The organism is Iodobacter sp. CM08 (assembly GCF_033446605.1).
GTDB lineage: Bacteria > Pseudomonadota > Gammaproteobacteria > Burkholderiales > Chitinibacteraceae > Iodobacter.
Genome location: NZ_JAWQUO010000027.1, coordinates 1 through 57,671, shown reverse-complemented (window position 1 = coordinate 57,671; position 57,671 = coordinate 1). Strand labels below are relative to the sequence as shown.

The 57,671-nt window shown below is 47.6% G+C and carries 48 protein-coding genes and 1 other RNA gene (1 of these 49 running past the window's edge); 28 read left to right on the top strand and 21 right to left on the bottom strand.

Features of this window, described 5'->3' with window-relative positions:
* The 5 genes from R6242_RS15540 to astD all read left to right on the top strand — a co-directional run.
* Nucleotides 1-231, top strand: partial view of a GlxA family transcriptional regulator gene (locus tag R6242_RS15540; RefSeq protein WP_318428461.1) — the final stretch only. The gene continues 723 nt to the left of window position 1, outside the view; only the last 231 of its 954 coding nucleotides appear in the window; its start codon lies beyond the left edge, outside the window; the stop codon is at nt 229-231.
* A gap of 236 nt (nt 232-467) precedes the next feature.
* Entirely contained in the window at nt 468-1,688 is a 1,221-nt protein-coding gene (locus R6242_RS15535; protein WP_318428458.1) for an aspartate aminotransferase family protein, read from the top strand.
* 196 nt (nt 1,689-1,884) lie between these two features.
* Nucleotides 1,885-2,910, top strand: coding sequence for an arginine N-succinyltransferase (locus R6242_RS15530; protein ID WP_318428456.1), 1,026 nt, complete (start codon nt 1,885-1,887; stop codon nt 2,908-2,910).
* Nucleotides 2,907-3,938 (top strand): arginine N-succinyltransferase, encoded by a 1,032-nt coding sequence (gene astA, locus R6242_RS15525; protein ID WP_293933316.1) that lies wholly within the window; start codon nt 2,907-2,909, stop codon nt 3,936-3,938. The genes R6242_RS15530 and astA overlap by 4 nt, the downstream gene beginning before the upstream one ends.
* A 271-nt stretch (nt 3,939-4,209) precedes the next feature.
* On the top strand, nt 4,210-5,673 hold the full coding sequence (astD, locus tag R6242_RS15520) for a succinylglutamate-semialdehyde dehydrogenase (RefSeq protein ID WP_318428451.1): 1,464 nt from the start codon (nt 4,210-4,212) through the stop codon (nt 5,671-5,673).
* Between the two features lie 153 nt (nt 5,674-5,826).
* Here the strand turns inward: astD and gcvA are convergent, their stop codons facing one another.
* On the bottom strand, nt 5,827-6,711 hold the full coding sequence (gene gcvA / locus R6242_RS15515) for a transcriptional regulator GcvA (RefSeq protein ID WP_318428449.1): 885 nt from the start codon (nt 6,709-6,711) through the stop codon (nt 5,827-5,829).
* 227 nt (nt 6,712-6,938) lie between these two features.
* On the opposite strand from gcvA, the gene R6242_RS15510 reads away from it, so the two are divergent.
* Together R6242_RS15510 and R6242_RS15505 are read left to right on the top strand one after the other, a co-directional pair.
* Nucleotides 6,939-7,979: a DUF1338 domain-containing protein gene (locus tag R6242_RS15510; protein ID WP_318428446.1), complete on the top strand. Its 1,041-nt coding sequence runs from the start codon at nt 6,939-6,941 to the stop codon at nt 7,977-7,979.
* 157 nt (nt 7,980-8,136) lie between these two features.
* A complete protein-coding gene (locus R6242_RS15505; RefSeq protein WP_318428442.1) occupies nt 8,137-11,109 on the top strand; it encodes an FAD-binding and (Fe-S)-binding domain-containing protein in 2,973 nt (990 codons plus the stop codon).
* A 47-nt stretch (nt 11,110-11,156) separates the two neighbouring features.
* Here R6242_RS15505 and R6242_RS15500 read toward each other — a convergent pair whose 3' ends face one another.
* Nucleotides 11,157-11,816: an HAD-IA family hydrolase gene (locus tag R6242_RS15500; RefSeq protein WP_318428438.1), complete on the bottom strand. Its 660-nt coding sequence runs from the start codon at nt 11,814-11,816 to the stop codon at nt 11,157-11,159.
* Between the two features lie 110 nt (nt 11,817-11,926).
* On the opposite strand from R6242_RS15500, the gene R6242_RS15495 reads away from it, so the two are divergent.
* Nucleotides 11,927-12,106 (top strand): hypothetical protein, encoded by a 180-nt coding sequence (locus tag R6242_RS15495; protein ID WP_318428436.1) that lies wholly within the window; start codon nt 11,927-11,929, stop codon nt 12,104-12,106.
* A 158-nt stretch (nt 12,107-12,264) separates the two neighbouring features.
* Complete coding sequence (locus R6242_RS15490; protein WP_318428433.1) at nt 12,265-13,062, top strand: head GIN domain-containing protein; 798 nt, start codon at nt 12,265-12,267, stop codon at nt 13,060-13,062.
* Between the two features lie 81 nt (nt 13,063-13,143).
* On the opposite strand, the gene R6242_RS15485 is transcribed toward R6242_RS15490, so the two are convergent.
* The gene (locus R6242_RS15485; RefSeq protein ID WP_318428431.1) at nt 13,144-13,509 is read right to left on the bottom strand and encodes a VOC family protein; all 366 of its coding nucleotides are present in this window, start codon (nt 13,507-13,509) and stop codon (nt 13,144-13,146) included.
* 308 nt (nt 13,510-13,817) lie between these two features.
* On the opposite strand from R6242_RS15485, the gene R6242_RS15480 reads away from it, so the two are divergent.
* Nucleotides 13,818-14,675 (top strand): DMT family transporter, encoded by an 858-nt coding sequence (locus tag R6242_RS15480; RefSeq protein WP_318428429.1) that lies wholly within the window; start codon nt 13,818-13,820, stop codon nt 14,673-14,675.
* 4 nt (nt 14,676-14,679) lie between these two features.
* On the opposite strand, the gene def is transcribed toward R6242_RS15480, so the two are convergent.
* On the bottom strand, nt 14,680-15,204 hold the full coding sequence (def, locus tag R6242_RS15475) for a peptide deformylase (protein ID WP_318428428.1): 525 nt from the start codon (nt 15,202-15,204) through the stop codon (nt 14,680-14,682).
* Nucleotides 15,205-15,479: 275 nt separating this feature from the next.
* Here def and R6242_RS15470 point away from each other — a divergent pair, with 275 nt between their 5' ends.
* Entirely contained in the window at nt 15,480-15,839 is a 360-nt protein-coding gene (locus R6242_RS15470) for a hypothetical protein (RefSeq protein ID WP_318428426.1), read from the top strand.
* Nucleotides 15,840-16,095: 256 nt separating this feature from the next.
* On the opposite strand, the gene queG is transcribed toward R6242_RS15470, so the two are convergent.
* A complete protein-coding gene (queG, locus tag R6242_RS15465) occupies nt 16,096-17,169 on the bottom strand; it encodes a tRNA epoxyqueuosine(34) reductase QueG (protein WP_318428423.1) in 1,074 nt (357 codons plus the stop codon).
* A 113-nt stretch (nt 17,170-17,282) separates the two neighbouring features.
* Between queG and tsaE the strand changes: the two genes are divergently transcribed.
* From tsaE to R6242_RS15440, 5 genes are all read left to right on the top strand, one after another.
* Complete coding sequence (gene tsaE / locus R6242_RS15460; protein ID WP_318428421.1) at nt 17,283-17,753, top strand: tRNA (adenosine(37)-N6)-threonylcarbamoyltransferase complex ATPase subunit type 1 TsaE; 471 nt, start codon at nt 17,283-17,285, stop codon at nt 17,751-17,753.
* Nucleotides 17,729-19,045 carry an N-acetylmuramoyl-L-alanine amidase gene (locus R6242_RS15455; protein WP_318428419.1) on the top strand — a complete coding sequence of 439 codons (1,317 nt, stop codon included), beginning with the start codon at nt 17,729-17,731 and terminating at the stop codon, nt 19,043-19,045. Before tsaE ends, R6242_RS15455 begins: the two co-directional genes overlap by 25 nt.
* A gap of 319 nt (nt 19,046-19,364) precedes the next feature.
* Nucleotides 19,365-20,417: a ribosome small subunit-dependent GTPase A gene (gene rsgA, locus R6242_RS15450; protein WP_318428417.1), complete on the top strand. Its 1,053-nt coding sequence runs from the start codon at nt 19,365-19,367 to the stop codon at nt 20,415-20,417.
* A 67-nt stretch (nt 20,418-20,484) separates the two neighbouring features.
* On the top strand, nt 20,485-20,934 hold the full coding sequence (locus R6242_RS15445; RefSeq protein ID WP_318428415.1) for a DUF1097 domain-containing protein: 450 nt from the start codon (nt 20,485-20,487) through the stop codon (nt 20,932-20,934).
* A 137-nt stretch (nt 20,935-21,071) separates the two neighbouring features.
* The gene (locus R6242_RS15440; RefSeq protein ID WP_293931381.1) at nt 21,072-21,197 is read left to right on the top strand and encodes a hypothetical protein; all 126 of its coding nucleotides are present in this window, start codon (nt 21,072-21,074) and stop codon (nt 21,195-21,197) included.
* A 102-nt stretch (nt 21,198-21,299) separates the two neighbouring features.
* On the opposite strand, the gene R6242_RS15435 is transcribed toward R6242_RS15440, so the two are convergent.
* The 4 genes from R6242_RS15435 to R6242_RS15420 form a co-directional block, all read right to left on the bottom strand.
* Nucleotides 21,300-22,349 (bottom strand): extracellular solute-binding protein, encoded by a 1,050-nt coding sequence (locus R6242_RS15435; protein WP_318428412.1) that lies wholly within the window; start codon nt 22,347-22,349, stop codon nt 21,300-21,302.
* A gap of 288 nt (nt 22,350-22,637) precedes the next feature.
* Nucleotides 22,638-25,085: an EAL domain-containing protein gene (locus R6242_RS15430; RefSeq protein ID WP_318428409.1), complete on the bottom strand. Its 2,448-nt coding sequence runs from the start codon at nt 25,083-25,085 to the stop codon at nt 22,638-22,640.
* Nucleotides 25,057-26,898, bottom strand: coding sequence for a PAS domain S-box protein (locus R6242_RS15425; protein ID WP_318428407.1), 1,842 nt, complete (start codon nt 26,896-26,898; stop codon nt 25,057-25,059). The genes R6242_RS15430 and R6242_RS15425 overlap by 29 nt, the downstream gene beginning before the upstream one ends.
* A 941-nt stretch (nt 26,899-27,839) precedes the next feature.
* Entirely contained in the window at nt 27,840-28,088 is a 249-nt protein-coding gene (locus tag R6242_RS15420; protein ID WP_318428406.1) for a hypothetical protein, read from the bottom strand.
* A 246-nt stretch (nt 28,089-28,334) separates the two neighbouring features.
* Here R6242_RS15420 and R6242_RS15415 point away from each other — a divergent pair, with 246 nt between their 5' ends.
* Nucleotides 28,335-29,123: an EAL domain-containing protein gene (locus R6242_RS15415; protein ID WP_318428404.1), complete on the top strand. Its 789-nt coding sequence runs from the start codon at nt 28,335-28,337 to the stop codon at nt 29,121-29,123.
* Between the two features lie 485 nt (nt 29,124-29,608).
* Here R6242_RS15415 and R6242_RS15410 read toward each other — a convergent pair whose 3' ends face one another.
* The 7 genes from R6242_RS15410 to R6242_RS15380 form a co-directional block, all read right to left on the bottom strand.
* Nucleotides 29,609-29,872: a hypothetical protein gene (locus R6242_RS15410; RefSeq protein ID WP_318428402.1), complete on the bottom strand. Its 264-nt coding sequence runs from the start codon at nt 29,870-29,872 to the stop codon at nt 29,609-29,611.
* 1,062 nt (nt 29,873-30,934) lie between these two features.
* Nucleotides 30,935-31,753 (bottom strand): DUF2971 domain-containing protein, encoded by an 819-nt coding sequence (locus R6242_RS15405; protein WP_318428400.1) that lies wholly within the window; start codon nt 31,751-31,753, stop codon nt 30,935-30,937.
* Between the two features lie 57 nt (nt 31,754-31,810).
* Entirely contained in the window at nt 31,811-32,893 is a 1,083-nt protein-coding gene (locus R6242_RS15400; protein ID WP_318428398.1) for a ribonucleotide-diphosphate reductase subunit beta, read from the bottom strand.
* Between the two features lie 36 nt (nt 32,894-32,929).
* Nucleotides 32,930-33,484, bottom strand: coding sequence for a hypothetical protein (locus R6242_RS15395; RefSeq protein ID WP_318428396.1), 555 nt, complete (start codon nt 33,482-33,484; stop codon nt 32,930-32,932).
* 11 nt (nt 33,485-33,495) lie between these two features.
* Nucleotides 33,496-34,053, bottom strand: a complete 558-nt coding sequence (locus R6242_RS15390; RefSeq protein WP_318428394.1) for a hypothetical protein — start codon at nt 34,051-34,053, stop codon at nt 33,496-33,498.
* A complete protein-coding gene (locus tag R6242_RS15385; RefSeq protein ID WP_318428392.1) occupies nt 34,050-35,078 on the bottom strand; it encodes an adenosine deaminase in 1,029 nt (342 codons plus the stop codon). The genes R6242_RS15390 and R6242_RS15385 overlap by 4 nt, the downstream gene beginning before the upstream one ends.
* A gap of 124 nt (nt 35,079-35,202) precedes the next feature.
* Nucleotides 35,203-38,064 carry a ribonucleoside-diphosphate reductase subunit alpha gene (locus R6242_RS15380; protein WP_318428389.1) on the bottom strand — a complete coding sequence of 954 codons (2,862 nt, stop codon included), beginning with the start codon at nt 38,062-38,064 and terminating at the stop codon, nt 35,203-35,205.
* Nucleotides 38,065-38,759: 695 nt separating this feature from the next.
* Here R6242_RS15380 and R6242_RS15375 point away from each other — a divergent pair.
* On the top strand, nt 38,760-41,540 hold the full coding sequence (locus R6242_RS15375; RefSeq protein ID WP_318428387.1) for an IPT/TIG domain-containing protein: 2,781 nt from the start codon (nt 38,760-38,762) through the stop codon (nt 41,538-41,540).
* Nucleotides 41,541-41,638: 98 nt separating this feature from the next.
* Here R6242_RS15375 and R6242_RS15370 read toward each other — a convergent pair whose 3' ends face one another.
* The 5 genes from R6242_RS15370 to R6242_RS15350 all read right to left on the bottom strand — a co-directional run bounded on the left by R6242_RS15370 (nt 41,639) and on the right by R6242_RS15350 (nt 46,511).
* Nucleotides 41,639-42,331, bottom strand: a complete 693-nt coding sequence (locus R6242_RS15370) for a hypothetical protein (RefSeq protein WP_318428385.1) — start codon at nt 42,329-42,331, stop codon at nt 41,639-41,641.
* Nucleotides 42,332-42,395: 64 nt separating this feature from the next.
* Nucleotides 42,396-43,805 (bottom strand): alkaline phosphatase, encoded by a 1,410-nt coding sequence (locus tag R6242_RS15365; RefSeq protein ID WP_293932966.1) that lies wholly within the window; start codon nt 43,803-43,805, stop codon nt 42,396-42,398.
* Nucleotides 43,806-43,835: 30 nt separating this feature from the next.
* Nucleotides 43,836-45,293 carry an alkaline phosphatase gene (locus R6242_RS15360; RefSeq protein ID WP_318428381.1) on the bottom strand — a complete coding sequence of 486 codons (1,458 nt, stop codon included), beginning with the start codon at nt 45,291-45,293 and terminating at the stop codon, nt 43,836-43,838.
* A 266-nt stretch (nt 45,294-45,559) separates the two neighbouring features.
* On the bottom strand, nt 45,560-46,039 hold the full coding sequence (locus R6242_RS15355; protein WP_293932964.1) for an FKBP-type peptidyl-prolyl cis-trans isomerase: 480 nt from the start codon (nt 46,037-46,039) through the stop codon (nt 45,560-45,562).
* A 4-nt stretch (nt 46,040-46,043) separates the two neighbouring features.
* Nucleotides 46,044-46,511 carry a peroxiredoxin gene (locus R6242_RS15350; protein ID WP_293932963.1) on the bottom strand — a complete coding sequence of 156 codons (468 nt, stop codon included), beginning with the start codon at nt 46,509-46,511 and terminating at the stop codon, nt 46,044-46,046.
* Nucleotides 46,512-46,562: 51 nt separating this feature from the next.
* Between R6242_RS15350 and R6242_RS15345 the strand changes: the two genes are divergently transcribed.
* From R6242_RS15345 to R6242_RS15300, 10 genes are all read left to right on the top strand, one after another.
* A complete protein-coding gene (locus R6242_RS15345) occupies nt 46,563-47,672 on the top strand; it encodes a cupin domain-containing protein (RefSeq protein ID WP_318428376.1) in 1,110 nt (369 codons plus the stop codon).
* Nucleotides 47,650-48,141, top strand: a complete 492-nt coding sequence (locus R6242_RS15340; protein WP_318428373.1) for a hypothetical protein — start codon at nt 47,650-47,652, stop codon at nt 48,139-48,141. The genes R6242_RS15345 and R6242_RS15340 overlap by 23 nt, the downstream gene beginning before the upstream one ends.
* 209 nt (nt 48,142-48,350) lie before the next feature.
* Nucleotides 48,351-48,542, top strand: coding sequence for a hypothetical protein (locus tag R6242_RS15335; RefSeq protein ID WP_318428371.1), 192 nt, complete (start codon nt 48,351-48,353; stop codon nt 48,540-48,542).
* Between the two features lie 606 nt (nt 48,543-49,148).
* Nucleotides 49,149-49,859 carry a bifunctional 2-polyprenyl-6-hydroxyphenol methylase/3-demethylubiquinol 3-O-methyltransferase UbiG gene (ubiG, locus tag R6242_RS15330; RefSeq protein WP_318428368.1) on the top strand — a complete coding sequence of 237 codons (711 nt, stop codon included), beginning with the start codon at nt 49,149-49,151 and terminating at the stop codon, nt 49,857-49,859.
* A 142-nt stretch (nt 49,860-50,001) separates the two neighbouring features.
* Nucleotides 50,002-50,655: an HAD-IA family hydrolase gene (locus tag R6242_RS15325; RefSeq protein ID WP_318428366.1), complete on the top strand. Its 654-nt coding sequence runs from the start codon at nt 50,002-50,004 to the stop codon at nt 50,653-50,655.
* A 179-nt stretch (nt 50,656-50,834) separates the two neighbouring features.
* Nucleotides 50,835-51,199: a transfer-messenger RNA gene (gene ssrA, locus R6242_RS15320) on the top strand.
* Nucleotides 51,200-51,505: 306 nt separating this feature from the next.
* Nucleotides 51,506-54,130: a type VI secretion system Vgr family protein gene (locus R6242_RS15315; RefSeq protein WP_318428364.1), complete on the top strand. Its 2,625-nt coding sequence runs from the start codon at nt 51,506-51,508 to the stop codon at nt 54,128-54,130.
* Nucleotides 54,131-54,149: 19 nt separating this feature from the next.
* On the top strand, nt 54,150-56,246 hold the full coding sequence (locus tag R6242_RS15310) for a peptidoglycan DD-metalloendopeptidase family protein (protein ID WP_318428362.1): 2,097 nt from the start codon (nt 54,150-54,152) through the stop codon (nt 56,244-56,246).
* 13 nt (nt 56,247-56,259) lie between these two features.
* The gene (locus R6242_RS15305; RefSeq protein ID WP_318428359.1) at nt 56,260-56,664 is read left to right on the top strand and encodes a hypothetical protein; all 405 of its coding nucleotides are present in this window, start codon (nt 56,260-56,262) and stop codon (nt 56,662-56,664) included.
* A 185-nt stretch (nt 56,665-56,849) separates the two neighbouring features.
* Nucleotides 56,850-57,446, top strand: a complete 597-nt coding sequence (locus R6242_RS15300) for a hypothetical protein (protein ID WP_318428357.1) — start codon at nt 56,850-56,852, stop codon at nt 57,444-57,446.
* Nucleotides 57,447-57,671 lie beyond the last annotated feature (225 nt).

The window sequence follows — 57,671 nt, the reverse complement described above, 5'->3', positions numbered from 1 at the left end:
GTTGGCCTATCCCGCCGCCAACTGGAGCGATTATTTAAACAGCACTTAGATACCCTGCCCGCACGTCACTATATGCAATTGCGCTTAGAGCGTGCCCGTACGCTATTGCAGCGCACGGGGATTTCCGTGGTACAGATTGGACTATCTTGCGGCTTTTCTTCTGGCGCGCATTTCGCTACCGCTTACCGTGCTCACTTTGGAATATCTCCTAGAGAGGAGCGTAACGGGTAAGTTTTAGACATGGCATGCCGTGCCCTTAAGTATGGAAAAACATCGCCCATAATGAATGCAATAAGCATATTTGGACCTGACATAACCTCGCCCCAGGCTAGGGAGATACGACCCCTACCGATATCCCTAAGTATTAAAGGTGTAAAGCTATAGCTTTATGTCGCATTTATAGAAGATTCATTAAGGGCGGCCGCTCTACACTGGATGCACTCTCTCCCGCATGCAGGATCTACGCAATGTCTACAGTCAATCGCGCTACATTTGATCAAGTAATGGTTCCTAACTACGCCCCTGCGCCCTTTATTCCAGTTAAAGGTCTTGCGTCCCGCCTATGGGATCAAGAAGGCCGCGAGTATGTGGATTTTTCCAGTGGTATTGCCGTTACCAGCCTTGGGCATTTACACCCTGAGCTGACTGCTGTACTGCACGATCAGGCCGATAAACTCTGGCATTTATCCAATGGTTTTACCAATGAGCCAGCACTGCGACTGGCCCAACGCCTGATTGATGCCACTTTTGCTGAGCGCGTATTTTTTTGTAACTCTGGTGCAGAAGCCAACGAAGCCGCGCTGAAACTGGCCCGCCGCTATGCAGTCGATCATTTTTCTAGTGATAAAGATCAGATTATTTCCTGCACCCAATCTTTTCATGGCCGCACCCTGTTTACCGTATCCGTGGGTGGCCAACCTAAGTATGCAGAAGGATTTGGCCCTATCCCAGCGGGTATCAGCCATGTGCCGTTTAATGACCTGGCCGCGATTGAAGCCATGATCAGCGACAAAACCTGCGCGGTGATTGTAGAACCGGTGCAAGGCGAAGGCGGCGTAATCCCAGCAACGCAAGCTTACCTCACTGGCCTGCGTGCGCTTTGCGACAAACACAATGCCTTGCTGATTTTTGATGAAGTGCAAATTGGTGTGGGCCGCTCCGGCTCGCTCTATGCTTATATGCACTACGGCGTAACACCGGATATTTTGACCTCGGCCAAGGCTCTGGGCAATGGCCTGCCAATTGGCGCGATGCTGACCACCGAAGCGATTTCTAAATCCTTTATCGTGGGTACTCACGGCTCTACTTATGGTGGCAATCCGCTGGTCACCGCCGTCGCCGACAAAGTCATTGAGCTGATTAATACGCCTGCCGTATTAGATGGCGTAAAACACCGCAATAAGCTATTTGTGGATGGCTTAAATAAGATCAATGCCAAGCATGGCGTATTTAAAGAAATTCGCGGCAGCGGCTTATTGATTGGAGCCGAGCTGGCCCCAGTATTGCAAGGCCGCGCCAAAGATGTGGTGACGCTTGGTGCAAAGCACGGCGTTGTGCTGCTCATGGCTGGCCCGAATGTGCTGCGTCTGCTGCCGTCTTTAGTGATTTCAGAAGCCGATCTGGCAGAAGGCCTGCGCCGCTTAGAGGCGGTGATTGCTGAGCTGATACCGGCGACTGTGGCGGCTTAGATTTAATAAACACACTAAAACCCACTTCTTAAACCACGGAGGACACAGAGAACACGGAGTTTCACGGAGAACAACAAATTCAACAGAGGCATGTAATGCCTAACGGTTTTCTCCGTGCTACTCCGTGCCCTCCCAAACTCCGTGGTTCAAGATTTGGGTTTTAAGCTCCCCATCCATCTCCATTCGGATCGCCCCTATGCTTATCGTAAGACCAGGAAAACTGTCCGACCTTGATCAATTGGAACGCATGGCGCGCTCTAAGGGGCCGATTTTGCATTCGCTGCCGCCGGATCGTACCCGCCTGCAAGAGCTGATTTTGCGCTCGATTGACTCCCTGCAAAACGAGATCGACTACCCTGGCGAAGAAAGCTATTTATTTGTACTAGAAGAAGATGGCGTGTTGTATGGCTCCGCCAGCATCGTTGCCCTTGCTGGGCAACACGAGCCTTTTTATGCTTTTCGCAATGAAGTAGTGGTTCACGCCTCGCGTGAGCTACATGTGAATCATCGTATTCACGCCTTGGTGATGTCGCATGAACTCACCAGCTGTACGCGGCTGACTGGTTTTTATATCGAGCCAGAAAAAGCCGCCTATGCCGATCTACTATCGCGTGCGCGCCTCTTATTTATTGCTCAGCACCGCCAGCGTTTTTGTAAAGAGATTTTCTCGGTGCTACCTGGCATAGCCGATGCAGAAGGCAACTCACCATTTTGGGATAGCGTAGGGCGCAAATTTACTCGACGTGATTTTGCTGAAATGGAGATCGAATCAGGCGGACGCAGCCGTGGCTTTATTGCTGAAGTGATGCCGGTTGATCCGCTTTATGTACCGCTGCTGTCGATTGATGCCCAGCGCGTAATGGGCGAGCCACATCCCGGATCACGCCTGCCTTATCAATGCCATCTGGATGAAGGCTTTGAGCCAGATCGCTTTATCGATATTTTTGACGGTGGTCCAGTGCTCACCAATACGCTGGATGCCTGTTATTCGCTACGCCACAGCGCCTTACATCATTTAGCCTACACATCCGATGTACACGGCACGGCCAGCTATCTGGTTTGCAATACATCGGCCAGCGAGTTTCGCTGCATCAAAACCCACCTACCCAAACAACTCAGCCACGATATTGCACTACCAACCGCGCTAGCTACGGCACTAGAAATCAGCACCGGCAGCGATGTGCGCTGTATAAAACTTAACCACTCAGGGGCCGTATTATGAAAATTGTCCGCCTCTGTCAGTTTAGTGACGTAGATAAACTGGTCGAGCTAGCGCATAAAGCTGGCCCCGGCATGACCACACTCAAGCCTGATCCTGGTGCACAGGCCGCGCGTATCGATCGTGTTCGTCGCACCATCGAAGGCAGCGCAGCCATCGCCGACCAAGGCTACCTATTCTTAATGGAGGAAACCGACACTGGCGAAATTGTGGGGGTCTGTGGCATCGAAACCGCAGTGGGGCTAGAGCAACCGTTTTACACCTACCGCATCGATACCTCGGTTTATGCCAGCCGCGAAATGCATATCTGGAGCAAGATGGATAAGCTCACCATCTCGCACGATCTCACCGGCTATACCGAGCTATGCTCGCTATTCCTAGACCCGCTACACCGTGTGAACTGCAATGGTGCGCTGCTGTCTAAATCTCGCTTTATGTTTTTGGCGCAATTTGCCGAGCGCTTTGGCGAGCGCGTCTGCGCCGAAATGCGCGGGGTATTTGACGAAAATGGCGACTCGCCTTTCTGGCGTGCGCTGGGCAGCCATTTTTACCGCATCGATTTTCACGAAGCAGACCGGCTGGTGTCGCTTGGTAAAAAATCATTCCTTGCCGAACTGATGCCACGTTTTCCGGTGTATATCGACTTTTTGCCGGACGATGCCAAAGCCTGTATTGGGGCCACACACAAAGATACCACCCCTGCCCGTCATCTATTAGAAAGCGAAGGCTTACGCCTAGAGCGGCATATTGACATCTTTGAAGCAGGCCCCGTGCTAGAAGCCCGTATCGACAGCCTGCGTGTGATGCGAGAAAGTGGGCTATGCAGTGTGGTGATCAGCGACACAAAAAAAGCACCATCGGCACCGCATTTAATTGCCACCAGCCAGTTAAAGAAATTCCGCACTGGGCTAATCTATACCGCGCCAGAGCAAGGCCTGATTATGCTGACCCCAGCAGAAGCCAAGGCATTGCAAGTAAGCACAGGGGATCAAGTCAGAATGATGGAAGCTTATCCACGAAGAGTAGTGTAGCAGCAAAGATCGAAACCCAAATCTTGAACCACGGAGGAAAAGGAGAACACGGAGGGCCACGGAGAGAAACAAGTAACTTAGCTAAATCACACTTATCATTTCCGCTCGGTCGAAAATCCTGCATTTACGCTGGATCCCCAACAAAAACGCTCGGGGATGACGGCAATGACTCCTTAGGGTTTCTCCGTGTAACTCCGTGTTCTCTGTGCTCTCCGTGGTTAAAGATTTGGATTTAAATTTTGAATCAGCAAATATCTTAAAGGACAGCAACATGGCTCAATTGTTTATTAATGACCAATGGCAAGATGGCACGGGTAGTGAATTAATTTCTACCAATCCAGCGAGTAATGCCGTGGTCTGGCAGGGTAAGAGCGCTAGCGCTGCAGATGTTGAGCTTGCCATGAGCGCTGCCCGCACCGCCTTCCCTACTTGGAAACGCACTACGCTAGAAGATCGCATCGCTATCGTGCGCCGCTTTGGTGAGCTGCTGGGTGAGCACAAAGAAGAGCTTGCCCACGTCATTGGCTTTGAAACCGGTAAGCCGCTATGGGAATCGCGTCAGGAAGTGGCGGCGATGGTGGGCAAGATTGAGATTTCTATCCGCGCCCATGCTGAGCGCACGGGTGAGCGCAGCAGCGCCACGCCTGATGGCAACGCCGTTTTGCGCCATCGCCCACACGGTATTGTGGCGGTATACGGCCCTTATAACTTTCCCGGCCACTTGCCCAACGGCCATATTGTTCCAGCGCTGTTGGCGGGCAATTGCATTGTATTTAAGCCATCTGAGCAAGCGCCGCTGGTGGCCGAAAAAACCGTCAAACTTTGGCAAGCCGCTGGCCTGCCTGCCGGTGTAATGGCACTGCTGCAAGGTGAAAAAGAAACCGGCATTGCGCTGGCCAAACACGACGATCTGAACGGCCTGCTATTTACCGGCAGCTCTGGCACCGGCGTGGCACTGCACAAGCAATTTGCTGGCCGGCCTGACTTTATGCTGGCGCTAGAAATGGGCGGCAATAACCCGCTGATTATTGCCCCAACCGAAGCGCTGGATGCGGCGGTACACCACACTATTCAATCGGCGTTTTTATCCGCTGGCCAACGCTGCACCTGCTCGCGCCGCATTCTAGTGCCGCACGGTGAATTTGGTGATCGCTTCCTGGCCCGCCTGATTGAAGTGGCTGGCAAATTATCTATCGGCCATTTTGACGCCGCCGAGCAGCCTTTTATGGGCTCAGTGATCTCTTTAACCGCCGCACGCCAGCTGATGGCTGCACAAGACAAACTGATCACCCTTGGCGCTATGCCGCTGCTGAAAATGCAACACGCTGACCCAAGCAACGCCTTTGTGACCCCAGCCATTCTGGACGTGACAAGCGTGGCCAGCCTGCCAGACGAAGAATACTTTGGCCCACTGACGCAAATTATTCGCTACCACGACTTTGCCAAGGCGATTGAAGTTGCCAACGATACGGCCTACGGCCTCTCTGCTGGCCTCTTGGCAGATGATGCCGCGCTATGGGAAGAGTTTAAAACCGAGATCGACGCAGGCGTCGTGAACTGGAACCGTCCAACCAATGGCGCATCCTCTGCCGCGCCATTTGGCGGCACTGGTAAATCAGGTAACCACCGCCCAAGTGCCTATTACGCCGCCGACTACTGCGCCACACCAATGGCATCCATCGAATCGGCCAGCCTAGTGCTGCCCGCTCAGTTGTCACCTGGAATAAGTTTATAAGGCATCCACTCATACGGCTTACTTCAGCTTTTATAGTAAGCCGACCCACACGTAAGCAGCAAAATGACCGTTTTCCCTAGGGCGAACGGTCATTTTTTTTGCCTAAAATAAACCCTGCGGCTCCATTCTTTAGTTTTAACTGGTCTTTGGCGTTCATTCACACTCCCCCAATATCCAATCCCTAAACACTTGTACCGGATAGGCATCGTGTTTGCTTTTGGGGTGAACTAGGTAATAAGCATTTCGGCTTTTTACTGGATGATCAATAGCCACCACAAGCCGCCCACTGGCTAGCTCTTCTTGCACTAAAAACAACGGCAATACCGCCATGCCTAGCCCAGCCAATGCAGCTTGAATCACCATATAAAACTGCTCAAACCTTGGGCCTTTGCCGGTGTTTTTGGCTTGCCCACCCACCGCCTCAAACCAATCGGCCCATGCTTGTGGGCGGGTGGTTTGTTGCAATAATGTAAAATCTGCCAAATCAGCGGGACCAGTTAAAACACGGCCTGCCAATAGGCTGGGGGCGCAAACGGGGACGGTTTCCTCGTCCATCAACCAGTGATATTCCACCCCTGGCCAAGAAGTATCGCCAAAATGGATCGCCACATCGATTTCTTCTTTAGCAAAATCAAAGGGCTTTAGGCGGGTGAGTAAATTCAGCTGAATCTCTGGATAGCGCCGAGTAAAGCTACCCAGCCTTGGCACTAACCAGCGCGAGCCAAAAGTAGGCAAAATCGCCAAATTAAGCGCGCCACTGGTGCCGCTATACGCCATCAGAGCCAGCGTGGCAGCCTCGGCCTTATCTAATACATCTCGAATATCCCGCGCATAAGCTTCCCCTGCCTCGGTCAGAACTAAACGTTGTTTAATCCTATGAAAAAGCGCGCGTCCCAAAAACTCTTCTAATAAGCGGATTTGCCGGCTAACTGCGCTCTGAGTGACGTTGAGTTCTTCGGCTGCACGGGTAAAGCTAAGCTGGCGAGCCGCAGCATCAAAGCACTGTAAAGCACCTAAGGAAGGAAGAATACGCCGCATAGTTCATGACTTTTTGGAATGAAGTAGTAAGAATACATCGCTTGAACCTAAACGCAAATCGTCACAGACTAAAACATAGATTAAAACGTAAAAGACACGCCATGCCGTGCCCCTACGAGTAATAAATATGACCTGCTGAATCCCCCTTCTCCCCTTGTGGGAGAGGGGCTGGGGAAGAGGGGGTAAAGCCCCACCATTCTTTTTTCAAATTAAAGGGTATTAGCAAAATGGATCGCACTTCTTTTGATACCACCGCCATCGAAACCACGCAGCTAGGGCAATTGCTGCTGCGGGTTGCGGGCACAGCCAAGACCCAGCAACTCTTTGCCATGATTGAAGTCGATCCACGCCTACTTGGCCCCACCAGCAATCAAGTAAGCCGCGCGGTACTGGCGCAAGCCATGAATATGATGCTGTTTGCACAAAACCTAAGCGCTGTGCCAGAAGGCGCACGTTATGTGGCAGAAAAACTAGCCGCAGGATGCAAAGTGGTGTTTGATCACGGCGCGCTGCGCACAGTAGATGCGGCGCGTACCGGTGCTTTACCGCATGGCCAGCAAGCATTTAAACGGATCTTAGAGCCTCTGGGTTTTGCTGTAGCCCATGTTTATCCACTTAAAAAACTAAAGATGACCGGCCGTGCTTACTGCCATCTTGATTTGCCTGAAGTCATTTCGCAGTTTTTTGTATCTGAGCTACACGTTGATCAGTTTTCTATTAACTTTCAAGTCGCTGCCGAACGGATCGTACATAAATCACGCGATCCCTTAGGGCCACAGCACCACAGCCTACTGGTGCAATTAGCCAGCCAAAAAGAATTAAGCTTTGATGACGCAGCCGTCTTGCTGCCTGCCTTAGTTGGCTGTTTTGATGTGCAACACGAAGCGCCACATTTAGTGGATTACGAAACCGTACTAGCCGAATCCGCAGAAATGGCGTGGATAAGCACCGAAGGCAACCGCTTTAACCACGCCACCGACCGTGTGCCTCATGTGATAGAGCTGGCCGACGAATTGCGGGCAAAAGGCTATCCCATTAAAGACAGCGTAGAAATCTCTGGCTCTGGCGCGGTCAGGCAAACCGCACTTAAAGCCGCCATGGTGCAGCGTGTTTTCCTTGATGAAAAAAATCACCCCATCACCCGCACTGTACCTGGCTCCTTTTACGAATTTATCAGCCGCGATAAACTACCCGATAGCGAGCAGCTAGATCTGCGCTTTGATGCATCGAACGCTCAGGGGATTTTTAAGATGACCGCGGCAAGTTAATCGCTAAAAAACCTTATGTAGGGTGGGCACGTTTTTGTGCCCACGCGTCAATGCTTTGCCGCGTGGGCAAGATAAACCCCCTTGCTCACCCTCATTTCCCCTAAGATAGGCACGGCATGCCGTGCCCCTACATTCATCACCTCCCCCGCCTAAAGCCATGATCCCTCGCCTCAGCAAAACTCCCGCACCAACCTCTATCTACCTCGATTTTATCGCCGAGCTGCGTTTGCGCGGCTTTGCTGGGGAGATCAGCGCGGCGCTGGCGGATCGCACCGTGCTGGCCACGGATAACTCCATCTACCAGCTTTTACCGCAGGCCGTGGTTTTCCCCAAGCATCAAGACGATGTGATCCGTGTGGTCAAACTGGCCAGCGAGCCAAGATTCCACAGCATTAAGCTTTACCCTCGGGGTGGTGGCACAGGCACCAATGGGCAGTCTTTGGGCGATGGGCTGGTAATCGATCTATCCAAGAATATGAATACCATTCTGGAAATCAACGCGGCTGAGCGCTGGGTGCGGGTAGAAAGCGGCGTGGTTAAAGATCAGCTAAACCGTGAGCTAGCTAAGCACGGGCTATTTTTTGCCCCTGAATTATCCACCTCTAACCGCGCCACCATTGGCGGCATGATTAATACCGATGCCAGCGGCCAAGGCTCCTGCCTTTACGGCAAAACACGAGATCATGTGTTAGAGCTGGCGACGGTTTTACTCGACGGCACGCTCTGGCACTCGCAGCCCATAAACGATGAGCTGCTGCTGCAAATTTGCGAGCAGGATAATACAGTCGGCCATGTACACGGGCTGATTGCGCAAATTTATAAAGATCATAGCGAGCAAATCAGCACCACCTTTCCCAAGCTAAACCGCTGCCTCACCGGCTACGACTTAGCCCACATCAGAAATAACGACGGCCAGTTTGATCTGAACGCTATTTTGTGCGGATCCGAAGGCACGCTAGGGCTGATTATAGAAGCCAAGCTCAATGTGCTGCCGCTGCCCAAATACAGCGCGCTGATTAATATCCGCTACTTAAGCTTTGATGCTGCGCTGCGCGATGCGCCCAAGCTGATGGCGCTGGGCGCGGCTTCGATCGAGACGGTGGATTCCACCATCTTGCAGCTCGCCAAAGACGATCTGATCTGGCAAGGCATTGCTGGTTTTTTTCCTGAAGACGGCGAGCCTGCGCTGGGGATTAATTTACTTGAAGTACTGAGCGACGATGAGGCCGATCTATCCGCCCAAATCGCCCGTATCGAACAAGGCTTGGGCCATAAGCGCTTTACCGTGGCGCGTGGCGATGCGGCGGTTAAACGCATCTGGGGGATGCGTAAAAAATCTGTTGGGCTGTTAGCCAATAGAGCGGGAGAAGCCCGCCCGATTCCTTTTGTAGAAGACACCGCCGTTCCGCCCGAGCACCTTGCCGATTATATTGCCGAATTTCGTGCATTGCTGGATGCTCACGGGCTGTTTTATGGCATGTTTGGCCATGTGGATGCGGGCGTGCTGCACGTTCGCCCCGCCATCGATATGAAAGATCCCAACTCCCTGGCCTTGGTGCGTCAGATCAGTGATGGCGTAGCGGCGCTCACGCAGAAATATCATGGCGTATTGTGGGGCGAGCACGGCAAGGGGCTGCGCAGCGAATATGCACCGGCTTTTTTTGGCAAGCTCTATCCCTGCATACAGCAGATCAAGCAGGTGTTCGATCCGCATAACCAGCTCAACCCTGGCAAAATCGCCACGCCCTCGGCCGATGAGGCGCTGCTTAAAATTGACGCCGTGCCAACCCGCGGCCAGTACGACCGGCAAATCCCTATTCATATCCGCAAGGATTATGAGGGGGCATTGCACTGTAATGGCAACGGTGCTTGTTATAACTTCGACCCCGACGACGCCATGTGCCCATCGTGGAAAGCCACTCGCCAGCGCCGCCATTCACCCAAAGGGCGTGCGTCTTTAATGCGTGAATGGCTGCGCCAACTCGCGGAAAAAGGCGTAGACCCAAGCAAGGCTCAGCCTGCCAGCTGGCCACGCCGCCTGATCAATAGCCTGAATAAAAAAGGCGATTTTTCAGCCGAAGTGATGGAGGCCATGAACGGCTGCCTAGCGTGTAAATCCTGTGCGGGGCAATGCCCTGTGAAGGTGGATATTCCGGCGCTGCGCTCGCAATTTATGCATCTTTATTACGGCCGCTATCTGCGCCCCGCCAAAGATTATCTGGTGGCCAGCCTAGAAGCCACGCTGCCACTACTAGCTAAAATGCCACGCCTTTACAACGCGCTAGTGAGCCATCCCTTATCAAAAAAACTGCAAAAACAATTTAATCTGGTGGAAAGCCCACAGCTCAGCGGCATTAATCTGCAGGCCACCTTACTACGCCGTGGCTTTGCGCTGGCAGCAGCAAACACAGCAAACACCCCCAGCTCCGTGATTATCGTGCAAGATGCTTTTACCAGTTTTTTTGAAACCCAACTGGTGCTGGATGTATTTGAGCTACTCAAAAAGCTTGGCTTCACCCCGCTGCTCGCCCCCTATAAACCCAATGGCAAGCCCTTGCATGTACACGGCTTTTTGCCACAATTTGCCCGCCTTGCCGCAGACAATAGCAAGATGCTGCAAGCACTGGCCCTTTCAGGCATTCCGCTAGTGGGGATAGATCCTTCCATGACGCTGACTTACCGCAGCGAATACGCCAAAACGCTAGCCAATCCGCCCCAAGTCGCCCTGCTACAAGAATGGCTGGTAGAGGCGCTAGCCAAGCGCCCCGCAATACCCGCCTATACGGCGCAAAGCTTTACCCTGCTACCGCATTGCAGCGAAAAAACCAATGTTGCCAGCGCATATAGTGATTGGGATAAAGTCTTCACCGCGCTCGGCCATACCCTTGCCACCCAAGCTGCGGGCTGCTGCGGCATGGCGGGCACGTTTGGGCACGAGGCGGATCATAGAGCGATGTCAGAGCAGATTTATGCACAGAGCTGGGGCAAAATTGTGGCGCAACACGCTGAGGTGAATTCAAATCAATCCAAGCTGCTTGCCACCGGCTATTCATGCCGTTGCCAAGCCAAGCTAATCGACCAAGCCACGCTACGCCACCCTGTGCAGGCCTTGCTAGCCGCGCTCGAATAGTTTGGCTGAGAGCGGCGGCTGCTAATGTGGGGCATAGCAGCCATCACTCAGTCACTTAATGCCACTTCACCCAAGCTCAGCAACAAACCATCTTGTGTTGAAACAACGCTCAGTGCTTGCCAATCTTGCAGCACCGCCAATATATCGGGATGTAGCTTTTGCACACCACCTATTTGCACCACTTGGCAGCCCGCGGCTAGGGCGCTAGCGATACCTGCTGGCGCATCTTCAAAAACGATACAATCCTGCGGCGCAAAATTAAGGCGGCCGGCCGCAAGGCGATACGCTTCAGGATCTGGCTTGCCCACGCTCACATCTTCTGCACAAACGATATGTGGAGGAATAGGCAGCTGGCAATGGCTCAAGCGATTGCTGGCTAATTGCAAGCCAGCCGAAGTAACCACCGTCCAACGCTGCCTTGGAAGTGCGACCAAAAATTGCGCCGCCCCTAAAATTTGTACCACGCCAGTGCAATCATCCGCCTCGTACTGATCCACCCATCGCCCTTCTGCTATGCAATCTAAATGCGGGGCCACACGGCGGATGGTGTCTTCTGAACGTACGCCCTGCTGAATGGCCATCACAGTGGCAAAATCAATAGCATGACGCTGGCACCACGCCGACCAAACTTCAGCCACCTTGCTGGATGAATCTACCAGTGTGCCATCCATATCAAATAACAGAGCCTGCGCATTTAACAACATCATCTGACTACTCCTGTAAATAAGACTATTTTGCCCGATCTTTTTACTACAAAGTTCCAGATCTGGCTGTATTTCTTCTACAATCAGCTCAAAAATCAGAACAGGTAGACGCAATGTTAGTCAGGGAGTGGATTGAGAATACACATGGGCAAGGTTGGCAGTATTTCTACTCCAAAGATCAGCTCTGTGCCTTTCAATGGCATTACCATCCTGAGTTTGAGCTGACCTTTACCCAACACGCTCAAGGAATACGCTATATCGGCAGTAAAGCTACCGCAAGCAGTACCGCATAACTTAAGAATCTGTGCGGCTGCGTTCTGTGCCGCAAAATACACACACTATGCCCTGATTTATGCAGATCATCTCATCAAACTTATGCATGACTTACTTAGATGACATAATTACCACTATCAATTTCAGATTAGCCATACTAACAATGTAAGGAAAAAGCATGAAACGTCTTCTGCCCGCTCTAGTACTCGTGATCTGCACTATCCAACTCAACCCAGCCTATGCTTTTTCTTTATTTACTAAAACCATCCAAGGCTCTGGCCATATAGAAAAACAAACGCGCATGCTGCCTGCATTTAATCGCATTGAAAGTGAAACAACGGGGCGGGTAGAGATTATTCAAGGCAATCAAGAAAGTATTACGATTGAAAGTGACGATAATATTATTCCCGCCATTGAAACCGTTGTAGAAAATGGCGGGCTGAAAATCCGCCACAAGCGCATTGATTTAAATACCAAAACACTCAATATCATTGTGCGCGTCAAAGAGCTAAGAAGCATTAACTTAGCAGGTTCTGGCTCTATTTATGCCAAACCACTCACGGCTAAAAAATTAATCATAAATACTGCGGGTTCAGGCACCGTAGAATTAAGCAAGCTAGATGTGAGTAATGTAAGTGTGAACTTAGGCGGCTCGGGCAGTGTGCAAGTTCAAGAGCTGCAAAGCAGCGATTTAGATGTTTCACTGGGAGGCAGTGGCTCATTTAAATCTGCAGGTAATGTTAATATATTAACAATTTCAATGGGCGGCTCTGGCCAAGTTGATACGATGCAATTAAAAGCCAAAATTGTGAAGCTAAGCATGGCGGGATCTGGGCAAGTGATTGTTGCCGCTAAAGAGCAGCTCAGTGCCAGCGTGGCAGGCTCGGGTGATATTCAATACTACGGTGATCCGCAAACGCATTTATCGATGATGGGATCGGCCACTTTAAAACGAATTGGTGCATTTCCAATATAAAGTATTTAAACAGCCGGATTAAGCACAACGATTTTAGCCTAGAAACAGCACATCCCTTTTCAAACAACAGGGATGTGCTGTTTAAATATTTTGCCCAATTCGCCATAAGACCCCGCTTGGATCAATCAACACAAAATCTTGCATTTTCCACGGCTGCACTTCAACAGCGGTTAATTTCACCTGATACTTGCCTACTAAATCTAGCGCACTTAAATGAGCATGCCACGCCAATACATCTTTAACCAAGAGATGCATCATAAAATGATTGGCATGCTCTTCTACATAAAAATTTTGCAATAAAAAGCTGCTGCTTCCCGTATAAAAATAGGCGACACCACCAGCGTCTGATGCCATAGTAAAACCAATATCCTGATAAAACTGCTTAGACACTTCATAGTTTTTAGCAGGAACAAAAGCTTTGATTTCTGCCACCTCTAAAGTATCCATACCCTCCTCCTTTGCTAAAGTAATTATTACTTCAGCGATATTACCCGTATAAATGCGCATTTCAACAGCAGATATTTTCCTAGAATGCTTATCCGCCCGTATTGGGTCATTTCATATCAAGATTAACTATTTACAACCATCCGCGTGGGCAAGATAAATCGCCTTTGCCCACCCTACAAAAACCAAGCATTCCAAAGGCATGACTTTAAGTTGATAAGCACCATTTTTATGTGATAAATGTGCCATCACGCAAAAAATCACCAAACAAGCGTTAAAATGCACATCCAGCCATTATTTGGATTTTAGCCTTGCCTTATCTCGCCTTTATTACAGTGGTTTGGGCCTTATCATTTAATTTGATTGGGGTATTTCTAGCTGGCCATGTCGATAGCGATTTTGCCGTGCTAAGCCGAGTTGCCATTGCTGGACTGGTATTTCTGCCCTTTACCCGCTGGACCGGCATTAGCACGCTACGTAAGCTAGGCACAATGGCTGCGGGAGCCTTGCAATTTGGTATTACCTATCTATGCCTTTATCGATCATTTCAATTTTTAAGCGTGGCCGAGGTATTGCTATTTACCATTTTTACGCCAATTTATATTACTCTGCTCGACGATTTATGCCAAAAGCATTTTAATCCACGCGCTCTATCTGCGGCTTTCATTGCAGTACTAGGCTCATTAGTGATTCGCTACAATCAAATTGATGCTAATGCCTTAAATGGATTCTTATTATTGCAATTGGCCAATATCACCTTTGCTGCAGGACAAGTGGGTTATCGCTATTTAAACCAGCACTATCCTGACCAACAGCCGCAATCAGCCAGCTTCGGCTATTTCTTTTTAGGCGCGCTACTGATTGCACTGCCGTCTTATTTAATTTTTGGTAACCCAGCTAAACTACCGCAACATCTTGAAGAATTCGCAACCTTAGGCTTTTTAGGCTTAATCTCATCCGCACTGGGCTTTTATTGGTGGAATAAAGGCGCGTGTAAAGTGGATGCAGGCACGTTAGGTGCGATGAATAATATGCATATCCCCGTGGGGATTGTGATTAATTTATTATTTTGGCATCAGCAACAAGATTTACCCCGCTTATTAATTGGGGGCATCATCATGCTGCTGGCCTTACTTATTAATAAATCGGTATGGCCAAGCAAATCCTAATAAATTATTTTTCCAACTCAGGGAACAGCGTATCCGTATAGCCAAAATGACTTAAATCACGGATGCGCTGTGGATATAAAATGCCATTTAAATGATCGCATTCATGCTGCACTACGCGGGCATGAAAGCCGCTCACGCTGCGATCAATGGCCTGCCCATAGATATCAAAACCTTGATAGCGTAGCTGGGTAAACCGTGGCACTTCTCCGCGTAAACCTGGCACAGATAAGCAGCCTTCCCAGCCTTCTACTACATCATCGCTCAGTGGCGTAAGCACAGGGTTTATCAGCACGGTCATCGGCACTGCGGCCTCATCGGGATAACGGGAGCTGGCATCAAAGCCAAAAATCACCACTTGTAGGCTTACGCCAATCTGCGGCGCAGCAATGCCTACTCCACCGCTATCGTGCATAGTATCGAACATATCCACCAGCAAGGCATGCAGCTCTGGCGTATCAAACGCCTCCACTGGCAAAGCGTGCGCCTGTAGCAGGGGATGCCCCATTTTTAGAATTGAGCGAATAGCCATTTATGAATCCTTTGGTTTAGACCGGTGGCAAGTGCTGGTGCTTAGTCTAAGCGCCTATTTGATTAAGCCCCCGTTTATTAAGCTTAATCTCAAAATTATACTCGAACCCGCCTGAACAACGGCTAAAAACGCTGAGTTTCACCTGCCCTACTAAGGCAAATCAATCGATATAATTAAGCCCCCTAGCAAGGCATCCCCTGTTAAAATCAAAGTGCTAACCCAGCTTGGCGCTATGGTTAAAATAATATTTATTCATTGAAATAGAAAAAATCCCCATGAAATATACCGCGCTGTTTTTACTGTTATTTTTATCGGCTTGTGGCTCTTCCGAAGTGGATGATGCAAGTGAAATCATCAAAACCACGTTAAAGAACCCTAAAAGCTTTGTGTTGACCAATGGCAATGTCATTTGGCAAAGTAAACTCGCTGATAAGGCGATGATTGTTAAAGTCAATTACACCGCTAAAAATGGTTTAAATCAGGTGATTAAAGAGTGTAAATACGTCTCTTTTTATCAGCAAGATGGTAAAAATAAATGGCTAGAAAATGGCGGAATTGAAAACTGCATCGCTGCTGGGGGCAAGGAAGAGCAACAGGGATTAGAAATACTTAAAAAAATCAATGCATTTAAGTGATACCGCTTGCTCAATCTCATTATAAATATCGTAGGACGGGTGCACCCCGCGTTTTTTAACATCGCTCGCGGGTTTCACCCCAATCCTATCAACTTAAAGACTTGTAAAATGTGTAGGGTGGGCGCGTTTTTTGCCCACGCTGTGTGCATCCGCGTGGGCAAGATAAACCACCTTGCCCACCCTACATGGAGTGCCTAAGTTGATAGGGTTGGGTTGCACCCGCCCTACACATTCCCAAACCAAGCCATAAATAAGGTCAATCAATGCCGTGCTGCTGCAAAGCCCAGCCCACATGTTCTCTGACTAAAGCACTTGCGTCATCTTGCCGGCTAGTCAGAGCGGCAATCACGTCGGGTGAGCTAGGCGCGTTACCTAGGCCTACGGCCATATTTCTAAGCCACTGCTCGTAACCGATGCGGTAAATTGCGCTGCCAGCCATTTTTTGCTTGAAATCTGCCTCGCTCCAGACAAATAGCTCCACCAGCGTAACGTCATCCAGGCCATGGCGCACATGAAAATCGCTCTCTTTTGTGTCTACCGCAAAGCGATTCCACGGACAAACCATTTGGCAATCATCGCAGCCATATACGCGATTACCCAGCATGGGGCGGAATTCTTCGGGGATGCTGCCTTTTAATTCAATAGTTAAATACGAAATACAGCGCCGCGCATCCACTTTATAGGGCGCAACAATCGCGCCAGTTGGGCAAGCGGTGATGCAGCGCGTGCAGCGCCCACAGTGCTCTTCCACTTGAGGTGGATCGGGTGGTAGCGGTAAATCAGTAAATAATTCACCAATAAAAAAATAAGAGCCGTAATCACGGTTAATTAATAGAGTATGTTTACCCCGCCAACCTTGGCCTGCTTGCTTTGCAATTTCTACCTCTAGCACAGGTGCAGAATCAACAAATACCCGATGCCCAAATGGGCCGATTTCTGCGGCCAATTTATCAGCCAACTGCTGTAAACGTCCTTTTAAAACCTTGTGATAATCCCGCCCTAACGCGTAACGAGAAAGGTATGCTTTATTGGAATCGAGTAAAATAGCTTCCGAATTAGCGGCACCTGGTGGCAAATAAGGCAAGAAAACAGAAATAAGTGAAATAGTGCCGGGGTGTAATTCGTGAGGTCTAGCACGTTTCATACCGTGCCTTGCCATATAATCCATCTCGCCATGAAAGCCTGCATCTAGCCATTCTTGTAAACCCGCTTCGGCGTGGCTTAAATCAATTCCAGTGATGCCGGCACGGGCAAAGCCTAATTCTTGCGCCCACGCTTTAATTTGCTGGGCAAGCGCTTGGTAATCTAAAGATTGCTGCAATATCGTCATAATCAACTTAATAAATATAAAGGGCGAGCAAAGAGGATTAGCTTGCCCACGCGGGTGCATCGCTTAAGCCGATATACGGCAGTTTTTTAATAATCTAATCAATGTAGAGCCATATGCATAATGATACCGACTTCAGCTGCTTTTTGCCGGATGAGGAAGCCACACTGGCATTGGGTGCACGTTTAGCCTTAAGTGTTACGCCCGCCATGGTGATTTTTTTAGAAGGTAATTTGGGCGCTGGTAAAACTACCCTTAGCCGTGGCCTATTGCGCGGGCTTGGTTTTGCTGGCCGAGTAAAAAGCCCCACCTATACGCTAGTTGAACCTTATACTGTTTCTAACTTATACTTATATCACTTTGATTTGTATAGATTTAATGATTCCAGCGAATGGGAAGATGCTGGCTTTAGAGACTACTTTAATGCCCAATCCATCTGCCTGATCGAATGGGCAGACAAGGCCGAAGGTCTCTTGCCAATCCCTGATTGGATCATTACTTTAACGCCCGAACACGACGGCCGTCTGGCCCATATCCAAGCATTTAGTGAGCAAGGCCGAACATGCCTCAATCGTCTTTACCCTTAGATTTAGCAATCCCCAGCTTAAACCGCCGCGATATCTTACGTGGTGCGAGCGCCAGCCTGCTGCTGGCGGTTACCCCGCTGGGTTTTGCAGCGCCTGCTGCCAGTGTGGTGGCGGTGCGGGTTTGGCCAGCTCAGGCTTATACCCGTGTCACCATCGAATCAACCGTTGCCCTCACCTTTAAGCAGTTTTCGCTTAAGGACCCTGAGCGCTTGGTCGTTGATTTGGAAGGCATTGATATCAATAACGAATTGCAAAGCCTATCTAGCAAAGTGGGCGGCGATGATCCCTATATTCAGCAGCTACGTGCAGCGCGCAATAAACCCGGCACGGTGCGCTTAGTCTTAGATTTAAAAGCAGAAATCAAACCGCAGATTTTCACCCTCAATCCGGTTGGCGAATACAAGCATCGCTTAGTGATTGATCTCTACCCTGCATCACAAAATGACCCGCTCTTGGCGTTTTTGGACGATCAAAATTCAGATAGCAAACCTGCACCGCCTACTCCACCACCGGCTGCAACTAAGCCTGAGCCAGAGAATAAAGACGGCAGCGTGGATCGCAGCAAGATGAAGGTAGACCGGCTGATTACCGTCGTGCTCGATCCTGGCCACGGCGGCGAAGACCCAGGCGCAGTGGGGCCAGGAGGCAACCATGAAAAAACCGTGGTGCTCGCCATTGCTAAAAAGCTCAAAGCCTTATTAGAGAACGAGCCAAATATACGCGTGGTGCTCACCCGCGACGGCGATTTTTTTGTGCCGCTTGGCGTGCGGGTTAAAAAAGCCCGCGCCGTGCAGGCTGATTTATTTGTCTCCATCCACGCCGACGCCTTTACTCGGCCCGACGCAAATGGCTCATCGGTGTTTATGCTTTCTGAAAAAGGCGCTAGTAGCACGGCAGCACGCTGGCTAGCGCAAACCCAGAACGACGCCGACTTAATTGGTGGGGTAAAATTCGATATAAAAGACAAGGCCTTAGCACACACCTTGATGGACTTAACCCAAACAGCCACTAATAACGACAGCATGAAGCTAGCAAAATCTATGCTAGGTGAGCTGGGCAGCATCAACCGCCTACATAAACAAAACGTTGAGCTGGCGGGCTTTGCCGTACTTAAAGCACCGGACATCCCGTCAATTCTGGTTGAAACCGCATTTATTTCAAACCCGCAAGAAGAACAAAAGCTGATCGACGAAGCCTATCAACAAAAAATGGCCAGCGCGCTGCATAAAGGCATTAAACGCTACTTCGCCAAAAATCCACCGCTGGCAAAAACCAGAATGGCACAAAGCTAAGCATCAAAAGGTGGGTGGTATACCCACCTTTTGTGCTGCCCCTCACTCACGGCAATAAGCGCCAGCATCATTCAATATTTCTAGCTTTCATGATGTTTGCAACAGCTTTCCCCAGTATTGTTGACCACACCAGTCTAAACGCTTAAATTGCAGCTTCCATCCATCGACTAAGGAAACGCCATGAAAACATTTGCGCCTATTTTCCTTACGGTCGGATTCTGATCAGCTAGCAACTCTATCCTTTTGTAGATATCCGACCAATACCGCGTCTTGCCCGCAAGCACTCGCGCTCTTATCTCGTCTTTTGGATATCTATATCTTGATAGAAAACATCGATATTGCACAATTACGTGCTATTGGTTTTGATTCGCACGTTTTACAAACCCTCAGCAACTTAACGCCCCAGCCACAGCAGCAACTTGGCCGCGTGATTAATATTCAACGCGATCATCTACAGCTACACGATGGCCAGCATGAAATATCCACTCAATTATTACCTGCACTGCAGCAGCAATTACATGCAAGTGGCGCAACGCTAGCGGTGGGTGATTGGGTACTATTTCAAAGTGCCGACGCACGCATCACCCAGATCCTGCCCGCAAAAAACCGCCTCTGCCGCCGCAATATTGAGGGACATCGGCAAGCCTTAGTCGCCAATATTGATGTAGCGCTGCTGGTAATGGGCCTAGATCACGATTTTAATCTGCGCCGCTTAGATCGCTATCTCACTCTCACCCTAGCTAACGAAGTCACCCCGCTCTTGGTACTTACTAAGGCGGATTGCTCGGCACAAGCCGCAGAAAAAATAGCCCAAGCCCGCAGCCACTTACCGGCGCATCTTGGCCTACTTGCTATCGATGGCCGAGCGGATACGGCCAGAGAGGCGCTTCATCCTTGGCTGGCGGCGGGGCAAACGGTGGTGTTACTTGGCTCATCCGGGGCGGGAAAAAGTACGCTGACCAATACCCTGCTCAGTACCGCCGTGCAAAATACTGGCGCGGTGCGGCTAGATGATAGCCGTGGCCGCCACACCACCACCTCACGCAGCCTGCATCATTGCACAAATGGCGTGTGCATTATTGATACGCCGGGTTTGCGCACGCTACAGCTAGACAGTGATGAAGCAGGGATTTACGCCGCGTTTGCCGATATCACTACACTGGCGGTAGATTGCCGCTATAGGGATTGTCAACACAAGGACGAACCAGATTGTGCAGTACGCGCCCACATTAGCCCCGATCGGCTAAAAAGCTTTCATAAACTACTAAGGGAGTTAAGCCGGGAAACCATGACGGTCTTGCAAAAACGCGCTCAGCTCTCCCAGTGGAAAACGATTAGCAAAAATGCCAGAGCACAGCGTAAAGCGAGCTAGATCATTATCAAAGAATAAATGCCAAAATCCGCTACACTTCGGCCTCTTTAATTTTTGACTATTTGCAATGAATGCACTGCTTATGATTGCCATCACCACGGGCATTCTTTCTGGATTATGGGGATGGCTAGCATTTAGTTTTGGCCTACTGAGCTGGGCAGGTTTTTTAGGCTGCACCGCCTATTTTGCCTGCCCACAAGGCGGGGTACGTGGCCTGCTGCTGAGCTTATTTAGCGTTGCCAGTGGGGTATTTTGGGCGCTGGTGATTATCCACGGCAGCCCCTTAGTGCCGCAATTTTTGGGCTATGTCATAACGGGCATCGTGGCGTTTTTAATGTGCATACAGGCCAAGCAGCGCTGGCTAGGCTTTATACCTGGCACCTTTATTGGGGCTTGCGCCACTTTTGCAGGCGATGGCCATTGGCAGCTAGTCAGTGCATCGCTTTTAGTTGGCCTGCTATTTGGTTATGCCATGAAAAACAGCGGCTTATGGCTAGCCACATACTTTTCCCGCTGAGCCATCAGTGAGTCGCACTCGTCATATTAAATATCCACAAGGCTACTATTTCCTTAAAACAAGCCGTCATATCTCTTACATCGGCCTATACTAAAGATGCACCGTGCGTTCGCAGGGGCATAAAAGGATAGATAGCCATGAGCAAGTCTAAACAATCCGTTAAGGAATCAAAGAAACAACCACTTCACAGCGCCAAAGAGAAAAAGGCCGCCAAGCAAATGAAAAAACACGCTGGTGATAGCGTGCCGATGTTGGCCACATAATTGCGGCGCTCTCTTACCGGCCTTTTGTCTTGATCACATACCAATGCCAAAGGCATTGCCAATATGGCGGCGTTCGATATTGAACGCCATGCCATAACAAAATTAAAGGCTTGGTTTTTTGGGCCTATTATTGCTGTTTCTAGCATTACCCGCACGAATACGTTCCCAATATTGAGTACGCAGTGCAAAGTTCTCTGAAGATTTAATCCAAATTATCCTATCTTTGGCATCTAAACTAGAATGCGCTAGCGTATTAGATAAACCTTGCCGCTGAGTTAATTCATTACTCACTGATTTATCTAGCATAAAATTAATCCATTTTTCGGCCAGTGTTTTATTTTTAGTTTTAGCACTAATCGCCCAACAATCTAGCCACGCCAAAGCGCCCTCTTTAGGAATAACATAGCCAACATCTGCCCCAGCGGCGCGCAGTAATTTAAGCTGCTGTTTACCATAATTAGCAAACATTAAAGCGGCTTTGTTTTTAACAAAGGCGGCCGTCCCTTCTTCTGGGCTATTGTAAAACAGCGGCTGCTGATCACGTAATTCTAGTAATTTATTCACGTCTTTAGCCATTTCATCTTGAGATAGATTAAATGGATCTTTAAAACCAAGCACCAAGGCAGTTAAGCTGAAATTATGATTACTACCATCGTATAAAACCACTTTCCCTTTGTATTTTTCCAGCCACATTTCTGCCATTGAAACAGGAGGAGTATCTATTTGTTTTTTATCGTAGATCAAGCCCATTTCAGAATAAACAAAAGGAATAGCATATAAATTACCATCACTATTTATATCATTTATGTTAATTTTAAAACGCTTTAACTGATTATTTGAATTATGGATATTTTTACGGCTGATAATCGCCAGCCATTTATGCTCATAATAGCGTTTTAATTCTGCAGTATTTGCGGCCAAAACATCAAAATTTTCGCCATTATTTTTTTTAACTTTTTCCCACAAATCTTCATCGGTATCGACAAAAGTAACTTCAAGATGAGCATCGTATCTTTTTTCAAATTCACTGACCCAATCGGCATCGGCATAACCAGGCCAAGCAAAAACGCGCAGCACATCGCTAGCCCAAACCGCAGAGGATGCACTGAAACTAGCAAATAGAAGTACACAACGCAAAAAAAAGCGTTTCATTTTGGTCTCAGTGTGGGAGATGGTGTTGTATCCGTTACAAATAAAAGATAAGCACGATAGCGGATTAATGCTTATCTCATTTATTACATTTTTATTATAAAGAGATCAACTAAGGAACTCAAGAAAAACGCCATTGAATTAATTTTATTGCAGGGCTCATTATTTAAGCAACGCGCCGTAGTTTTTAGCATATATTTTTATCATCATCAAGCTAGCTTAAGCATTCCTTTTTACCTGAATATGGCTGCAAATATATTGCAGCGATGTAGCAAAACAATAAAATAACGATCAATCAGCTCTCTTTTCACCAATAAAAAAGCCATTTACACTACTGCGTTTGATCCAATCTGCGGAGTATTCTTCGGCAGCTTTAGGGTGGGCAAAGAAATATCCTTGCACTGCTGGGGAGCCCATCGTACGTAAAATCTGCGACTGATCGAATGTTTCTACCCCCTCCGCCGTCACGTCTAGCTCTAAACTATTGGCCATTTGCATAATTGCAGAAATCAGCCCAACATCCCGCGCCGTACCTGGTAGTGAAATAATAAACGAGCGATCAATTTTAATCCGTGTAATTGGCAAATGCTTCAACAGCGCCAATGATGAGTAGCCAGTGCCAAAATCATCAATCGCCACACTAACACCCAATTCACGCATCCCCTGCACCATTTTTCTAATACTGTGGAAATCTTGCAGCATAGACTCGGTAATTTCTATTTCTAATTGCTTAGGATTAATCTCGTGCCGCTTTAATACGTTTTTTAATTGATTCAAAAAAGCATCGCCACGGAATTGCCTTACCGAAGCATTCACCGCCATCATTAAATCACTACGGCCAAAGACGCTCCATTGTTTAAGCTGAGCCACAGCAGTATCTAATACCCACGCACCTATTGGCTCAATTAAGCCTGTTTCTTCGGCAATGGCAATAAATTTATCTGGCCCAAGTACGCCAAACTCAGGATGATTCCAGCGAATAAGCGCTTCAAAGCCCAATAAACGTGATTCATATAAATCGACCACAGGCTGATAAAACAGTACAAACTCATTTCTTTCTAGTGCGCCATGCATTCCCTGCTCAATATTTAGCCGCGTGCGCACATTCTCTACTAAATCACTGGAGTAAGCACATACGCGGCCTTTGCCTTGGCGCTTTGCCTCATACATAGCACTATCCGCAGCACTTAATAAATCACTAAGTTCATGACCATCCTGCGGGAAAAAAGCTAGCCCAATACTGGCCCCAATAACCAATTTTTGCTCATCAAGCTGAATAGGCTGCGATAGTGCTTTTAATATTTTATTCGCCACCACAAAGCCTTCACTTTGTGTAATGACATCAGGGATCATTACCACAAACTCATCCCCTCCTAGCCGGATTGCCTCATCATGGCGGCGGATTTGATTCACAATTCTGCTGGCTGATTCTTGAATCACCCTATCGCCAATATGATGGCCTAAGGAATCATTAATCGCTTTAAAACCATCTAAATCAATAAACATAATAGCAACGGTACGGCCATGACTTTGTGCCCGCACTAATTCGCTTTGTAAATTTTGATCTAATAAATAACGATTACCAAGACCAGTTAATGGATCGTGATAGGCCAAATGCACCAACTGATGCTCGGCCTCTCTAATGGCCGATATATCAGAAAACGTCTGCACAAATTGTAATACCTCGCCATTTTGATCTCTAACCGTGCAAATATGCAGCAATGTTTGCAAAATATCGCCGTTTTTACATAGGCAACCCACTTCCCCTGCCCAGAAACCACTACTGGTTAATGCAATATTTTTATAAGAAATTATCGGCTCACGGCGATTAATTAAATACTCTTGGCTTGGATGATTAATAACTTCTAATTCTGAATAGCCACTTAGTTTGCTAAATGAAGGATTGACCGACAAAACTAAGCCATTGGCATTTAAGATCATAATAGCTTCGGAAATAGTGCTAAATACAATGCTGGCTTGACGCAACCTTTCTTCCATTTCTTTACGTGGAGTAATATCTCGCAAAGCGCCAATCACAATATGCTGATCGGCAGATCTAATCCGTAAATTGCCAAACATTTCCAGCCATGCGTATTCACCTGAATCACGCCTAGCGCGAAATTCACATTTAAAAAACCCCAGCGTTTGCAGTGTACCCTCCACCCCAAGCAAATCATCAGGGTGTACACGGCTCAGCATGGCTGCCAGCCCCGCCACAAAAGGCTGCAGCCCCGTTCCCCAGATCAGCCGAAATCGCTCATCGCCCGTCAACCGATCAAGCTGAGACTCCCACTCCCATGTGCCAAGCTCTGCCGCCTCAATGGCAATGGCAAGCTTTTGCTCGGATTTAGCCAGCGCCAACTCGGCATCATGCCGAGAGCGGGCAACCTGAATCACCGCATTTAAATCTTTTTTATTATAAGGCTTGGTTAAATAGCCAAAAGGCTTAGCAATTGCAGCACGGCGTACGGTTTTTTCATCGGCATAGGCGGTTAAAAAAATCACCGGTAATTGCCATTGCTCATAAATTTCTTGGCAAGCCTCAATACCATCCCCTTTTCCTTGCAAATGAATATCCATTAACACAAGGCTAGGCTGGTGTGTTTCTACCCCCTGAATTGCTGCATCCATGCTGGTGTAAATACCACAAACCTGATGCCCCATTTCTTGCAGTGTTTGCTGCAAATCTAAGGCTACTACTGGCTCATCTTCAACAATCAGTATGTTTTCGGTGCTCATGGTGAGTGCCCCTAGCTGCTTTATCTTCATTGATCAAAATTTTAAAACAAACCCCAGCTGAAGATGATTCTGTAATCAGCTTGCCCTGCAATTGATTAACAAACATTGGAATAAGCTGAGAGCCAAGGCCGGAGCCTTTTTCCCAACTAAAACTAGCTGGCAAACCACAGCCATTATCACGAACAAATAATTGTAACTCTTGGCTAGGTAAACGACTTAAGCCCACTTCAATTCGGCCTTCTGCACCATTAGGAAATGCATGTTTAATTGCGTTTAAAACCAATTCATTAATCAGCAAACCAAAAGGAATCACTTTGGTAATATCTAAAGTAATATCTGCCACTGCACCAGAAAATTTTAATTGCGTCTTAGTATCGGCAACGCTATAAGTCATATTAATTAAAAAAATCAACCGTGATAAAAAATCAGCCAGATTCACGCTAGAAAGATTATCGGATTCATAAAGTAACTGGTGCACCAAGGCCATCGCGCTGATGCGACCTTGGCATTCGGCAATCGCGGGCATCACCTCTGGCGACACTTTACGTGCCTGCAAATTAAGTAGGCTGGAAACAATTTGCAGATTGTTTTTTACGCGGTGGTGAACCTCATGCAGCAGCGCTGTTTTTTCTTCTAGTGCGTGCTCCAGCGCTTCTACCTGACGTTTTTGCAGCGTAATATCCCGGGCTAGCTTACACGCCCCTACCACCCTGCCCTGCTTATCCCGAAGTGGAGAAATGGTCACCGCCACCTGAACAATATGTCCCTCTTTATGAATCCGCTCTGTTTCAAAAGTAGGAATACGATCTCCCACAATAATGCGCTGCATAATCTGGACTTCATCATCTAGCCGGCCTGCAGGAAACAAGCGTGTTACCGGCATACCAATCGCCTCTTCTGCGGAGTATCCCAACAACTGTACCGCTGCCGAATTCCAACTGGTGATGATGCCATCTAACGATTTAGTAATGATGGCCTCACCTGAGGACTCAATCACAGACAGATATCTTTCTTCAGACTGATGTAAAGCGGCCTCACTCTGATGGCGCTGGGTAATATCCATGCCAGAAGGGATAAGGTGGGTGATATTGCCCTTATCATCACGCAGCGGGGCCAGCATAAAATCGACCCACATCCGGCTATCATTGCGCATACGTACGGGTACATCGTAACGAACCGTTTCACCCAGCCGGCAGCGCTCTATCGCATCAATTAGCTGCTCCTGCACCTGAGCATCATAAGACCACCAATAACAATCCCAGAACTTCTTCCCCCGCACATCTGCCAGTGTGATCCCTGCCGCCGTTAGTGGCGCTTGATTCGCCTCAGATAAAGTGCCATCCAGCTCTAAAACGCCCACAAAAGAGAATAAATTATCTAAAACCTTGAGTAATTTTTTCTGACTTTCCTGCAGCAACTGCTCACCCACATTATCAAGCGTGGAATCCTGAATAATTGCCACCACGCCTCGCACAGCTCCTTCTGTATTTCTCCAAGGAAAATAAGAAGCAAGCCGATGCAAAACCTGCCCATCTGGCCCCTGCACTGCACCGCGGATTTCCTGCTTTAGCAAAGGCCTGCCGGTTTCCAGCACAAAGCGTAGCTTAGGGATAATCACCGCCGCCGCCTGCGGCAAATATTCCTCCAGCTTTTTGCCCATATGCTGGGCTACGCTCACATTATTGAGTGCAGCATGGCGGCTATTGATGCAAACCTGCCTTAGCTCTGCATCTAAAATAGCCACACCAATGGCGACGTTCTCCAAAATCAAAGGGAAGATATCTTGAATATCTTCGGGTGAGAGAAGATGCATGCGATCTCTCCATATAGAATAACCAGCTTACCTTTATAGCTGGTAAATTGGTAAGCACGGAGAAATAAAAATGAAATTAACCGACAAGAATAAAATAATGTTTGCTTATATTTAAGCCCATGGAGCAAAGATGTAATTTGTAATTTACTTACACCGCCCATGCTCAAGATAGTTTTAATCCATTTACCCTGAGCTAAGCCCAATGTCCTTTAATACTAAAACCTGATTATGCCTCTTGCTCAAACAAAGCCATATATTGCATGCAGGCCAATAGACTATAGGGGCGCTGCTTACTGCGCCCTGTTTCGCGAGGGCGCAGCAAGCAGCGCCCCTACAAGTTAACTCTATAAATATTAATATCCTTAGACAAATGACAAAAAATGAGCAAGAGATATAATCAGGCATTAAAATATTAAGCCTCGCTTACCACTAGTAGTGTTCCTATAAAATTGCAGGGCATTGATTAAAAATACATATTTATTTGTGTATTAGGTATATAAAGAATATAAAATATAGAATGAGTAGTCTTCAGTTTTTTCAGAAAATTATTGGGTAAAACATCAAATATTTCAGAAGGCTTTAAATATCTGTTTTCATAATCCTTAAAATGATTATCCCCCCAAAGAATTAAGCAGCCATGGCTGATTAATTTTGAGTATTTATCGATTTACGTTGCCGCATAATCGTCTCTTACCGCCAAACCTTCATCATTAAATAAAACAGATTTTTTGGGGGCTTCATATTATTCTATTTGGAGTAACTGAAAAACCCTAGAAACGTGGCTAATCGCAATCGCCGTCAACTCTAAAAGGCTAGGGCTTGCATCGCTTTTAGGGGGCCTCGAAAAACCTATATTTCTAAATAAGACAAGGCGCGTATTAAAAAAATCGACGCTGCATATGTTTGATATGTAAGGATATTTTTTAATGCGCAACGCAGTATTATGAGATCAGATGGGTTTTTAGAGCTGGCCTTAAAGCCTCACTCGCTTGAGGCTGATCCAGCCCATTTAAAATCATTTGCTCAATCGCCTCATTAAGCTGATTAAAATTAGGCCACTCTATAAATAAAATATTAACCTCCCCTGATTCAATCAGGCGCTGGCTTAGCTTTCTGGCATTATTATTAGAGTGCACATCACCCAAGGCAAGCAAGCTCATCCCGCGCAAACATTCCAAAAGCCGTTCCATTAAAGCACTCCATTTTTTATTAAAGACGTTTTAAACAGTGGTCCATAAACATCCAGAAATAAACTAAAAGCTGCGCTTTTTATAGCTCGCCATATTTAAAGTAAACTATTTGCCCCGCCTAAGTATGGCTGGAACAAGATCGAAGGATAGCAGGTTGCCTCAGAGCGATACTCTATCGCCTAGCTGGTACATAATCCATAATATCTGACTATACTAACGAGGTAAGCGGAATAAAGGAGTAAGTTAATGTCAAATTTAGAACGACATACAGGGGATGTATTTACCCCTCTAAACTGTGAAGGCTGTAGAGATCCAGGATTATTGCCATTTGAATTCACAATGGCGTTTCAACCTATTTTAGATGTAAGCACCATGCGCCCCATGGCTTATGAAGCACTAGTAAGAGGAAGCAATGGTGAGTCAGCCAGCAGTATTCTTGATCAAGTGGATGACAGTAATCGTTATCGCTTTGACCAAGCCTGTCGAGTTAAAGCCATCGAGCTGGCCTCCAAGCTGGGCCTAAGCAAACATGAGGATTGCCGGCTGAGCATTAATTTTTTGCCCAACGCCGTTTACCGCCCTGCTGCGTGCATTCGTGCCACGCTAGAAGCAAGCAAGCGCTTCAACTTTCCCCACTCGCGGCTGATTTTTGAAGTGACTGAAGGCGAAAAAGTGCGTGACAGCGGCCACCTTAAAGGGATTTTCGAAGAATACCGCCGCCAAGGCATGATGACCGCCATCGACGATTTTGGCGCAGGCTATGCAGGATTAAACCTACTCGCCCAATTTCAGCCGCATATCATCAAACTAGACATGGAACTGACCCGCGACATAGGCACAGACCCAGTGAGGCAAGTCATCGCCGAAGCCGTAACCCTAGTCTGCAACAAACTAGGCATCCACATCATTGCCGAAGGCATCGAAACACAGAGCGAAGCGGATTTCCTCAGCTCATTAGGCATTAACTGGCAGCAAGGATTCCTGTACGCCCAGCCAGAAATCGAAGGGCTGCCCTTGCTTAGCAATAAAATGTAAGGCGTGTTTGGATAGATGACACAACAAGCAAGGGAAGGCGTATTTACAAGCCGCGAACCATATAGGAAAACGCGGGTTGCACCCCATGTGCACTAACCAATTTTAGTGCCTTCGGCACGTTGATTTTGGTGCGGGAATCCCCCGCGTGGGACTCCCTTTCTTGAACGGCCAAGAAAGTAAGCAAAGAAGGCCGCCCCGACCAGCACGAGGGCCCCTCACTGCGGATAATCGGCTCGGCGAAAAAGGCTGCGCGCTCGCTGCCTCGCTACCCCTTTTCCGAAACCCCGAGCCGCTTATTCCTCGTTCGGCGTGCTTCAAGGGGATTTTAAGCCCCGTGCTAAGCGCGCGTCATTTTGATGATTCATTGTTTGCGTACATAAAACCAAATTGGTTAGAGCCTATGGGAGTGCACCCGCCCTACGCCTTGCCATAGAAAATTTCAGACGAAAGCCAGCTTAATGGTACCCCCCACAAAACCACCTCACCTAGCATTGTTTAGCTTTAGCTTTGGATTTAGCTTTGGATTTGGCTTTGGATTTAGCTTTGGATTTGGCTTTGGCTTTGGCTTTGGCTTTGGCTTTGGCTTTGGCTTTGGCTTTGGCTTTGGCTTTGGCTTTGGCTTTGGCTTTGGCTTTGGCTTTGGCTTTGGCTTTGGCTTTGGCTTTGGCTTTGGATTTGGCTTTGGATTTGGCTTTGGATTTGGATTTGGGATATTTTCGCTCCCAGCCATTTAATTTACATAGCAACACGTAGCACGGGGCTTAAATCACCCCCTTGAAGCACGCCGAACGAGGAATAAGCGGATCGGGGTTTCGGAAAAGGGGTAGCGAGGCAGCGAGCGCGCAGCCTTTTTCGCCGAGCTGATTATCCGCAGTGAGGGGCCTTCGTGCTTCGTGGGGCGGCCTTCTTTTGGTTCTTTTCTTAGCCGTTAAGAAAAGAACGCCCCCGCGGTGGCTACCGCTCCAAAATTAACGTGCCGAAGGCACTAAAAAGTACAGATCAAACACACCATCAATTCAATCTATTTCAGAATAAACAGGCAATCTTAGATGCTTTATTGTGCCAAGTTCTCGATTCAGCATTGCACGTTGGGCAGATAAAACATGCCCAACCTACCGTGCTGCAAAACCCAAATCTTGAACCACGGAGGACACAGAGAACACGGAGTTTCACGGAGAAAAACAAAGACGGAGATAAACCATTAAGGTTTGGATTTGGATTTGGATTTGGATTTGGGATTGGGATTGGGATATTTTCGCCCCCAGCCATATGAATTTATATCGCAACACGTAGCACGGGGCTTAAATCTCCCCTTGAAGCACGCCGAACGAGGAATAAGCGGATCGGGGTTTCGGAAAAGGGGTAGCGAGGCAGCGAGCGAGCAGCCTTTTCCGCCGAGCCGATTATCCGCAGAGAGGGGCCTTCGTGCTTCGTGGGGCGGCCTTCTTTGCTTACTTTCTTGGCCGTTCAAGAAAGTGAGTCCCACGCGGGGGACTCCCGCACCTAAATCAACGTGCCGAAGGCACTAAAAAATACAGACCATAACAAACCATCAATTCAATATATTTTGGCAATGCCGTCAGCAAACCAAAATTAATTGATTTAAATAAAAGCAGGCAAACTTAGTGAATTTATTGAGCAAGACGCTAAATTTACCATTGCACGTTGGTCAGATAAAACATGCTCAAATTATTATACTAAAAATACCTTTTATTTTTTAATTAGCGAGTAAAGAGTGAGACCTACATTTTCATATTCCATCGCAAAACGTAGCGGAATTCACCCGCCCTACGAAATACCCAATCTGCAAACTATATCTCTATATATTTTAATTCATACGACCCACGGCATATTTTAGCTTGAAACAATTTAATGCCTGAGCCTTCAATTAATTCACAAACGTTGTTTTTATTATCCTTTGCAACTCTAGCTCCCAAAACTACACTTTTTATTTTATCCCTACCGAAATAATATTCAGACCCATTCGGTTTATTCCTTCGACTGGCTCTAGAACCGCCTGTATTTAAAAGGACTTGATCCGTAATGGTTTGCCCTTCCTCATTAGCCATTAATGCCAACCTTGATTCTTTCTCATAAGCCCAGAAATTAGCCTTTGTCAAAATTAATTTCTCCCACAAACTAATACTACCACCTAAACGCCAATCTACAGGCACAACTGGGTAGCTATCAGTATATAAAACAGGCTTAGCTAAAGAGAAAAGACCCACATCACTCTCGAACTCTATACACACGCCCTTATGAGAATCTGCATATAATGACCACAATAGTGGATTATTCTCATCACTAGATAAAGAAACAATTCGGGCAAATTTTGAGCAATGCATATTAAAACTTTTTTCAATATCTTCTAGCCTTTTCCCAGGGTTACTTGCCAACAAATGACAAAATTGCTTCTTGGCCATCATCCTATTGGCAGGAGAATAACTTTTTGAAAATTTGGACTCTTCAAACACATATTTCGAATAGCCATCAATATCAACACCATCCATTTTTATACAGAGTTTAGTTTCATATGGATCATTTAAAACATGAGGAGATGCACCAAAGATGTACCCATCAAGCAAAATTGATTTTAAATACTCATCTATTCTCGTGTACTTATATAGCATCAAATACCTCATATCAAAAAGGCCACCCAAAGGCAGCCTTTCTAATTCAATTAAATATCAATCCCAGCTCAACGCCCCACCAGTCTGATACTCCGTCACCCTAGTTTCAAAGAAATTCTTCTCTTTCTTCAAATCAATCATCTCGCTCATCCATGGGAATGGATTGGTGACGCCGGGGAACATTGGCTCTAGGCCGATTTGTTGCAAACGGCGATTGGCAATAAAGCGCAGGTATTCTTTGAATTGCGATGCATTCAGGCCCAGCACGCCGCGGGGCATGGTGTCTTCGGCGTAGGCGTATTCCAGCTCTACACCGCGCTTAAATAGACCGTAAATCTCGGTTTTAAATTCTTCAGTCCAAAGCTGTGGGTTTTCCATTTTGATGGTGTTGATCAGATCAATACCAAAATTGCAGTGCATGGATTCATCGCGCAGGATGTATTGGTATTGCTCGGCCGCGCCGGTCATTTTGTTTTGGCGGCCCAGCGCCAAGATTTGCACAAAGCCCACATAGAAAAATAGGCCTTCCATAATGCAGGCGAACACAATAATGGAGCGCAGCAATTGCTGATCGGTTTCTAGCGTGCCGGTTTTAAAGCTTGGATCGGTTAGGATATTAATGAAAGGAATCAGAAATTCATCTTTATCGCGGATCGAGGCCACTTCGTTGTAGGCGTTGAATACTTCGCCCTCGTCTAGCCCTAAGGACTCAACGATATATTGATAAGCATGAGTATGGATGGCTTCGTCGAAAGCTTGGCGCAGTAAAAACTGACGGCATTCTGGTGAGGTGATCTGGCGATAGGTGCCCAAAACAATGTTATTGGCAGCAAGGCTGTCAGCCGTAACAAAGAAGCCCAGATTGCGTTTGACCAAACGGCGCTCGTCATCGGTCAGGCCGTTCGGGCTTTTCCACAGCTCAATATCGCGCTGCATATTTACTTCTTGTGGCATCCAGTGGTTTGCACACTGCGCCAAGTATTTTTCCCATGCCCATTTGTGCTTAAACGGCACCAGCTGGTTAACATCGGTGGTGCCGTTAATCACGCGCTTATCTGAGGCATTTACGCGTTTAGCGGTAGCCGCATCAAGATTGATGGCTACGGCTGGAGTGCTGATTTCGTCGTCAAAATTAAGCATATTACTGATCCTATCTTTCACTTAAGGTGTTGATACTTACTGAGCTAAGGTGCCGAGTAGCTGTGTTTTAATATTGGATAAATCTTGAATGCCGTACTGTTGGCCCAGCGCGTAAAAATCACGCACATGTTGATCGCTCAGCTTAAGGCTGGATTGAAAGCTCAGTGCAAGATGCACTTCGCCGAGGTAAACCACGTCTCCAGCCTTTACAGAAAAACTTTTGCCCAGTGGCAATGAGTCGTGGCGCTGCTGTGGCCAGCCTGCGGCGGTATAAGACCAATCACCAACGGCTTGCTCAGCGGTGTACTCACCTGGGGTCAAGGCCAGTACATGCAATTTACCGATGGCGTTTTTATCTGGCGCGGCTATGGTATCGGTCTGAATGCTGGCGTTTAAATCAATATTGCCCTTAGGGCCTTGTAAGCGTAGCCAAGCGGAAGCGCCGTCTTGATCAAAAGAATTCAGGGTTAAAGAAACAATGGCGTAAGCCTGCTCTGGCGGAGGGCTTAATTTGCCTTGTACTACCGCAATCGGTGCAATCGCACAGCCATTTAATAGCAGCGCACAGCTGAGTAATAAACCTTTAAACATATAACAACCTTTTACTGCAATAAGCGGGTGGCAATCTGACTTGTATCTTGCACGCCCCACTGCTTAAGTTGATAAAAATCGCGCGTGGATTGATCGCTATACGCCAATGTTGCAGCAAAATGAAGTTGGGCGCTGATCTCACCTAAATACAGCACTTCACCCGCAGCAATTTTAAACGACCGATCAAGCTGAAAATGCTGTTGCCCACCTCGGCCATTGCTACCTTTTGCGGCCCAATTACCCCAAGCTTGGCTCAGCGTATAGCTACCCGCTGCCAGCGGCAAAACCCACAAACGGCCACGGGCTTCACCCGCAGGGCCAGCGATGCTATCGCGGCTGATATCTGCCCGTAAGCTATGCCGGCTATGGGCCCCCAGCAGCTCAACTTGTAAATCAGCCTGATCTGAGGAAAGCGATTGCAGCGTTAAAGCCAGCACCACATAGCCTTGACCTGCGGGCGCTTGTAAGCGGCCATTTTCTATTTGCAATGTATTTTGCGGGCTGCAAGCGGCTACTAAGGCGCTAGCAACAGCGGTAAAAGCTTGCAAACAACGGCTAAGTAAACTCACTTGGCGATGCAAGCAATGCGCAATACTTCGGCGCGCCAGCGGGCTTTATCCGCGTCTGGCAGCCAAGAGGCCTCAAAGCTGTGGTTAATCAGTTGAATAATTTCACTCGCAGATAGATCCATCGCGGCGCGGCAAGCCAATAAATTAGCGTTTAGATAGCCGCCAAAATACGCTGGATCGTCAGAATTCACCATCGCGCATAGCCCTGCTGCCAACAAATTACGTAAATTATGCTGGGCCAGATCATCCACTACGCAAAGTTTTAAATTGGAAAGCGGGCAAACGGTGAGCGGAATACGCTCCGTCGCCAAGCGCACCACAAGGGTGGCATCGTCAGTGCAGCGCACGCCATGATCAATACGCCGCGCACCCAATACATCTAGGGCTTCGGTAATATATGAGGCTGGGCCTTCTTCACCGGCATGGGCCACAGCAGGCAGGCCTAGATCGCGGCAGCGCTTAAATAATTTCTGGAATTTGGCAGGCGGATGACCCAGCTCACTGGAATCCAAGCCCACGCCGTCGATTTGCGCCAGATAAGGCAGCGCGGCATCTAAGGTGGCCCTGCCTTCTGCTTCAGAAAGATGGCGTAAAAAGCATAAAATCAGCTTAGAGCTAATCCCCAGCTTATCGGTGGCATCATTTAAAGCGCGGGTAATACCACGAATCACCACGCCAATATCAATGCCACGTGCGGTGTGGGTTTGCGGATCAAAAAAGATCTCGGTATGCACAATATGATCGCTGTAAGCGCGCTCGCAATACGCCCAAGTCAAATCGTAAAAATCTTCTTCGGTAATCAGTACGCTGGCACCGGCGTAGTACAAATCTAAAAACGATTGCAGATTATCAAAACAATAGGCCGCGCGCACTTCTTCTACACTGGCGTATGGCAGCTTGATGCCATTTTTGCGAGCCAGCGCAAACATCATCTCAGGCTCTAAAGTGCCTTCGATATGCAGATGCAGCTCGGTTTTAGGTAAAGCGAGGATCAGTTGATCGACAGGGTGCAGGGCTTCGGTCATTTGACTCTCAAGGTATTTTTTTCGGTATTGTAGGGTGGACAAAGCGTTTTACCTTGCCCACGCGGTGGATACGCGATACTCAAACTGGGCATCGCGCGTGGGCACAAGTGCCCACCCTACATGTTTACTGGCAGCTCTCGCACTCTGGATTATCAATCGAGCAGAATTTCATATCCGTTGCTGGTAGCTCTGCATCAATCGCTGCCATGGTTGGCGTGGCGCTGATCGAGTTGGCACCGGCTGCAGATGACTGGGTGTAGCCACCGTCTACCGCTACCGCATTCAGCTCACCACCGCTGCCGGTGGATTTTTCTGCTGCCGTGGCGGCCATGGTGCGTAGGTAGTAAGTGGTTTTTAAGCCACGCAGCCATGCAAATTTGTACAGCTCGTCCAGTTTTTTGCCCGATGCACCAGCAAGGTAGAGGTTGAGCGATTGGCCTTGATCGATCCACTTTTGGCGGCGCGATGCGCATTCAACCAACCAGTTTGGATCCACTTCAAACGCCGTTGCGTACAAGTCACGCAAGTCTTGCGGAATGCGCTCTACTTTAGATACCGAGCCATCAAAGAACTTCAGATCAGAGATCATGACGGCATCCCACAGACCGCGCTCTTTTAGATCACGCACTAGGTATTCATTCACCACGGTAAATTCACCTGACAAGTTTGATTTCACAAACAAGTTTTGGTAAGTCGGCTCGATACACGCCGATACGCCGATGATGTTGGCAATGGTTGCCGTTGGCGCAATCGCCAAGCAGTTTGAATTGCGCATGCCGTGGTTGCGGACATGTTCACGCAGCTGTGTCCAATCTAAGCGTGAGCTGGTATCCATTTCTAGATAGCCACCGCGCTCTTCCGCCAGCAACTTAATCGAATCTTGCGGCAAGATGCCACGATCCCACAGGCTGCCTTTGTAGCTTGGATAAGTACCGCGCTCTTTGGCCAGCTCGGTAGATGCCCAGTAAGCGTGATAAGCCACGGTTTCCATGGATAGATCGGCAAACTCAACCGCTGCATCCGAGCCATAAGGCAGGCGCAGCATGTGCAAGCAATCTTGGAAGCCCATAATGCCCATCCCTACCGGGCGATGCTTCAAGTTGGATTCGCGCGCTTTACGCACTGGGTAGAAATTAATGTCGATCACGTTATCCAGCATGCGCATCGCTGTTTTGATGGTGCGGGACAACTTATTGGTATCGAGTTCGCCGTTCTTGATGTGGTTCACCAAGTTCACCGAGCCAAGGTTACATACCGCAATTTCGTTCTCGTTGGTGTTCAGGGTGATTTCTGTACACAGGTTTGAGCTATGAACCACGCCAACGTGCTGCTGCGGGCTGCGAATATTGCAAGGATCTTTAAAGGTGATCCAAGGATGGCCAGTTTCAAACAGCATGGACAGCATCTTGCGCCATAAGCCCAGCGCAGGAATCTTCTTAGCGATCTTCATTTCGCCGCGCGCGGCTTTTGCTTCGTAAGCCACGTAGGCTTTTTCAAAGTCTTTACCAAATTTATCGTGCAAATCTGGCGCTTCGGATGGGCTAAATAATGTCCAATCCGCGCCCTGCATCACGCGCTTCATGAATAAATCAGGAATCCAGTTGGCGGTATTCATATCATGCGTGCGGCGACGATCATCACCGGTGTTCTTACGCATTTCTAGGAATTCTTCGATATCTGCGTGCCAAGTTTCAAGGTAAGCGCACACCGCACCCTTACGCTTGCCGCCTTGGTTTACGGCTACGGCGGTGTCATTCACTACTTTCAGGAAAGGCACAATCCCTTGAGACTTACCATTGGTGCCCTTGATATGGCTGCCCAACGAGCGCACAGGTGTCCAATCGTTACCCAAACCACCAGCATATTTAGACAGCAGCGCGTTTTCTTTCAGCGCTTCGTAAATGCCTTCTAGATCATCAGACACGGTGGTGAGGTAGCAGCTAGAAAGCTGGCTACGACGGCTACCGGCGTTAAATAGCGTTGGGGTGGAGCTCATAAAATCGAAGCTAGACAAGACGTTGTAGAACTCGATCGCACGCTCTTCGCGGTTGATTTCATTCATCGCCAAGCCCATCGCTACGCGCATAAAGAAGCTTTGTGGCAGCTCGATGCGCGTGTCTTCGATATGCAGGAAGTAACGGTCATACAGGGTTTGCAGGCCAAGATAGCCGAATTGGTAATCGCGGCTATGATCCAGCGCCGCGCCTAATTTGGCTAAATCGTACTGAGCGAGGTTTTCATCAAGTAGCTCAGCATCGATACCGCGCTTGATAAATTGCGGGAAGTAATCAGCATACTTAGACGCCATTTCTTCGTGGCTGACTTCCTTGCCCAAGACTTCAGAGCGCAGATTGTTCAGCAGTAAACGCGCGGTGACAAAGCTATACGCTGGGTCTTTTTCAATCAGCTGACGCGACGACATAATCAGCGCGCGGCGAACTTCTTCTGCCGGTACGCCGTCGTAAACGTTTTTTAAGGTTTCAGCCAACATCGCAGCTTGATCGGTAGTGCCTTCCAAGCCTTTGCAGCAAGAAGCGATCAGCGCTTTTAATTGCGCTAAATCGAGCGGGCGGCTGCTGCCATTTGGGTACAGCACATTGATTTCGTGATGATGCTCAGGCTCAAAGCGCGAATGACGCTCTTTGCTGCGCTCTTCGCGATACAAAACATAGGCGCGGGCCACATCGTGCTCACCGGCACGCATCAGCGCCAGCTCGACCTGATCTTGGATATCTTCAATATGAATCGCGCCGCCTTCTGGCTTACGACGCATTAGCGCCGAAACAACAGATTCAGTCAGCAAGATGGCTTTTTGACGTACAGCGGCACTAGACGCAGCATCGCTACCGAGCACAGCGATAAAGGTTTTGGTCACTGCTACGGTGATTTTGTTCGGTGCAAATGGCACCACCGATCCATCACGGCGAATGGTTTTGTAATCGGCATAGCTGCTGTGATTTTGAGCAGTATTAACGCTATCGGTCATAGGGCTCTCATTAATGTAGTGGGCAGGCAAGGCGGCTGCGTCTTGCTGTGGATAATTCTGTGGATTTCTTGTGGAGAAACACTATATGTAGTGTCCCTCAAGAAGAGTTAACACAAATACTAGTGTCTTTAGCCCAGTTAGGCAAGCAGATGACAAAGGAGAAAATGTACAGCTGGACGGTGCAAAAAGGCAGTTCCAGTAAAGCCGTGTATTTGTGGCGGCTTAACCGCGTTTGTAAAAAAATACCTGCCGAAAAATAAGCCTGATTCCACGATTATGCACAGATTAAAAACAACACATTGCCGCAGCAAGCTCAACGAACAGATCCCTAACAGCCGATTGCCTAATAAACAATCATTCGGTGTTTTTAAGCTGCCCTAAATTGTACAAAATTCAGCCCGCCTAACTCGTTTTTCCTACTGTAGGCCTTGCCTTTTTCTAGGGCGATTTTTTCTAATACGGCTTACATTCCATTGCATACATAAGAATATGCTTACGTATTATACGTTACTTTAAATGTCCGTTTGATTCCCATAGAATAAGCGAATCTCAGGCCTGCAGCATCCCGCTCTAAGCCAGCTCTCGTTTTATTTTTAGGACTCTCTTCTATCGTGCCCTCTTCTTTTAAACCTAAAAAATCAAACACTGCTTTTCAAAACATTCAATTTTTCAGCAAAAAAACAATCAGCCTCAGTGTGCTGCTCGCCATTAGCGCGTGTGGAGGAGGTGGCGGTTCTTCTGAGCCAGGCTCCACCAGCACGGTTGCCACCACAGCCTCCACGCCCGTAGTCAGCACCCTGCCACCTGCAACGGCCTTTACCATTGAAAACATCAGCCCGCTAGAAGCCAGCGAGAACGAAAAACTTACCGTAACAGGCCAAGGATTCACGGGCATCAAGCAGGTTGTTATGGGCGGTGTTGAGCTGGGCTTTAAGCTTATTTCAGACCAGCAAATAGAAGTCATGCTTAATGATGCGGCACAATCGGGCGAGCTGGAGCTGCGCAAAGAAAACAGCAGTGTGCAGGCCCGGCAAAGAGTCATCATTGCCGAGCCACGCGTGCTTGAGTTATCCGGCACGGAGCTAAACACAGGTGAAACACTGATTTTGCGTGGACGTCAGCTAAACCAGCTGAAAAGCGTACGCTTAGGCGGGGTGATGCTGCCAGGGATTAAACAGTCTGCCACTGAATACTATGTCAGCATTCCGGACACGGCACGTTCAGGCTACCTGACTTTAGAAGATAAACGAGGCCGACAACAGACTCTGCCGCAAGTTATGCAGATCTGGCGGCCAGTGGCCCAGCCCGAGCTGCGCCCTGCCTTTGGCTTTGCTGGGCAAACCATTAGCATCACCGGCCAAGGCATTGATCAAGTTGAGCAGCTTTTATTTACCCCTAACCAGCGCGCCACCATCAAAAGCCGCTCAGAAAATCGCCTTGAAGTAGAGATTCCTGAAAAAGCCCTCAGCGGCCCACTGACCTTTGCATGGGGCAAAAACACACTAACTAGCCAAGTGCGTTTTGAAATTGCCACACAAATCAGCGCAACGGGCATGTCCCCACTGAGTGGACCTGCCAATACCTTACTCACCATTAGCGGCAACGGGCTGGATGCGGTTAGCAGCGCTAGCATTGGTGGAATCAATGCACAGCTAATCAGCAAAACAGCCAGCAGCATTACGCTGCTAACGCCTGCCAACGGCGAAGGCGAGGTGGTTTTAAAAGGCAGCATGCAGCAGTTGGTTTCCGCCGGATACTTTAGATTAGTCAGACCCGTCGCGCCGCCTGTTGCCCCTCCGGGCACAACACCGACCACTCCCCCAGTAACTCCACCAACCGTGCCTAAAGCCACGATTGAGCTAGAAAGCATTGCTCTGGTACAAAATTACTCGCAGCTCGCTGGCACGCAGTATCAGCGCTTGGTGCAAGGCAAGCCTGCCATCGTACGGGCGAATATTTCTAGCCAAGCGGGCAAACTTGCCAGCCCTCGGGTCTGGCTAAGCGCCACGATCAATGGCGTACCACAAGGCCAAGCCATCGCTATGACTGGGCCTGCCTTCGTGCCTGCTTCTGTATTACAAGCCAAGCTAGAGCAAAGCTTTAATGCCCGTCTGCCAGAGCAATGGATTAAGCCGGGCTTAAGCCTGCGGATTGAGGCAGATCCAGAGCTGCATGTCAGCAGCGGTGCCAGCAGAACAATCACCCCAGTCGTGGGAAAACCAAGCAATATGGATTTGGTGATTGTGCCGCTGCAACTGAGCGACGACGGCCAAGGCGCCGCTGTCCGGGCACAAGCCCCTGCTACTGCCTCTGTGCGTCAGATGCTCAGCCGGGTTTTCCCGCTGGCCGACAGCACAATCAACGTTAGTATCCGTGGTGCTTACCAAGTTACCTCGATCCAATCCACACAGGATATGAAGTACATAGATAATATCCGCAGCGGATCTAAGGGTTGGAGTAGCGTGCTGGCCGAACTAGAGCAATTACGGGTTAAAGAAGGCAATGCCCGCCATTACTACGGCCTAGTGCCAGACCCAGACTTTAGCGGCGGCACCGCAGGGCTGGGCTATGTGAATGCAAAAAACACATCCTATTCTGCCCACTCCGCTATTGGCCTTGATGCTCGCCACGATGACGACCTCAGTACCATGGGGCACGAGCTGGGCCATAATCTGAGCCGAAGCCATGCACCATGCGGCGGAGTAAGCTCATATGACATTAACTTCCCCTACGCGGGCGGTAAAATCGGCAATACGCTACCTTATGATCCGCAGACCAATACCTTGCTGACGCTAGATGAAGCGAATAACGGCGATCTAATGGGTTATTGCGGCGGGAAATGGTTCTCTGATTACAACTACAGCAAAATTCAGGATTATCTGGAACAGCGTAATTATGATCAGCCTAAGCTTGCGGGCTTCTCCATGCCGATGAGCCTGATGGATATTTCTGGGCGTATTTCGGCTGGCGGCGCAAGTATTAATCCGGTTTCACTGCGTAGCGGCACCGCCCCTGAAGCCTCCAAGGGCGAGTATGAATTGCATATTGTTTCTGCCAGCGGCAAAACAATTATCCAGCCCTTTAATCCAGTAGAAGTAGCGGATACGCCTCAAGCCGAGCAGCATTTCTTTGTGAGCATCCCAAAAGTGGAGTCAGTCTTGGCGATTGAAGTCTGGCGCAAAGGCAAACAGCTAGGCAGCAGCAAGCTGCAAAGTAGTGCGGGGGTAGGAGCAGGAACGGCCAATGGCGCACAACTGCAATGGCAAGAAAGCGCCGGAAAACTGCAAATCAGGTGGAATGCAGGGCAATACCCACACCTAAGCGTGCTATACAGCGGCAAAACACGCCAAGTACTGGCCAATCAAGCGCAGGGCGGCCTGCTTACGGTAGACACCAAAGCACTGCCAGCAGGTGGGCAGTTTGAAATATCGCTCTCTGACGGGCTAAATCCGCGGTTGATGTATATCAAACGCTAGGAGTAAAGTATCAAAAGCACACAGGCGCTCTGCTCTTACACTGACAGAACAGTGCGCCTGTGCTTGCGACGAATGCATATTACTGCGCTGCAGCCGCCTTAATCCAGCAAATCCATATAGTCTCTTTGCCTAAAACCGGCCGTACTGATCCAAGGCATTTCTTTGGGCATGGGCTTGGCCTCTATCGTAACGCGGCTCCAGCTTCCACCATTTTCATGGCCCGTTTCTATCACTTTAGGCAGCTGCAATTTTTCTGACCACAGCACCATGGTGTACATCCCATTTTTACGGTTTTCCAGCCAAACTTCACCCGCTGGTGCAGGTGTGCTGCGTTTTTTCATTTGCTTAAGCTGCTGACGATCAATCATATAGACCGCATTATCCCAACTGCCATCAAAACCAATCTCCCTGAAATCAGTCGTTCCCATGGCAATAATTTGCTGCATTTTCATACGAACCAAATTTAACTTCACTTCGCCATTGGCTGTCCGCTCAATAGATTTGGCCGCCAAAGCAAAATTCATATCATGGTTATGCCCTTCATGCCCTTTTGCGCTGGGCTGCATGCCCTTATTCGCTTCTGCCTGCGCATTCTTTGGCACCAAACGCTCACTCCACACACGGTTGGCCGTACGTAACCATGTTTCTTGAAATTGCGTCGATTTGGTTACGCCTTCAGCGGTCACGACACGGGTTTCATATGTAACCAATGCCGCCATATCAGGCGCCGTAGCAGCCACACTGAAAGAGGTGGAAACCACCATCATCAAAGCAGTAACAAGGTATTTCATTTCACTATTTCCTTACAAAAAAACGGGCCGACAAGAGGTCGGCCCGTTTTATACCGCTATAAAATTAAAAACCAAATGCGTCTTTTACTAGACTGAAAACTTTGGTATTTACCATTGTTCCCTTAAATGTCTTAGAGCCCGCACCCGTAGCAAACAGCATCACATCGCCACCACCATGCGTTTCGCCACCATCACCCACGCGAATCCCACCTTCTTGCTGATAATCATCATGCAATACTTGTGATTTATCTGCATCGCCCTCAATCAGCATGGTACGAGTAGGCTTGCGGTTTGAGCTATTACCAAACACCAGTGTGGTGTAGTTATTACCGTCAGCGTCTTTTGCTTCTGTGCCATCACGATAATTTTTAACCGTGCCTAGGATATTGCTACCGCGCTTGCCATAGCCATTGATGGTTAAAGTGTGATCATGATCTGCCGTTACCACGATCAAGGTATTTTTTAGGCCCGGATCACGTTTTTGCATTTCATCAAGCGCTGTTTTAATCGCATCATCAAAAGCAATCGTATCGTCCATCACACGCTTAGCATTGTTGCCGTGCAGGGCATGATCAATACGGCCACCTTCAACCATCAGGAAAAAGCCTTCTGGTTTTTTAGCCAAGACTTCAATCGCCTTGGTGGTCATTTGGCTTAAGCTAGGCTGATCCTTCTTTTGCTTTACACGATCTAGCTCGTAATCCATATGGCTAGAAGTAAACAGGCCTAGCAATTTGGTAGCCTTAGACGCATCTAAAGCCGCCAGCTCAGTACCTGTACCTGCAAAGCTATAGCCATTGGTCTTCATTTCAGCAATCAGATCACGGCCATCAGTACGTGCGCCTTTTGCTGTGGTTGGCAAGAAGAACTTGCTACCGCCGCCCATCAACACATCCAGACCTGTACCTAGCTTGGCGTTATAACCTGCACCATTTGGCACTGCTTGCACCGCAATCGCATTTTCTGCATCGCGATGACAAACGTGGGCATAAGTGGTGGCTGGTGTAGCGTGGGTAACGCGGGTCGTTGTGATCGAACCAACCGCCTTACCTTTAGCTTTAGCAATTTCTAAAATGGTGTCTACTGCCTTGCCGTTATCGGCAGGGCATACACTGTCAGCCCCTTTCAGATAAGCATTACCGCTTTTATCAACTGCCTGAGTGTCTGGGCTCATCGAAATCACTTCGTTATTCATCTTTACGCCGGTCATATAAGCGGCCATCGATGGAGCGGAGTCAGTGGTCTGAGCGTCGTTAGAGTAAGTCTTGATACGGGCCGTACGGGCTGCGCCGTCCAGCTTCTCCATATTTAAAGCGCCTTCTTCTTTGTACTTATAAATACGCGCGGCGGTGACCGTTGCTGGGCCCATACCATCGCCCAAGAAGAAGATCACGTTTTTGGCTTCGCCCGCCGCTTGTGCACCTTGTGCAAAAGCCAGTAAGCAGGCGCTAGCAATTAAAGATTGTTTCAACATTTGTTTTATTCCTTGATCAACTTAGGCGATTTACAGGCCAACTGCGGAGCGAACCAGCTTAAATACATTGGTGTTATCCATCACACCGTAGAACTGATCGCTGCCCTTGCCGATTGCACCAAGAAACACATTGGTGCCACCGTGAGTTTCACTACCCGCCCCTACCCGAATGGCCGCTTCTTGATGGTAGGTATTCGCAAATACAGCGCCATCATCTAAGGCAGCAAAAGTTTTTCTATCGCCTTGAGCACGATTCTCACCATTACCAAAGCCAATAATGGTGTACGGCATACCATCTGCGTCCAAAGTAGCCTTAGTGCCTACCACATCTTTCACTAGCCCCAAGACGCCTGGATTTGTTGCGGTTGATTTGCCAGTACGCTTGGCATAGCCGTTCAATACCAAAGTATGGTCATGATCAGCTGTCACCACGATCAGGGTGTTTTTCAACTCTGGATCGGTCTTTTTCACTTCATCAATCGCCGCTTTAATGGCGTTATCAAATGCAACAGTGTCTTGCAAGGCTTTTTTCGCAGTGGTTTCGTGCAGGGCGTGATCGATACGGCCGCCTTCAACCATCAAGAACATCCCTTTTTCGCCTTTTTTCAGACCTTGAATCGCTTTTACGGTCATTTCTGCGAGGCTAGGCTCTTTATTAGCAGCATCTGCAGTGCGATCTAAGTCATAACTCATATGGCTGGACGAGAACAAACCAAACAACTTAGTTTTCGTAGGATCAGCAGCTTTCAACTCATCCTTATTGCTTACATAGGTGTAACCCAGCGTTTTCATCTCAGCCACTAAATCACGGCCATCAGTACGCTTGCCTTTTGCCGAAGTTGGCAAGAAGAACTGGCTACCACCACCCAAGACTATATCGACACCGCCACCCAGTGCAGTATTAAAACCCTTGCCGTTAGGAACCAACTGCGCAGCGATATCATTTTCTGCATCACGATGACAAACGTGTGCATAAGTCGTTGCTGGGGTTGCATGGGTTACGCGAGTTGTTGTAACAACGCCAGTTGCCAAGCCAGCGGCTTTAGCAATTTCAAGCAAAGTAGGAACAGACTTACCATTTGTTGTTGGGCAAAGACTGTCCGTGCCGTTTAGGTAAGCGTTACCCTTAGCATCTACAGCTTGTGTATCTGAGCTCATCGAGATGACTTCATTATTCATCTTCACGCCAGTCATATAGGCGGCCATCGATGGTGCAGAGTCAGTTACTTGCGCATCGTTGGAGTAAGTTTTGATGAATGCGGTTTCTGGCAGGGTGTCCATGGTTAGGTCACCATCTTCACCCACTGCGTAAATACGCGCAGCGGTCATCGTGGTCATGCCCATACCATCGCCAAGGAAGAAGATCACATTTTTAGGCGTGGTAGCTGTAGATGTAGCCACTGCAGAAGTGCCTACATCAGTATTATTCGTCGTGTTGCATGCAGATAAGGCGCTCGCCACCAGGCCAGCGATTAAAATACGTTTCATTTGTCTCTCCCTAAAGGAAGAGCGCAAGATAGAGCATCTTGTTTACATTTAAGTTACATATAAACGAATGTTTTATGACAATCGCAACTCTGTTTCAATAGCACACGCAAAAATAGAATAATAATCTAATTAAATATCCAATAATCCCAAAAACATAGCGCACACTAAATAATTAACAAGCATGTTTTTTACACCGTAGTGAGCATATCGCCGCAAAAAAAAAGCGAGCCGAAGCTCGCTTTTTCTTAAATCAAACCACCATCATCTTAATGATCGTGGCCGTGCTCGCCATGTACATGGCCGTGTTCTAGTTCTTCTTCACTTGGTTCACGCACTGCAGAAACAGTACCAACAAAGCGAATTACCATACCTGCGAAAGGATGGTTAGCATCTACAACAACGCGGTTACCTTCGATTTCGGTAACGCGGAACAACAATACTTCGCCAGTTTCAGGATCATCGGCTTCAAACATCATGCCGGCTTCAACTTCCATTGGGAATGAAGATTTTTCTTCTTCACGAACTAAATCTGCATCATGCTCACCGAAAGCATCGTCTGGCTGCATCGTTACATCGATGCTATCACCTACGTTTTTGCCTTCAAGTGCTTCTTCTACCAATGGCAAGACATTGTCGTAACCGCCGTGCAGATATTCAATCGGCTCTTCGGTTTTATCAATTTGCTTGCCAGTGGCATCAAACATTTCATAATGTAAAGTTACAACGGTATTTTTTGCAATTTGCATGGGTTCACCCTAGCTGTTTCACGAGTTTAAGAATTTCCGCCGCATGGCCCTTGGGGACAACGTGATAAAACGCATGGCGGATCACGCCGTCCTTATCGATTACAAACGTGGAACGGTCTATGCCGTATCTTACCACGCCATGGGCCTCCCACTCATGTAGAGCGTGATAGAGCCTGCTTACTTCGCCATCTGTATCGGCTAATAAATCAAATTCTATGCCCTGCTCGTCTTGAAATTGCTCGTGTGACAAGCAATCATCCATGCTCACCCCTAGGATAACTGTGTCATATTGCCGAAATGCTGCAGTGCGATCACTGAACTCTACCGCCTCGATAATTCCACCTGGCGTGTGATCTTTATTAAAAAAATACAGCACCACATGATGCTGGCCCCGTAAACCTGCCAATTGAACATCATCCATCTGCGCGTCAGACAAGATAAAATCAGGCGCTATATCTCCAACGTTCAGCATGTGTTCTCCATGCGATAATTGTTGTAATCCATTCTGTTATAGAGCAAAACCATGCAACTTTTAGGCGGACTCAGTCCAGAAGAATTTTTACAAGAATACTGGCAAAAAAAACCACTATTAATTCGTAATGCTTGGGATAAGTTCCCAGAGCTAATGGATTACGCCCGCTTAAGCGCGCTGGCGCAGCGTGATGATGTGGAATCTAGAATCATTGAATATAAAAATGAGCGCTGGAAAGCCGAATCAGGTCCGTTTCGCCCAGCCCGCCTAGCGCGCCTACCCGAAACCGATTGGACCATATTAGTTGGCAATGTGAATCACCTTGTGCCGCATATTGCCGAGCTGCTCTATCAGTTTAATTTTCTGCCTTACACCAGACTAGATGACCTAATGATTTCTTACGCACCACCAGGTGGCAGCGTAGGCCCGCATTATGACTCTTACGATGTATTCTTATTGCAAGTTGGTGGAAAGAAACGCTGGCAAATATCGAGCGATGACGCCAGTGGCTTTATTGAAGATGCCCCCATTCGGGTGCTTAAAGACTTTAACCCTGAGCAGGAATGGGTTTTAGAGCATGGCGATATGCTCTATCTGCCGCCCATGTACGCCCACCACGGTGTAGCTATAGAGCCAGGAATGACCTATTCCATCGGCTTTAGAGCACCTAAAACACAAGAGATAGCCGGAAAATTCTTAGAATTTTTGCAAGACGAGCTATGCCTAGATGGAATGTATAGCGATCCTGATCGTCAGCCAACCACCAAGCCAGCAGAAATAGATAACGAGTTTGTGGCCCAAATGGGGGAGATGCTTAAAAAGATCACTTGGAACGATGACACCGTGCGCCGCTTTGTTGGCAGCTACTTCACCGAGCCTAAACCACACGTTTTTTACGATCAGCCCGATGATCCAATAGATATCGAAGACTTTACCAGCGCCATTGCCAGTGGTGGGATTGCGATCGACACCAAAGCTTTAATGCTCTACGAATCCGATCGCGTGTATGCCAATGGTGAAGCGCTAGAGTTTGCACCAGAAGCCCTACCCTTTTTGCGCCAATTAGCCGATCAGCGCAAATTGCCCGCCGCCAATTACCCAGAAAGCCTGATTACTATCCTTTATGAATGCTACGAATATGGCTACCTGCAGCTTTCCTGAAGCACGTTTATTTGACCGCTACAGCGATTATCGCCTCGCTGTTGCGCAAATAATTGCTGCGGCACAGCACGAATTACTGCTGTGCGAGCACGATTTTTCACATTCTGACCTAGGCAGTAGGGCCATTTATGATGCTTTATGGACATTTTTTACCGCTAATCCCGCTGGTAATTTGCGTTTAATTGCGTTTAATCCCAATTATTTAAGCCAACATTGTCAGTATTTTTTACAATTGACAAACAAATTTAATCACTTAATTAAACTGCAATTAGCACACGAGTCTTGTCACAATTGGCATCAAGGGTTTATTTTGGCAGATCAATCCCATGCAATAAGGCGGCATCATTTTGCTTGGCCACGCGGTGAAATAACTAGCGATGCGGCACATGTTGCGATACTACAACAACAATTTAATGCCATTTGGGAACAATCCAGCCCATGTGGTGAATGGCAGCGCCTTTATCTATAGGTATTTAACATCTCGTTACATGGTGTTGCAGAATTCTTGCCTAATTAGCGGTATTCATAAGGTGTTGGACTGTTCTTTCAAATAAAACGTGATATTATTTGGGCCGTCGGTCGTCACTGAATGATTGCAGTTTTTCAGCATCGATCCACGGTCGATTGCACCAATTTATTTCGTTTGTCCCATTCGTCTCTGTCAAAGGTAAGTTCATAATGAAAAAGTCCCTGCTAGTTGCTGCTCTGATCGCTGTTGCTCTGTCCGCTTGCGGCAAGAAAGAAGAAGCTGCTGTTGAAGCATCTGCTGTTGTTGAAGCATCTGCTGTTGTTGAAGCTGCATCTGCTGTTGTTGAAGCAGCTCCAGTTGCTTCAGAAGCAGCTGCTTCAGAAGCTTCTGCTGCTAAGTAATTTGCAGGCAGTATTGCTTTAAAAAAGCCGACCGCAAGGTCGGCTTTTTATTTGCCAAAAACAATGAATGACATATAAATTGAATTGCCTTAGCTCACCTCAAGTTAAAAATATCGAATAAAATCAATACAAAATAACTATTTTTATTCTTTTATTAACATTCAATAAATTATTTTTCTTGCTGAGTTACTCTAAATTATTCCATACGGATTATCATACTCCGCTGGCCCATGCCCATAGCGCCTAAAGCCACGATTATAATAAACGAAACGCTCAACACCATCTCGCAAGCCCCCCCCTATTAGTCCTCCCCCCTCAATTAACTTACAGCGCCCTCTTCCATGAAATGGCCACAAAAGATCTGCTACACCAAGCCTGTAGACTCGGCACAATTGTGAATCAAACGCCAACAGACCCTGAGCCTAGATGATAAAATAAGCGGAATTAAAGCTGACGCAGATCTAAGCACAGCTATGTGCCGGCGTTTACCCAACTCACCGCGCGTATATGCAGCGAATCGCTCACTCCCCAAAGCACCACATTAAACGCCGGTGAAACACTCAATCGCACCCGCTACTGGTAACAACGCATCAAAAAGGAAGCCTAATGACTGAAGCACACATTAATGTTGACCCTTCCGAGATCGCCAAATTCTCTGCGCTTGCACATAAGTGGTGGGATATCGAAAGCGAATTCAAACCGCTACATGAAATCAACCCCTTGCGGATCGATTTTATGCAAAAGCATAGCGATCTAGCAGGCAAAAAAATTCTCGACGTTGGTTGTGGTGGTGGCATCTTAGCCGAAGGGCTAGCACGCCAAGGTGCCCAAGTAACTGGCATTGATTTAGCTGAAAAATCACTTAAAGTAGCCAAACTACATTTATTTGAATCCAAACTTGAAGTGGATTACCGCTGTATCCCTGTGGAACAGCTCGCCACAGAAGAGCCAGAAAGTTACGACATCGTCACCTGCATGGAAATGCTAGAACACGTACCCAGCCCCGCCAGCGTGGTTGCTGCCTGCGCCCGTCTTGTTAAGCCTGGCGGCTGGGTATTTTTCTCTACCCTAAACCGCAATGCTAAAAGCTATATGCTGGCCGTAGTTGGCGCAGAATACATATTAGGCATGCTGCCTCGCGGCACACACGATTACGCTAAATTTATTAAGCCATCTGAGCTGGCCCGCATGACACGCAATGCAGAGATCGAAACCGTATCGCTCAGCGGACTAAGCTATAACCCACTCACTAAAATCTATAAGCTCGATGATGATGCGGCAGTGAACTACCTGATCGCCACAAGGAAAGCCCCCTAAATCAAGACTATTCATTTAAACCTCACAAGGAAAACACGATGATTACCGCAGTCCTGTTCGATCTTGACGGCACGCTTGCTGATACCGCACCTGATATTTGCGCAGTGGCGCAACAGTCCAATATCATCCCAAGGAAATCAGCATGATTAGCGCAGTCCTATTCGATCTTGACGGCACGCTTGCTGATACCGCACCAGACCTAGGCGCAGCGCTCAACCGCTTGCTGGCCGAAGAAGGCCGTAAACCACAGCCTTACTCCGCTATCCGCCCATTAGCATCCCATGGCGCGCGCGGCCTGATCGAACTAGGCTTTGGCATCATCCCACAAGACGCCGAATTCACCGCCCTGCGCGAACGCTTTTTGGCACTGTACGAAGCCAGCCTCTGCGAAGAAACCGCGCTCTTTGAAGGCATAGCCCCCCTTCTCGAAAAAATATCCGCCCGCGGCCTGCAATGGGGCATTGTCACCAATAAACCTGCCCGCTATACCGATCCGCTTATCGCTCAACTGCCCTTCCCTAGTCGGCCAGGCGTAGTGGTTTCAGGGGACACCGTAGGCGTGGCTAAACCCGACGCAAAACCCATGTACTTTGCCGCCGCCCAACTTGGCGTAGACCCAGCCCATTGCATCTATGTAGGGGATGCCGAACGTGATATTGAAGCCGGCCGCAAAGTAGGCATGCGCACCGTGCTGGCCGACTACGGCTATATCAGCCACCACGATAAGCCACAAGAATGGGGAGCAGACCACCGCATCGGCCATCCACTTGAGCTACTGGCCCACCTACCCAACTAAAAAGTGCTGTAAATGTCAAAATAAATCGCCATCTACAAATACTGCTAAGGCCTTGTTAACTATCAACAAGGCCTTCTACTCCTTGGTGTAAAGCCAGCGCAACACGAAGCTAAGTCAGTAATACCAAGGCCCTAGCTTGTACAACAATAGGCTTACGCGTATAATCAGAGATCTTCATTGGGGCCGCCATGGTTTCGACGGGGGTTGCAAAGTGGATGAGGGCATACCGGGGTCTCAGATTCCCGTAAAACACTGAATTTATATAGTCGCAAACGACAATAACTACGCTCTAGCCGCTTAATCGCGCTAGACTCTGCACTACAGGGCCCATCGGGTAGGTCGCCTAAAAACGATACGCAGAGTCATTAAGATGGGATCGCTTTTGCTCGGGTTACTTGGGCAGAGGCTAAATCTAAGGTAACTCGTTCTCTCCAAGCCTGTCTGCCGGCGTGGTCGGGAATTAAAACCAAATGACATGACTAAGTATGTAGAACTCACTATAGAGTGCTTCCGGACGCGGGTTCGACTCCCGCCGGCTCCACCAGTATAAAGCAATGAAATCAGCCACTTAGAGAAATCTAAGTGGCTTTTTTTATGCCTAAAAAGGCCCTTTTAAGCCCAACAATAGCAACATTAATCACAACATTCCTTACAGAATATAGGCAGTCAGCCCTCAAACCCCATGAAAAAGAACAGCAAACACTCGAGCCAACCGACAGGGACACACAAAGGGTAAACCTTATAATTTCCAATTTTGTGCATAATTACACAATACATTTTTTGCAAGGCTAGATCAGTAAGCATAAAGCTTCGTGTAATATAGAAATCCCCTGTAAGCCCTTGGTTTCTCATGCCACTTGATCTACTTGCCTCTTTCGCCGCTGCTTTTAATCAAGATCAGCGCCTTATCTCTCTTCAACTAGGCGACGGAGCAGCATGGGGCCAGCAGTTATTGCCCCAGCGAGTAACAGGTAATGAGGGGATCAACCAAGCTTATCGCTATCAGATTGACTGTCTCTCCCCCGATGGTAATTTAGAACTCAAATCACTATTGGGCTTGCCGGTGGTATTGGCGATAGAAAACGCCAATGGTGATGCGATTGAGCGTTGCGGGGTGGTTAGTCAGGTAAAGCTTTTAGGTTCTGACGGAGGCTTTGCAAAATACGCACTGACGGTAGAGCCGCCTTTTGCCCTGCTTAGATATCGCCACACTTCACGCGTTTTTCAGGATTTATCTCCCGTCGATATTGTGAAACAGGTACTGGCCGAACATCAAGCCAAAAATCCTGTGTTTGCCTCAGTGCAGACGCTGGATTTCAAACTATCGGGCGAATACCCGCCCCGCTCTTATTGCCTGCAATACCGTGAGAACGATTACGCCTTTTTATGCCGCCTAATGAAAGAATGCGGCCTATCGTGGCGTTTTGAACATTTGGCAGGAGATTCCCCGCAAGTACAGCTCGTGGTTTTTGATGATGTTTTCTCCATCCCCGAAGCTTTAGAGCCCATCGCCCGCTTTCATCGTGCTGATGCCAGCGAAAAAAGTGACTCTCTTACCCAATGGCACAGCCAGCGGCAAATCGGCAGCAGTTCGGTGTCCTTGGCTAGCTTTGATTACAAAGCCAGCAGTACCAGCCACAGTTCCAACGAAAGCGCGATTGATCAAGGCGAAGGCGGGCAACAAATCCAATCAAGCTTGGAATATTACGACCCGCAAACGCATTACTACGCCAGCGATTTAGATCAGTTCAACAACGATGCAAAGCTGCGCCAAGATGCTTTAGACGGGCAAAAGAAATCGTTTACTGGCTCTGGTACTTTACGCAGCTTGCAAGCGGGACAATGGTTCCGCTTAGAAGATCACCCCGCGCATGAGTGGGATAGCGCAGAGCAACGCGAATTTGCCATCACTGAGCTTAAATTCACTGCAAACAATAATTTGCCAGCAGATTTAACCCAGCAACTTGGCTTAGTTGCACCTAGCCTGCTTGCCACGTCAGCCAAAGATAACGCACCTTATCAAGCTGACTTTACCGCCCAAAGACGCGGCCAGCCTGTGCTTAGCCATCTGGGTGGGCAAGAATTTACCAAGCCCACTAGCCTAGGCGTGCAAACCGCCACCGTGGTTGGGCCTGCTGATACAGAAGTCCACACCGACGAATATGGCCGCATAAAAATTCAGCTCCATTGGCAGCGTGCCGCTGAGCATCCCGAGTTTGGCGCTAATCTGGACGATAAATCATCTTGCTGGATACGTGTCGCCTATCCATCAGCAGGCGCGGCTTGGGGGCATCAGTTCATCCCTCGCATCGGCCAAGAAGTGCTGGTCGATTTTATTGAAGGCGATATCGACCGCCCAATTGTGACGGGTGTTGCCTATAACAGCAGTCATCCAGTGCCCGCGTTCAGTGGCGCTGGTGCTTTACCCGCCAATAAAACGCTATCAGGCATCAAAACCAAAGAGCATGAAGGCGGCCAATACGGCGAACTGCTGTTTGATGATACCAAGGGCGAAGTCCGAACCAAGCTATCTAGCGAGCACGGTAAAACCCAACTGAACCTTGGTTATCTGATCCACCCGCGCACTGATGGAAAAGGCGAGCCACGCGGCGAAGGCTTTGAGCTACGCAGCGACAAACAAGGTGCGATTCGCGCCAGCGGCTTGCTGATCAGTACCGAAGCCAAGAATGGTGCCTCGGGCAAGCAGCTAGACCACAACCCAGCCCAAAGCCAGCTTGAATCAGCTTTAGCGTTGGCCCAAAGTCTAGGCGAAACGGCCACCAACCAACTCGCTGATACTATCGAAACCGGCGAAGGCGATAAAACCGTCAAGCCAGACAACAGCGCAGACGGCAAAGCCACCACCGGCCACTTGCACCACCACGTGCACGCAAGCAAAAGCTTTGAAGCGGGCAGCAACACGGATAAAGACAGCAAGAGCAAATCCCAAGGTCAGGCAGGCCAACAAAAAATCATCCTGCTACACGGCGAGGACGGCGTAGCCATTACCTCCCCACAAAGCCAGACCATCAGCGCAGGCACAAACTTAGACCTTATCGCCCAAAGAGACAGTAACCAAACTTCTGGCCGCCGTTGGATTCATAACGTGGGCCAACATATCAGTCTGTTTGTAGCTGGGGTAAAAGACAAAGTTGCACTTAAGCTCATTGCTGCCAAGGGCAAAATCCAGATGCAAGCACAAAGCGACGATATTGAAATCACCGCTGATAGAAATGTAAAAATCACTGCCTGCAAAGAAAAAATAGAAATTGCTGCTAGTGATGAAGTGCTCTTCACTGCGGGCGGTGGCTATATCCGCTTAAAAGGCGGCAATATCGAGATCCATTGCCCAGGGGAAGTGAGCATTAAGGGAGGGAATCATGAGTTGAGTGGGCCTGCTAGTTTAAAACCAGCACTGCCAAATATGCCTAAGAGTAAATTCACTCCGCCTAATTCATTCCCATTCTCCGAATAATAAATACTGGCAAACATCGATGATTATTAGTCCTCCTTTACTTAAAACAGCTCAAGGTAATCAATCCGACGAGGATTGGTTGAAAGGGCTAATGCCCTTTGGATCCAGAGGTAATTACCCAATTAGTAGTTTGTTGGCTTGGCATGGCGGTCAACATATTGAACACACCGATACGGGGCCAAGAGGTGAGCCTGTACGTGCAATTGCAGATGGTAAAGTGATGTTTGCCCGTAAGCCTTCACCTTTAACGGGTGAAAATGCAAAGCCTGATCTTGCGATTAATGGTGGCAGTAGTGATGGTTGCGTAATTATTAAACACAGCACGGAAATTGGTGAAGGCCCTGACGGGCAAGTGGAGTATTACTCCATCTATATGCATCTTAAGCAGGTGTTTGTTCAAAAGAATCAACCCGTATATCGTAAAGCTGAATTAGGCTCCGTCGGCCAGTGCAATGGCAACAATGCCATGCACATGGAAATAATTTGTGACGATGCTAATTTAAAAAAATTAGTGGGTCGTGAAGAAGGAAATCTAGATTTAAGTAAAGATGGCCGTATGGATGCTGTTTATGGAGATATGCATTTTTATCTTCCTGCGGGAGCGACATTTTACGCGACACAACCTAGTGCAAATTCACAAACAGGGGCTGGTACTCCAGCCTATACCTCTACGACACCACTATTTATCTCAATGCGCTTTGAAAAAGGCGATTGTAAAATGTCAACGCGGCAAGAAAATTCAGAAATTTTGGGTGAGTATATCTGCATTGGCAATGAAATAATTGAGACCGATTACGAATACAATTTATATAAAGCTGCGACAACACTAGCCAATCGTAATGAGATAGCGCCGAGTTCTATGTATGAATTACTTCATTTTGGTCGAGTCATTAATATTGATAATGAAACAGCGATTCCTGCTGGAGCAGTACCACATTGGCGAAAGGTTAACTATCCAGACGGGCAAGGCTGGGTTAATTTAAATGCAGTATCAATTAAAAAATATAGCGATGCAGATTTCCCTCACTGGATGGGCTGGAATTTAATTGCTGATGATGCAACACCAGATAGCCAATGTAATTCGCCGACTTTATTAGCATGGTTGGATAGTGACGGTGATAAAAAATATACAAGCCGTGAGTTGCAACAAGCATTAAGCCAAGAGCAGATGTTAAAAAAACTATCGCGTACGATCTGCAAATTTCCTACAGAATGGGAAGTTGCAACGCTAAATACAAGATATGAATGGATTAAAACGGAAAGTGATTTGTTGGAAATACCTTTAGATCCAGAACAGTATGAAAACTTTATAAAATTAACAACTGCTTTATGTTTTTGGGCAGAGGCAGGTTTAGGTATTGCAGCTGACCATTGGCACTTTCATCCCAAAGAATTTATCGGGCACTTTACAAAATGCGGGTGGTTAGCAGAAAGGGAAATATTGCGTTGTATCCCGTTAACTTATCAATCGAACAGAGGTAACCGCAATACACCCATTATAAGAAATAATATTACTACTGCGGTCGCTAAAACACGCATTACAGAAAGAAATTACGTGGTTTTTATGAAAATAAACAGAAAATATGGGCTGAGAAAAGTACGTTTAGCTCATTTCTTGGCTCAAGTATACCAAGAAACTGGTGTTTTAAAGTGGGCTCAAGAATTAGCAAGCGGTTCAGAGTATGAAAATAGGGAAGACTTAGGCAATACTATGGCTGGTGATGGGATTAAGTTTAAGGGGAGAGGGTTAATTCAACTTACTGGTCGTGCCAATTATGCTAAATATAGTGATTACAAAGGCTTGCTCGCGAACGATAGATATACAGTAGAACCAAGAAATGTACTTATTTCAGATAGCCCATATGAGTCCGCAGAGACGGCAGGTTTATACTGGATTAGTAGAAACGTCAGAAACTCAGGTATAAATATTTCTCGAGTAGCTGATTTGGGGGTTGAGGAAGCTCATGTGCGCTCCGTTACAAAGAATGTTAATGGTGCTGAAGATGCTTTATGGACAGGGCTTGTTGCGAGACGGTCACACCTACAAGTTACAAAGCATGTTCTTTTAGATGGCGTTGATATTTTGAACATTGAAAAGGTTAGGGATGATGTATAGAGTGTATTTTGTAATGAAAATTATTTTTTCATCTTTTCTAATTTTATTATTTCCTATAAAAGCTCAAGCAAGCTATTTTTTATGTTTATCTGAGGAAAGTAATAAATATTATTTACAGTTCAATTTTCCAATTGAAAATTCAAACATTGCAAATATTCAATACAAAGACTCTCTTGATAAAATTCAGATTAAACGTGTATCTGAAATAGTTATACCTTCAAAAGGTGAGAGACTCAGCACCGTAAAAAGCAAGTGGATTGAGATCAATAAAAAAAATACAGACAGCTATATATTAATAACACAAGGAGCAACAGTTGATAAATTTGTACATATCATCTTAGCAAAAAAAGAAAAGGTCATTTATTACGACACCCCATCAGCATATGCTGAGAGTGGCTGTGACTGGTCAAGTATTTAATGTTTTTTTAACTAGGCTACGGCCCTTCTTATAATACTACTAATAACAACTGGAATAGAATAACTGGGGTCAGAGTACAGTTATCAGAGTTAAATCAGTTTTTTTTCTCTAAAAGCATTAACCATCTTAGGATTTAATTTTTTCCTGACCCCAGTTATCCGTAGGCCATTATGATGAAAATATCCATGCTCTTAGTTTTGTTTGCTTTTAGTGCAAAAGAGGCATTTTCTAGTGATGTAAAAAAAATAAATTATTGCGACATTGTTTGGTTGTCAGTTGTTAGTCCTATTGATTCAAATGCAATAAGAAAAAATTCAAACAATCTTAAAAGACTTAATATGCCCACATGGGGCAAGGAGGCAGATCTAAGCTCCGCTAAAATAAAAAAAAATCTTGCTGCATGCGATAGGGCTATTCCAATAAATAGGACTGATAACAAGAAAAAATCTGAAGCATTTGTTGACCTTAAAAGCTCTATTCCTGAATTTCTTTTAAAGAAAATAAATGACAATAACCTAACATCATCAGACCTAGTTGATGATGGAGTGCCCGTCGAAGGTCTTAATATCGAGTTCAAAAAAAATAAGAAAGGAATTTATTATGCCATTGACAAAAAAATTTCTGACTCTATAAACAATAAAGAATTTTCATTCTATTCTTTATCAGGAAATCCTCCTTATATTCGTTACTCTGTAAATTATAATCCAAAAAACAATACGGATATTGATTTTATAAAATCAGTCAGTCTATTGTTTTCCACAATGGAGACAAACTGGGATTGAGTGGAGAAAATTGTGAAAATCTATATGGTCAGGTCTTACATTTGACATGAAGCAATCAATTCAATCTACTTTGCAAACCACTGTACATGTTATCTGATGTGAAATGTAAGGTAGAGTAGAGAGCAGGTTTTCACCTACCCTCCCTCATCAAACCGTGCATGCGATTTTCCCGCACACGGCTTTCCGATGTTCTTCACATCAAGCATGCGCTAATTTCCAACCTGC

Bases quoted from the DNA above. Each gene is read 5' to 3' on its own strand.
- R6242_RS15535 (WP_318428458.1), top strand. From the start codon at position 468: ATGTCTACAGTCAATCGCGCTACATTTGATCAAGTAATGGTTCCTAAC.
- R6242_RS15530 (WP_318428456.1), top strand. From the start codon at position 1,885: ATGCTTATCGTAAGACCAGGAAAACTGTCCGACCTTGATCAATTGGAA.
- astA (WP_293933316.1), top strand. From the start codon at position 2,907: ATGAAAATTGTCCGCCTCTGTCAGTTTAGTGACGTAGATAAACTGGTC.
- astD (WP_318428451.1), top strand. From the start codon at position 4,210: ATGGCTCAATTGTTTATTAATGACCAATGGCAAGATGGCACGGGTAGT.
- gcvA (WP_318428449.1), bottom strand. From the start codon at position 6,711: ATGCGGCGTATTCTTCCTTCCTTAGGTGCTTTACAGTGCTTTGATGCT.
- R6242_RS15510 (WP_318428446.1), top strand. From the start codon at position 6,939: ATGGATCGCACTTCTTTTGATACCACCGCCATCGAAACCACGCAGCTA.
- R6242_RS15505 (WP_318428442.1), top strand. From the start codon at position 8,137: ATGATCCCTCGCCTCAGCAAAACTCCCGCACCAACCTCTATCTACCTC.
- R6242_RS15500 (WP_318428438.1), bottom strand. From the start codon at position 11,816: ATGATGTTGTTAAATGCGCAGGCTCTGTTATTTGATATGGATGGCACA.
- R6242_RS15495 (WP_318428436.1), top strand. From the start codon at position 11,927: ATGTTAGTCAGGGAGTGGATTGAGAATACACATGGGCAAGGTTGGCAG.
- R6242_RS15490 (WP_318428433.1), top strand. From the start codon at position 12,265: ATGAAACGTCTTCTGCCCGCTCTAGTACTCGTGATCTGCACTATCCAA.
- R6242_RS15485 (WP_318428431.1), bottom strand. From the start codon at position 13,509: ATGGATACTTTAGAGGTGGCAGAAATCAAAGCTTTTGTTCCTGCTAAA.
- def (WP_318428428.1), bottom strand. From the start codon at position 15,204: ATGGCTATTCGCTCAATTCTAAAAATGGGGCATCCCCTGCTACAGGCG.
- R6242_RS15470 (WP_318428426.1), top strand. From the start codon at position 15,480: ATGAAATATACCGCGCTGTTTTTACTGTTATTTTTATCGGCTTGTGGC.
- queG (WP_318428423.1), bottom strand. From the start codon at position 17,169: ATGACGATATTGCAGCAATCTTTAGATTACCAAGCGCTTGCCCAGCAA.
- tsaE (WP_318428421.1), top strand. From the start codon at position 17,283: ATGCATAATGATACCGACTTCAGCTGCTTTTTGCCGGATGAGGAAGCC.
- R6242_RS15455 (WP_318428419.1), top strand. From the start codon at position 17,729: ATGCCTCAATCGTCTTTACCCTTAGATTTAGCAATCCCCAGCTTAAAC.
- R6242_RS15445 (WP_318428415.1), top strand. From the start codon at position 20,485: ATGAATGCACTGCTTATGATTGCCATCACCACGGGCATTCTTTCTGGA.
- R6242_RS15440 (WP_293931381.1), top strand. From the start codon at position 21,072: ATGAGCAAGTCTAAACAATCCGTTAAGGAATCAAAGAAACAACCACTT.
- R6242_RS15435 (WP_318428412.1), bottom strand. From the start codon at position 22,349: ATGAAACGCTTTTTTTTGCGTTGTGTACTTCTATTTGCTAGTTTCAGT.
- R6242_RS15430 (WP_318428409.1), bottom strand. From the start codon at position 25,085: ATGAGCACCGAAAACATACTGATTGTTGAAGATGAGCCAGTAGTAGCC.
- R6242_RS15425 (WP_318428407.1), bottom strand. From the start codon at position 26,898: ATGCATCTTCTCTCACCCGAAGATATTCAAGATATCTTCCCTTTGATT.
- R6242_RS15420 (WP_318428406.1), bottom strand. From the start codon at position 28,088: ATGGAACGGCTTTTGGAATGTTTGCGCGGGATGAGCTTGCTTGCCTTG.
- R6242_RS15415 (WP_318428404.1), top strand. From the start codon at position 28,335: ATGTCAAATTTAGAACGACATACAGGGGATGTATTTACCCCTCTAAAC.
- R6242_RS15405 (WP_318428400.1), bottom strand. From the start codon at position 31,753: ATGCTATATAAGTACACGAGAATAGATGAGTATTTAAAATCAATTTTG.
- R6242_RS15400 (WP_318428398.1), bottom strand. From the start codon at position 32,893: ATGCTTAATTTTGACGACGAAATCAGCACTCCAGCCGTAGCCATCAAT.
- R6242_RS15395 (WP_318428396.1), bottom strand. From the start codon at position 33,484: ATGTTTAAAGGTTTATTACTCAGCTGTGCGCTGCTATTAAATGGCTGT.
- R6242_RS15385 (WP_318428392.1), bottom strand. From the start codon at position 35,078: ATGACCGAAGCCCTGCACCCTGTCGATCAACTGATCCTCGCTTTACCT.
- R6242_RS15380 (WP_318428389.1), bottom strand. From the start codon at position 38,064: ATGACCGATAGCGTTAATACTGCTCAAAATCACAGCAGCTATGCCGAT.
- R6242_RS15370 (WP_318428385.1), bottom strand. From the start codon at position 42,331: ATGAAATACCTTGTTACTGCTTTGATGATGGTGGTTTCCACCTCTTTC.
- R6242_RS15365 (WP_293932966.1), bottom strand. From the start codon at position 43,805: ATGTTGAAACAATCTTTAATTGCTAGCGCCTGCTTACTGGCTTTTGCA.
- R6242_RS15360 (WP_318428381.1), bottom strand. From the start codon at position 45,293: ATGAAACGTATTTTAATCGCTGGCCTGGTGGCGAGCGCCTTATCTGCA.
- R6242_RS15355 (WP_293932964.1), bottom strand. From the start codon at position 46,039: ATGCAAATTGCAAAAAATACCGTTGTAACTTTACATTATGAAATGTTT.
- R6242_RS15350 (WP_293932963.1), bottom strand. From the start codon at position 46,511: ATGCTGAACGTTGGAGATATAGCGCCTGATTTTATCTTGTCTGACGCG.
- R6242_RS15345 (WP_318428376.1), top strand. From the start codon at position 46,563: ATGCAACTTTTAGGCGGACTCAGTCCAGAAGAATTTTTACAAGAATAC.
- R6242_RS15340 (WP_318428373.1), top strand. From the start codon at position 47,650: ATGGCTACCTGCAGCTTTCCTGAAGCACGTTTATTTGACCGCTACAGC.
- R6242_RS15335 (WP_318428371.1), top strand. From the start codon at position 48,351: ATGAAAAAGTCCCTGCTAGTTGCTGCTCTGATCGCTGTTGCTCTGTCC.
- ubiG (WP_318428368.1), top strand. From the start codon at position 49,149: ATGACTGAAGCACACATTAATGTTGACCCTTCCGAGATCGCCAAATTC.
- R6242_RS15325 (WP_318428366.1), top strand. From the start codon at position 50,002: ATGATTAGCGCAGTCCTATTCGATCTTGACGGCACGCTTGCTGATACC.
- R6242_RS15315 (WP_318428364.1), top strand. From the start codon at position 51,506: ATGCCACTTGATCTACTTGCCTCTTTCGCCGCTGCTTTTAATCAAGAT.
- R6242_RS15310 (WP_318428362.1), top strand. From the start codon at position 54,150: ATGATTATTAGTCCTCCTTTACTTAAAACAGCTCAAGGTAATCAATCC.
- R6242_RS15305 (WP_318428359.1), top strand. From the start codon at position 56,260: ATGAAAATTATTTTTTCATCTTTTCTAATTTTATTATTTCCTATAAAA.
- R6242_RS15300 (WP_318428357.1), top strand. From the start codon at position 56,850: ATGCTCTTAGTTTTGTTTGCTTTTAGTGCAAAAGAGGCATTTTCTAGT.